Below are 57,671 nucleotides of genomic sequence, written 5' to 3' on the forward strand. Positions count from 1 at the left end.
TACTTCTCTTTGCAGCCGGCAAAGAGAAGTAGGTGCCGCCCCGCACAGGGGCAACACTAATAGACCACTAACAATTCAAGGAAAGGCCAAAGCCCCAGGAACACGGACAAGAAGCGCCGCGCAGGCAACAAAAAAACCATTACCCTTCCCGCAAATACCCCACAAGCACCTTATGTGCAACCATATCCACAGCAGGCTTAATCAACCCATTCTTGTCAGTCCAAACCTTCGGCGTCAACGCGCCACTCAACGCGACACTATCTGCGTCAGACAGAGCAAGCAACGCAGTCTGCACATCATCATCAAACGCAATCACGTTGACGAAAATCGTATCGCCGTCATTGGTGGTCGCGCGGACCTTGCAGGTCACAAAGCGCTTACCATTCTGCCCCGTGCGGATCTGCGCCTCGCCGTACAAGCGCCCGCCCACCAGTCCATCGATCATCGCCCTGCTCCTGTTATTCCATCCCGTGCAAAATGCAATATCGCTCAGCACGCCCCGTATGATCCCACGATACGCAGCGCGGCTTACGCAAAAGCACGGACTGCTCGGACCATATGCCAATCGCCGCGCGCACGCGCTGAACTCACACGTTTACGGTGAACCCGTCTGCGCCCCCGCCGCCTCGAAAATATCGCGCAACCATTGCGCAAACACCCGCACCCGCGACGACAACTGGCGATTCTGCGGATACAGCACCGAAACCGGCATCGGCGGCGGCGGAAAGTCCGCGAGAATGATCTTCAGCCGACCCGACGCCAGTTCACTCGCCACACGGTATTGCGGCACTTGCACGATGCCGAGCCCGGCCACCGCCGAGCCTGTGTAGAGATCGGCGCCGGTCACCGATACCGTCGACGGCAGGTACGTGGCGGTATCCCGGCCGTCGATTCTGAATTCGAGCGGCACCGGCTTGCCGGTCGCGCTGGACAGATAATTGACCGCCCGATGCGTAGACAAAGCCGCCGGATCGGCCGGCTCGCCATACGCCTCCAGATAAGTCGGACTCGCCACTGTCACTTGCGGTAACTGCGCCACGCGCCGCCCCACCATCGACGAATCCTGCAGATTGCCCGCCCGCAACACGCAATCGATCCCCTCCCGCACCAGATCGACCAGCCGGTCGTCCTCGCCGATCGTCAACTCAATGTCGGGAAACCGCGCGAGAAACGCCGGCAGCGCCGGCACGACGAAGTGCCGGGCCAAGGTGCCCTGCAGATTCACGCGCAATAGGCCCTTCGGCGCGATGTTGGAAAACGAGCCCTCCGCCTCCTCCATATCGGCAATCAGCCGCACGCAGCGCCGGTAGTACGCCTCGCCGTCATGCGTGAGGCGGACCGAGCGCGTGGTGCGTTCGAGAAGCCGCGCGCCGAGCCGCTGCTCCATGCGCTTCATCAGGTTGGTGACGGTGGCGCGCGGAATCTGCAGATCGTCCGAAGCGCGCGTAAAGCTTTGCCGCTCGGCGATCCGGATGAACACCCGCATTTCCTCGAAACGATCCATGGTTGATGCCTTTGTGCCTGGCCGGCGATCCGGCCGTTCGTCGGTCAATTATTGAAGTAAATGGAATTATTATCGCAATTTTAACCCAATTATCTCTGCCACGAAAGCGACCATGATTCGTTTCACCAACTCACCACACAGAAGGAAACGAATCATGAACACGATCAAGAACGCACAAGTCGCCATCGTTACCGGCGCATCCCGTGGCATCGGCGCAGCGGTTGCACAACGCCTCGCCAAGGACGGCTTTGCGGTTGCCGTCAACTATGCATCGAGCTCGTCGGAAGCCGATGCGCTGGTCGCGGAACTCACGGCGGCAGGCACCAAGGCCATCGCAGTGAAGGCCGATGTGTCGAACGCCGACGACGTGCGTCGCATGTTCGAAACCACCGAACAGCAACTCGGCAAAGTGGACGTGCTGGTCAACAACGCCGGCGTGCTGAAGACAGTGCCGCTCGCCGACACCAGCGACGCGCTGTACGATCAGACCTTCGACATCAACGTGCGCGGCACCTTCAACACGCTGCGCGAAGCGGCCGCACGGATGAACAACGGCGGACGCATCGTCAACTTTTCGAGCACGACGCTGGCGCTGAACATGCCGGGCTACGCGATCTACAACGGCACCAAGGCCGCCGTCGAAGCCTTCACGCATGTGTTCGCCAAGGAACTGCGCGGCCGCAACATCACCGTCAACGCGGTGGCGCCAGGCCCGATCGCGACCTCGCTGTTCCTCGACGGCAAGACCGAAGAACAGATCCAGACCTTCGCGAAGATGCCGCCGCTGCAACGCCTCGGCCAGCCGGACGACATCGCCTCGATAGTGTCCTTCCTCGCCGGCCCGGATGCAGGCTGGGTCAATGGCCAGATCCTGCGCGCCAACGGCGGCGTGGCCTAACCCACTTAATCCAGCTTGAAAACACGTAAAGCGCCTCTCTGACAGCACCTTTACGTCGCATCACTTTCATCGAATCGGAGAAGAAAAATGCAGAAGAACGTCATTCTGGTGACGGGTGCGGGTACGGGCATCGGCAAGCTCACCGCGCAATCCTTGGCCGAAGCCGGCCATATCGTCTACGCGACGATGCGCGATGTCGAAGGACGCAACAAGCCGCGTGCCGACGAAATGCGGGCGCTCGCCCAAGCGAAGGACATCCAGTTGCATCCGCTCGAACTCGACGTGTTGTCGCAAGAATCCGCCGATGCCGCCGCCGCGACGATCGTCCGAGAGCAAGGACGGCTCGACGTGGTGATGCAGAACGCGGGACATCTGGTGGTCGGCCCGACAGAAGCGTTCACACCCGAAGAAATGGTGAAGGTGTTCGACACCAACCTGTTCGGCGCGCAGCGCGTGAACCGTGCGGTGCTGCCGTATCTGCGCCAGCAGGAAGCGGGCTTGATGTTGTGGATCAGCAGCACGACGACCAAGGGCGGTTTTCCTCCCTTCCTCGGCCCTTACGGTGCGGCCAAGGCGGCGATGGACTCTCTGGCGGTCACCCTCGCCTACGAAATCGCGCGCTTCGGTATCGAAACCTCGATCGTGGTGCCGGGCGCGTTCACTCGCGGCACCGCACACTTCCCTAGCGCCGGCAAACCAGCCGATGCCAAACGCGCTGCTGCGTATGCACGTTATGACGGCGTGATGGATCAGAGCGGCGAGCGACGCTTGCGATGCGCGACAACAACCTCAGTCGCCGCTATTACAGCGAACTGTTCGCCGCTCCGGCAGAACTCATTAAATAGCCGTCGAGCCGGAGCGCGTGGTTACACCGTGAAAAAGCCAAAGACGCGTGCTTAAACCGCCTTCGGATTACGCTCGGCAAATCCTTCCTGATGCCAGTACGGATACGCGGGACGTACAGCGCTGGCAGCGTCGAGTTTCGCCACCTGGTCGGGTGTCAGATTCCAACCCACCGCGCCAAGGTTCTGCCGCAACTGTTCTTCGTTACGCGCACCGATCAGCACTGTCGATACAGTAGGCCGCTGCAGCAGCCAGTTCAGCGCGATTTGCGGCACGGTCTTGCCGGTTTCGGCCGCAACCTCGTCGATTGCATCGAGCACGCGGAACAGGTACTCCTCCGGCACCGGCGGCCCCATGTCAGAGGTTTTGTGCAGACGGCTCGTTTCCGGCAACGGCTGACCGCGCTTGATCTTGCCGGTGAGACGTCCCCAACCGAGCGGACTCCACACCACCGCACCCACGCCTTGATCGACGCCGAGCGGCATCAACTCCCACTCGTAATCGCGACCGATCAGCGAATAGTAAGTCTGATTCGCGACATAGCGCGGATAGCCGTAACGATCAGCGGTGTCCTGCGATTTCATCAGATGCCAGCCGGAAAAATTCGACACGCCGGTGTAGCGGATCTTGCCGGCGCGCACGAGATCGTCGAGCGTCGACATGACTTCGGCGATAGGCGTCTTCGCGTCGAAACCGTGCAACTGGAACAGATCGATGTAATCGGTTTGCAGACGTTTGAGCGCTGCGTCCACCGCCTGAATCAGATGAAAGCGCGATGAGCCGACATTGTTCGGACCGTCGTCGAAACGGAAAGTCGCTTTGGTCGAAATGATCGCTTTATCGCGCTTGCCCTTGAGCGCTTCGCCGAGCACCGACTCGGAAGCGCCGCTCGAATAGATGTCGGCACTGTCGAACATCGTGACGCCCGCATCGAAACAGATGTCGAGCAAGCGACGCGCCTCAGCAACGTCGGTGGCGCCCCACGCCTGGAAAAATTCGCCCTTGCCGCCGAATGTGCCCGTGCCGAAACTCAGTACCGGCACCTTGAAACCAGATGCACCCAGATGTCTGTATTCCATTGATGATTCTCCGTGTCCTAGCCGTCCATAAACGGACGTTCAGTCTACGCGCGTCTCGGCAAACGTGCCGCCGAACCCGGCCAACGCGTCACGCGCGCTTCGAATCACGCTGCCCCAATCGCCCAATGTCGGCTGCCGGAACAATCTCGCTTGCGCATACCACGGTGTATCGGTGCGTTCCAGCATCCAGCGCCAGCAGGTGTCGAAGCGGTTCAGAATCCATACCGGCTTGTCCAGCGCTCCGGCCAGATGCGCGGTTGAGGTGTCCACCGATATCACCATGTCGAGGTTCGCCACCAGCGCGGCCGTGTCAGCGAAGTCCTCGAGCTCTTCAGTGTAGTCAATGACGTTAGGGTGTGAATCGTTGCGCGGCAACTGAAGCGCAGACGGTCCCTTTTGCAGACTGAAGAACTGCACGTTCGGCACATCAAGAATCGGTGCGAGCCGCTCGAACGTAATCGAACGGCGCGCGTCGTTCTTGCGGAGTTCGGCGACATGCGGCCGGTTTCCGCCAGCCCACACGAGTCCGACTTTCAGGCGCCCTTCTGCTTGTGCAGCGATACGTTCGTGCCATTCACGCGTTGCTTGCGGGTCGGCGAACAGATAAGGCGTCTTTGACGGAATGCTCGCGAGATCGGTCCTGAACGCGAGCGGCAGACTCAGCAATGGGCAGTGACAATCGAACGGCGGTAGTGCCTCGCCCGCGTCGATCAATTGATCCACTCCGTCGAGCGTGGACATTAGCCGTATCAACTCACCCGGCACTTCCAGCACGACTTTCGCGCCGAGCTTCGACACCATCCCGGCATACCGGCAAAACTGCAGCGTGTCGCCGAGACCCTGCTCGGCGTGAAGCAGAATCGTTTTACCGTCGATCGAAAAATCGCCCAGCCAAAGCGGTTGCGCAAAGGTGCGCCTGCCTGCTTTGATCCGGCTACGCTCCCAGCGCCATTCGTATTCCTTCCATCCCGCTTCTAGCTGCCCCAGTTGCAGCAGACACAACGACTGGTTCCAATGCGTCTCGGCAGCGACGGGATTGACGGCCAGTGCGCGTTCGTAGCTCTGCAACGCTTGCGCGTGCTCACCGAGATCGACCTGGGTCAGGCCAAGGTTGTTCCAGGCATCGGCAAATGCAGGCGCGAGTTCGAGCGCGCGCTGATAGCTTTGCCGCGCCTCGTCCGCCTGATTCAGATCGCTGAGCGCATTACCGCGATTGCTCCACGCGTCGGGGTAGGTCGGCTGCAATGCGAGCGCGTGATCGCAGCTTGCGAGAGCATCGGCGGGACGGCCCAGATCGCGCAGCACGCAGGCGCGATTGTTCCAGGCTTGCGCGAAATCCGGCATCAAGGCAATTGCGCGGTCAAAGCTGCTGAGCGCTTCGAGCGGCAAGTTCAGGCCGGCTTGCGCGTTGCCGCGATTGTTCAGTGCGTCCGGGAATTTCGATTGCAATGCGATCGCGCGATTGGCGCTCACGAGTGCTTCGTCGAAACGTTGCAAGGCATTGAGCGCATAGGCGAGATTCGAATGGATGGGCGCCTGTTTGGCATTGATGGCGAGCGCCTTGTTGAGGAACTCGATGCCCTCCTCGACACGACCCGCCTGCAGCGCGAGCGAGCCCAACAATTGCAGCGCCTCGAAATGGCGTGGCTTGAGTTCGAGAATCTCACGGTAGAGTTCTTCGGCCTCGGCGAATGCGCCGTTCTGCTGAAGCGCGACGGCTTGGCGAAGCATATGGTCCAACTGTTGCGGGAGATTGGCAGGCTTGCTCATGAGGTGAGCTTTGATGGAATGCGTGTGGAATCGGGAAACCGCTTTCAAGCTTCCTGAGTCGCGGCGGAAGCCACGCGGGTCAGGCCTGAAAGAACGAAGCCGATTATCGCCGAAAAGAACGCGTTTGGACTGCTGTGTGCAAGCGGCCTTGGATGCGCGCGAGCGAGAGGGAGGGCTGCTGGTTTTGGAGGCGGTTTTGGAGGCGTCTTTTTTAGACGTATTTTTAAGCGTTCTTTTGAGGCGTTTTTCTATGCCGCCTGGTGGCGCGCGTCACGCCGCAACGTGACGCGCGCCTTGATGCGTGGACTGTGCCGGGTGTGTCTAGTGTCCGGCTTACTGGGCAGTCAGATGCTTACGCTTGGCGAGCTCCTGAGCCATCGCGTAGTGCTCCTGGATGGTCGGCAGCGCCTTTTTCGCTGCGTCCTTCAGTTGTTCGTCGCGGCCCGAAGCGATTTCCGCCTGGAAGGCCGACAGCGCTTTCTGTTCGCCGGCGAGTGCGACCTGCTCGATGTAGGTCTTGTCGAAGTCGGCGCCGCGCAGGTTATTGATGCTCGCGAGCACCGCCGGGTCCGGATCGTTCTTCGGCACGTCGACGCCACGCGGGCTGGCGGCGCGCAGCGCGTCGGAGATTTTCGCGTTGTCGTTCGACACGCGTTCTGCGAATGCCTTCACGTCCCGGTCGGTGGAGCGCGAAGTGGCGATGCGTGCGGCATCGCGTTGCGTGGAGACAGCCTTGGTGGCGTCGGTGATGAAGGCCTGGTCGGCGGCATGAATGCGAACGGCATCCGGCGCGGCCGCGGTCTGAGCACTGGCCGCGGTAGCGACGACCATAAGGCTGGCCATGCAGGCACTGGTGATGGCGGCGAGAGGCAAGCGGATCATACGTTCTCCTTGGAGTGGAAGCGAAACGACGGCGATGCGAGTGCGCCTTGGCCATTGCACGCGATTGCATTGATACCTTGCAAGTCGCTTGCGACTGGCTAACGGCGCCGCGCTCTTATCGCTGTGCATTCTAGGAGGCGCATCACCCAGCATGTGAAACCATGCTGTCGCTTCTGTAACGTTAGGTAACCTTCATACGAATTTCCTGCTTTTGCTGTAGAGCCGCCGGCCTCTTCCTGCCCTGAATAGCGGCCGGGGGTTAACCAGAAAGCATCGGCAAACCGCCTGAATTCACTGAACTTTCCTGCTGCTGCGCCGATAACAGAAAGGTAGGGCACGCGCCGGGGCCGAACGAACGGTATGCATGGCGCACCACTCGCACCGCAATCCCTGGAGAGATTCGATGGCAGTAGATCACCGCGCGAACGACGAACGCAGCAATCTGACGAGTTCCAATAAATTCGAGTTGTTGCTGTATCGGCTGGGTTCGGTTCCCGGCAGCGACGCGCATGAGCTCTACGGCATCAACGTCTTCAAGGTGCGTGAAATCTCGACGATGCCGCCGGTGACGCCGATTGCGGGTTCTTCGCCGTTCGTGATGGGCGCGGTGGACATTCGCGGCCAGATTATTCCCGTGATCGACTTGCCGCGCCTGATGGGCTGCGAGCCGACGCGCGGCTTGAACATTTTGCTGGTGACGGAATTCGCGCGTTCGACGCAGGCTTTTGCAGTCGAGGAAGTGGACGACATCGTGCGGCTTGAGTGGAATCAGGTGCTCTCCGCTGAAGGCGCGGCCGGTGGCAATCTGGTGACGAGCATTGCACGTATCGACGGCAACACGGGCGACTCGCGGCTCGCCCAGGTGATCGACGTGGAGCAGGTGTTGCGCGACGTGTTTCCGTCACAGCATCCGAGCGTCGACCCGACCTCTGTGGGTGAGGCGCTTGGCATCCGCCCCGGCGCGAAGATTCTCGCCGCTGACGATTCCGGTTTTGCGCGCAAGCTGATCGAGCAGGCGTTGAGCGCGATCGGCGCGGACTACGTGATGACCAAGACTGGCGAGGAGGCATGGAATACGTTGCAGCAGGTCGCGCGTGAAGCGCAGGCTAATGGTACGCGGGTGAAGGACAGTATCGCGCTGGTGTTGACCGATCTCGAGATGCCGGAGATGGACGGGTTCATGTTGACCCGTCAGATCAAGGCTGATGAGCGGACTCGGGATATTCCGGTGATTATTCATTCTTCTTTGACGGGTGCGGCCAATGAGGCGCATGTGAAGAATGCCGGGGCGAATGGGTATGTGGCTAAGTTTGCAGCCGCTGAGCTGGCTAATGCTATTCGTAATGCACTAGGGGCGTCTGCGGCGGAGGGGGTTGTTTGAAGGTTTGCGGGTTGTTTGCCTTTTGCGGCGCTTGTTGTCAGTGTTCTTAGGGCTTTGGCCTTTCCTTGAATTGCTAGTGGTCTATTAGCGTTGCCCCTGTGCGGGGCGGCACCTACTTTTCTTTGCAGGCCGCAAAGAGAAGTAGGCAAAAGAAAGCGGCTCAAACCGCTACTGCTAAGCGGGTCCCGTGGTTTGCAAACGGTAGTGGTGCATCTGGAATCTGGGTTCGTGCACCTGCATACGCCAGTGACAAGGGCGTCATACTTCCGGCGGCGCTGCGCGCGCCGAAGAGCCGTTCATAAAACCGATCGCTACGTTTTGGCGCTCACGCCTCGCCAGCGGGTCGTGACTCGTTATCGCACAGCCATATCATTTGAGGCGGGGTTCCGCGGAGAGTGCAAAGGCGCCTCGCCGAGGCGAAGCCGACGGCCCCCACAGACCTCAACCGAAGCCCCTGGTTTCCCATGCAGACCCGTCCGCGACGCACGCAGTGCGGAGTGGGAGCTGATGAGTCCTTTGTCACTCACGCGGAATGTGAGAGAACACGGATTCCAGATGCACCACTACCCGCAGCAGACCACGGTGCTCACTTAGTAGTAGCGGTTTGAGCTGCTTTCTCTTGCCTACTTCTCTTTGCAGCCGGCAAAGAGAAGTAGGTGCCGCCCCGCACAGGGGCAACGCTAATAGACCACTAGCAATGCAAGGAAAGGCACCAAAGCCAGATCAAGGAAAGGCCAAAGCCCTAAGAACACGGCCAACAAGCACCCCGCAGGGAAAAAAACCATAAACCCCAATTTCTATGTGACCATACCCAAACCCCAACCCGCACGGAGTGCAACAAAAAAATGCAACACCCTGACCCACTCCACCCCCTGCGCCCCTTCCTGAAAAACTTCGTGTGGGAACACGGCCACATCGGCACTCGCTACCTCAACTGCGCCACCGGCGAAATCAGCTTCGATGACGGCAAAAAATCCCGCTTCGCAGCAGAAAAATACCTCTACGTCCCGCTCGACAAAGACACCACCGACGACCCGCTAGCCACCGGCCCCGCAACCCAGGACGCTGCCCTCGCGCGCTTCCTCCGCGCCGCGCAACTCGGCAAACCTGAAGAAGCCGGCTCCGCCGCGGAAGTCCAACGCGCCGTTCACGATTGCCTCGACCTGGCAATCTTCAGCGCCTACCAGCACGACGCGCTGCAAGCAGTCGACCACTACACGCAGGAAGCAATGTTCGACGACGAAATCCGCGCGGCGCTCGTCGACGATATTCGCCGGGTCTACACACCCATGCGCGAACAATTAGCGCTCTATGACTTCACCGTGCTACACGGTCTACCCACGCCGCTTCTCTTCAGCGATTCACCCTTCATCGACTGGCGCGTGCGCGTCAAGCCGGCCATGCCGTTCGTCTCGCTGCCCCTCGGTCCCTACGCATTGCTGGTCGGCACGCCGTCAGGAAGAACCAGTCGCGCCGCACCCGTCGCGTGGAAAACGGCCGTGTCGATGGGCGTGCTAAAAGATCACAATCGCCTGATGGCCGAGCGCGCCCGTCTGTGGATCGTAGCCACCAGCGACGATCAACTGCTGGCCATACAAGATCGCTTCAAGAAAGACGACGCGTAACCGGCCACAGCACTCCGCACACCTTCACGCCTCGCGGTGTGAATGCGCTTCAAGCGCAAGCGAAAATGCCAGATGGCCGATTTCGATGCCCATGGTGTTGATCATCCGCGGTGCGTGAAACGCGCCCAGTTGCGCACGTTGCTCAGGGCTGCCGATATCAAGCCGCGCGAGCAGTTCAGCAACGATTGCGTACAGCAAGCTGATGTTGCCGTCCTCCACCTTCACCGCAATCCCGAGTGCACCGTTGGCCCCAAGCCGCTCAGTCTGCCGGGAAGCCCGCACGCCGATTGCGTAGCTGCCGTCTGCGCCGACCTTGCCGATCAGCGTGCCATCGAACGCCCGCATCAAGGCGGTACAGAAGCGCCCCTCACCTGCCACCCACTCCGGATGCCCGGCCATCGCACGATAGATGCGTGCGAGCGCAACGGTGCGTGGCGAAATGGAAGAAGCAATGGACGAAGAAGCCGCAGAGGAAGCCGAAACCTCGTCCTCCGCAGCCGCGAGCTTCGCGAACAGTCGGGCGAGTCGGTCAAGAGCGAACGCCGGCGTCGGCAGATTGCAACCGTCAATCGACCATTGCACCGCGTCGTCCGGCAAGTCGCATACCTCGGCGACGGTATGCTTCACGCGCACCTGTAGCGGATGCTCTGGCAGTTCATAACCCCGTATCGCCGCGCCGATCGAACGCGCCCCGGCCAGCATGCCGGCGTGCTTGCCCGAACAATTGCTGCACACCGCGTCCGGTTTGAAATCGCGCTTCAGCCAGTCGATGTACACGGCGTCGGACAGCGGGGGATGGCCTCCGCAACGCAGATCGGCTTCGCTGACCTGCGCCTTGGCCAGCATCTGCCTCGTCCGTTCGATGTGGCGCGGCTCGCTGCTGTGCGACGCGCACATGAGTGCGAGATCCGTTTCGTCGAAACCGAACCGCTCGAGTGCGCCAGTCTCGACTACCGCCAAAGCTTGTGCCGGTTTTGCCGCGGAGCGTGCCAGCGTGATGCGCGACGGATCACCGAATGAGTACAGCAGGCGGCCGTCGGCCTGAACCACGGCGACATGGGCGATATGTGTGTTCTCGATCGCTTCGCCGCGATAGACAGTCGCCGCAATCGGCCCGGTTTCACGCAAGCTCATGTTCGTTCTCCTCCTGATCGCGTCCGTCGTCGCGATCGTTATCAATCGTGGTGAAGCGAGCGATTCTACGTTCGTCTTTCGCGCAATCCAAATCGCCGCTGGTCGGCCAAGACATGCAAGCGATTCGCACGACGCGGCGGACCACCGCTTAAGCCGCTTCGCGAATATGCTCGACAAGATAGTCGATCAGCGCCCTCACCTTCGGCGGCAAGAAGCGGTTCGGCGGATATAACAGCCACACCGACCCCACGTAAGCGCGCGCTTCGAGATTCCAGTCAGGCAGCACCCGCACGAGTTCGCCACTGAGCAATGCATCGGTGGCGGCAAACTCAGGCAGGTTCGCGATGCCGAAATCCTGCTGCGCGGCTTCGAGTCGCGCGCCGGCATGATTGGCGATGTAACGCCCTTTCACGTCGACAGTTTGCGTCTCCGTGCCACGGCGAAAGCGCCAGCGGTTGTCGTCGGCGGTTTCGCCGAGGTAGATGCAATCGTGCTTGAGGAGATCGCGCGGTTGCGCCGGCGTGCCGTGCTTTCGCAAATATGCCGGCGATGCACCCAGCAGCCAGCGCACGTCCCCAAGCCTGCGTCCCGCGAGCCCTTGTGGGGGATGCTCGGTCAGACGGATCACCAGATCGACATCGTCGGCGAGCGGGTCGACGTCGTGGTCGGTGAACAGCAGTTGCAGGTCGACTTCATCGTAGGCGCGCAGAAAGCCGGGAATCAGCGGATGAATCACGGTCTTAGCGAACGCGGTGGGCGCGCTCACGCGCACTTTGCCTTGCGGCCGTGCGGCCAGTTGCCCGGCGGCATCAACCGCGCCCGAGGCGGCGCTCACCATGTCGCGGCAAAAACGCGCCACCTGCGCCCCGGATTCCGTGACCCGCACCGTGCGCGTGGACCGTTCGAGCAGGCGTGTCGCCAATGCGTCCTCGAGCCGTTTGATCTGACGGCTGACCGTGGACGGCGTACTGCCGAGCTGACGTGCGGCGACCGAAAAATTGCCGGCATCGACGACGCGCGCGAAAACCGCCATGTCCGGCAGCAACGCAAAAAGATCGGTTGGGTTCATCGTCGGGCGCTCGTGGAGTTTGAGCCGATTAATGCATTTGAAACATAAATGCTATGCGCAGCGACCCGATTATCGCCTTCCAAGCAAAGTTCGACAATACGCGCTCATCTGCCCGAGGTCCGCCATGTCGAAACAAGAACGCCTGCTACTGCTCTCCGATCTGATGCTGCTCGCGGTCGCCGTGGTGTGGGGCACCAGTTACGGCGTCGTCAAAAGCGCCCTGGCGTTCTATCCGGTTCTAGGTCTGCTCGCGATCCGCTTCGGCATCACCTTCGTGATCCTGTCGCCCACCTTGCGTCATTTGCGCGCCGCCGATGTCCGCACGCTGCGCGGTGTGCTGATCGCGGGCGCGTTGCTGCTCGGTATCTTTCTCTGCGAAACCTTCGGCATTCTGCTGACGCGCGCGGCCAATGCGGCGTTCCTGATCAGCCTGTGCGTGGTGATGACGCCGCTCGTCGAATGGTGGCTGCTCAAGCGCAGGCCGACTCGCATTGAATGGGCGGCGGTCGCGCTTTCGTTGTTCGGCGCCTGGCTGCTGGCGGGGGATGGCGCGCTGAGTTTCAATCCCGGCGACGCGCTGATTCTGCTCGCCGCACTGCTGCGCGCGCTGAACGTGTGTGTGACTAAACGCGTGATGCGCGACTCCGCGTTGCCGCCTTTGTCGGTGACGGCAGTTCAGTCGGGCGTGGTGGCATTTGGCAGCGCAGCGGTGTCGGTGCTGTTTGTGCCGCAACAGTGGCAACCGGTGCCGTCGCTTGCTGGGCACGCCGTGTTCTGGGGTTACATCGGCTATCTGGTGATCGCTTGTACGTTGTTCGCCTTCTTCGCACAGAACTTTGCGATCAAACGCAGTAGCCCAACGCGCGTGTCGTTGCTGATGGGCAGCGAACCCGCCTTCGGCGCGCTGTTTGCGTGCGTCTGGTTAGGTGAACGGATTTCAACGGCGGCATGGATCGGCGGTGCGTTGATCGTTGCAGCATCGATTCTCGCGACGGTGCGATGGACCGCCTTGCGTGTGAGCGCGGCGGAGGCTTAGAGATTTTCCGAGGCCCGCTCCGATCGCTGCACACGCACCTTCCGATTAGCGCGACGCGACCGTGCCCCGCTCGCTCACCACCTCGCCATGCTGCAAGACATACGCGAGGCGCTCGCCCTGCCCGGTCAACACGCCGATATCCTTGAGCGGATTGCCGTCGACCACCAGTATGTCGGCAATTGCCCCTGCTTTGATGACACCGAGCTTGCCGCTGCGATCGACGATCTCGGCAGCGATCGTGGTGGCCGAACGCAATGCTTCCAGATTGCCGAGCACCTCGGCGCGGATGCGCAATTCGTCGCTCTGGAACGTATGCATTTCGCCGAGCAGGTCCGAACCGAATCCCATCGGCACACCGGCATTTGCATAGATTTGCAGCGAGTCGCGCCCCGCTTGCCGCACGGTCTCAACCTTCGCAATCGAATCGGCGGGTAAGCCGTAATCGGCGCCGTGTTTGGCCAACGCATCGTAAGTGACCAGCGTGGGCACGACGAATGCGCCGTGCTCGCGCATCAGTTTTGCGGCCGCTTCGTCGACCAGATTGCCGTGCTCGATCGTGCGCACGCCACAGCGAATCGCACGTGAAATCGCGCGGCCTGTGTACGCGTGCGCCATCACGTACGTGTTGGCTGCCTCCGCTTCGGCGACGATCGCGCGGATTTCGTCCTCGGAGTATTGCGTGTTGCTGATCGGATCGGTCGGCGAAGCGACGCCGCCGGAGGCCATGATCTTGATCTGCGTCGCGCCCTTCTGAATCTCTTCACGCACGGCAAGCCGCACCGCATCGACACCGTCGACCACTCGCGCAATCGCCCCGGCACGAAAGGCGCATGAACAGGGTTCGAGTATGTCACCACGCGGACGGAAATCGCCGTGACCGCCGGTTTGCGACAACGCCTTGCCGGACGGGAAAATACGCGGCCCCGGAATCAACCCGCTCTCCAGCGCTTGCGTCAAACCCCAATCTGCGCCGCCCGCGTCACGCACCGTCGTAAAGCCGCGGCCGAGCATCGCCTTCAGGATCGGCAGCGCGCGAATCGCGGTGAGGATATTCGGCTGCGTCGCATTCACACCGAGGTTCGCGCGTGAAGCCAGAACGTGCACGTGACAATCGATCAGGCCGGGCATCACCGTCTTGCCGCGTGCGTCGATCACGCGTGCATTCGGCAGGTCGACAGGACGATCGGTGACTTCGACGATGCGGCCGTTTTCGATCACGACGTGATGATGTTCAAGCAACGCACCCTGGGCCAGATCGAGTACGTTACCGCCGCTGATTACCGTAATGCTCATTGATATCTTCCTGACTGGGTAAAGGAATCCGTCCGGCTTTTGTTAGCCGGACGCGTTGCCTCTCAGGCGTGGCTACGGTGCGGATCGCGCACATAGAACGTGCCGACGAGGCTGATGGTCGCGGCGATCATCACGTAAATTGCGGGCGCCATATTGCTGCCCGTCGACGCAATCAGCCACGTGATGAAGAACGGCGCGAAGCCACCGAAAATCGTCACCGCGAAGTTGTACGCAACGGAGAGGCCCGTCGACAACACCTTGGTCGGGAACAGCTCGGAGAAAGCCGCGAGAATCGAACCGGTGTAGGTGGCGATCAGCAGGCCGAACACGCCCTGAAACACCATCAACGAAGCGAGCCCAGGCGCACGGTTGATGTAAGCGAACATCGGCCATGCAAGCAGCAGGATCAATACCGCTGCGCCGGACAGGAAGCGGCGGCGGCCGAAGCGGTCAGCGAGCTTGCCGACCACCGGCGAGAAACACATGATCATCACGCCACCGAACATGCCGGCACGAAAGCCCATCGATTGCGGCAGATGCAGCGTGCGCACCGAATACGTCGGCATATAGAACAGCAGCACGTAAGTGCACACCGTCCACAGAATCACCATCGAAAAGCTCGCAAACGTCTCACGCGGAAAGCGGCGGAACACTTCCGCCAGCGGCGAATCGCTTTTGGCCTCTTCCGTTACGGCGCTAAACGCCGGTGTTTCGTCCATGCGGCTACGAATGAAATAACCGACCGGTCCGATCAGAATGCCGATCAGGAACGGCATTCTCCAGCCCCACGAATGCAGCGCATCGGCGCTCAGACTCGACGTCACGAAGGTGCCGACCCCGGCGCCCAGCAGCACGGCAAAGCCGATGCTCGACTGAATCCAGCTCGAATAGAATGCGCGCTTGCCCGCCGGCGCATATTCGGTAAGAAACGCGGTGGCGGTGCCCATTTCACCGCCGGCCGAAAAACCTTGCAGCAAGCGGGCGACCACGATCAGCACCGGCGCACACAGACCGATCTGGTCATAGGTCGGCGCGAGACCGATGAGCGCAGTGCCGCCCGCCATCAGCAGAATGGTCAGCGAGAGCGCCGCTTTTCGTCCGACTTTATCCGCGTACACGCCGAGCACCATGCCGCCCACCGGCCGCATGAAAAAGCCCACGCCGAACGTCGCGACAGCAAGCAGCAACGAGGTGAGTTCATTGCCGGTCGGAAAGAACAGCTTGGCGATGATCACCGCGAAAAAACTATAGACGGTGAAGTCGAACCACTCGAGCCCGTTACCGAGCACAGTGGCGATAATGGCGCGGCGCCGCTGCTGCGCGAGCGAATCCACGGATATCGCGACGTTGGATGAAAGCGTTCCTTGCATGGTCTCTTTCCTCATCAGGCTGCTTGTGCGGCTAGTCGTGAAGCCGCTGCGTGGCTACGGGTTCGGCGAGCGTTTGCCAGCAAGGCGGCGTGTCGGAATCGAGCGGCGCCTTTGCATGCATAAAGCCGATCGTAGAGAGACCTGATTTGTTTTCGAAACGAAAGATTCGCATGCACGCATGCGCGTGGCGCATGCGAAATGCAGTCAGGCTGCGGGCGCGTTGCTCGTCTCCGCGGGTGTTTGCCCAGCCGTTTGCCCGCTTGTCTGCGCCTCTGCCTGCTCGAAAAGCCAGCGCGTAAAGAGGCGCGCCGCCTGGTTCTCCGCGCGGTCGTTCGGCGATACGACGTAGTACCCGCCACCGTGGCTCGCCGATGCTCGCGTGGCGCGCACCAGCAGCCCCTCGTTCAGACACGCATCGATCATGTGACGCCAGCCGAGCACGACGCCCTGGCCTAGAATCGCCATCTGCACGAGTTGCGGATAATGATTGACGACGACCGACTGCGGAGACGCAGGCATCTGCACATTGTTGAGACGGAACCATTCGGGCCACGACATCCATTGCCGCTGACCGTCTTCCTGCATCAGCAATGTTTCATGCACGAGATCGGCTGGCTCCAGCACGCGGCCGGCGAGATATCCGGGTGAACATACCGGGTACACGTCTTCGTCGAAAATGCGGCGGGCGGTGAAATGCGGCTCGGCACGCTGCCTGATGTAGTACATACCCACGTCGAATTCCGCGGGCGACAACGATGCGAGCCCGTCGCGCACGATCATCCGGATCTTCACGTTCGGATGGGCCGCGCGAAACGCACCCAGGCGCGGCGTAAGCCACAACACCGCCACGCCCGACGAACACGCGATCGTCAACTCCAGGTCGCCGTATCGCTTCATTACATCGAGCGTCGCTTCCGAGCAATTGGCGAGGAGCCACTGCACATGCTTGGCGTAACGTTCGCCTGCGATCGTCAACCGTAGGGCGCGATGCTCGCGCACGAAGAGCGAGCGGCCGAGGAAGTCTTCGAGTTGCGCGATCTGGCGGCTGACCGCGCTTTGCGTCAGATGCAGTTCCACGGCCGCTTTAGTGAAGCTGGCATGGCGCACGGCCGATTCGAATGCGATCAGACATTGAAGCGGGGGTAAAGGGGCGATCCGCATGATGAGGGTGGCCGAGTGAGGTTGCCATCATCATAGCGGGTCGAAGCACGCGTCAATTCATGCGTGCGATGTAGCGTGTAACTGCGCGGCTTCGGCCTTCAGCGCCACGATCAATGACTTGGCGCCAACGCCTCTTCCCGCTCCAGCGAGCGTGTGTGCTTGAGTTCCGGGAAAAATCGCATCCACAGCAGCGCGACGGCGATCGTTGCGATGCCGCCCACCAGCACGGCCGGTTGCGCGCCCCACCACCCTGCCGTCACACCGGATTCGAATTCACCCAGTTGATTCGACGTCCCGATGAAAAGCGAATTGACTGCGCTGACACGACCCAGCATTTCGTCCGGCGTGCGCAGTTGCACGAGCGACAGGCGCACCACCACACTGATGGTGTCCGATGCGCCCAGCACCATGAGCGCGAAGAGCGACAGGAAGAATTGATGCGACACACCGAAGACCACAGTCGCCGCACCAAACGCAATCACGCCGCCGAACATCGCAGCGCCGGGCCGGTTGCGTAGCGGGAAATGCGCGAGCCAGATGGTGCCCGCAAGCGCGCCGATGGCGGTGCCTGAGCGCAACAGGCCGAGACCGAGCGGCCCCGTGTGCAGGATATCGCGCGCAAAAACCGGCAGCAGCGCTGTCGCGCCACCGAACAGCACGGCGAACAGATCGAGCGATAGTGCGCCAAGTATCACGGGCTCCTTGCGGATGAAAGCGATACCCGAGAACACTGACTCGAGTGTTACCGGCGCGCGGCTCGCCAACTTGGCCTGCAACGGAATGGCCCACACAGTGGCAGCAGCGGCCGCGAACGACAGCGTGCACGCGAGGTAGGCCACGCCCGGACCGATCCCGTACAGCAGGCCGCCCAATGCTGGACCTGCGATCTGGGCGGTTTGATTCGCGGAGGTGGCCCATGCCGTCGCTTTGGGCAATTGCCCGCGTGGCACGACGCCCGGCAACAGCGATGCAACCGCAGGCGACTCGAAGGCGCGGGCTGCGCCCACGCATGCGGCCAGAACGTAGATAATCGGTGCGCTGATCCAGCCACCGAAGGTGCCGAAGGCAAATAGCAATGCAGCGACGCTTTCGAGGCTTTGACAGATGGCCGCAATCCGGCGACGGTCGTAACGGTCGGCGACGTGACCGACTACAAGCGTCAGCACGAACATCGGCAGAAATTGGGCGAGGCCGACGAGGCCCAGTGCGAAGGCGCTATGCGTGAGTGCGTAGATGTGCCAACCCATGGCCACGGCGAGCATCTGGAACGACAGCGATGAGAGGATACGGGTACACCAGAAACGTTGGAATGCGGGGTATTTTGGCAAACTGAAGCTAGGGTCGCCGGCGGGGTCGGCTGGGGGTATGGGCATTAGTGTCTTGCTCTCTACTAGGCTGGCTGGGGCGGCAGGTAGTTTAGAGCAAGTTTGTTTATTTTATTTTTATGCATACGCGAGGCCTTTATGGGCTCTGCGTTCGGCTTTCGGGCGCGATCTGGACGTTCGATCCCGTGCACGAGTTATCATCTCGACCCTAGAGCGAATCGTCTAAGGTGATTCGTAATCCACTCGTAAGAAGCGTCTCTTGCACGCACGTATAACAACGCAAAATTACCGCTATGCGACAAGCGCTGCCAATTCAAATACAGCATTTCTCCCAGCGCTACCGCCCGTATATCGACGGTCTTCGGGCCATCGCCGTGTTTGCCGTGATTTTCTGTCATGCCGGCTTCAGCGGATTCAGCGGTGGATTTATCGGGGTCGACGTGTTTTTTACAATCTCCGGATTCGTAGTGGGAACGTCGATTCTCGGCGACTTGTCGCGTGGCACGTTCTCGCTCGCTGACTTTTACGCGAGACGCGCAAAGCGCCTCGCACCCGCGCTTTACGTGATGCTCGCGGCGATTTTTGTTTTCAGCATCCTGTTTTCATTCCCCGAAGACAGCTTTCAGCTCACTAAAAACATACTCGCTGTCGCGACAATGACATCGAATATCTTTTTATCGAAACAAACGGGCTATTTCGATGCGGCTGCGTCGGACCAGCCCCTGCTTCATACCTGGTCGCTATCCGTCGAAGAGCAGTTCTATCTTTGCCTTCCGATATTTCTCGCGTTGCTCTACCGGAAACGCAGAAGCTGGATCGTTCCGTCGCTCTGGCTCGTCACGGTCGTTTCGTTCGTCTGGGCGGTGCTTGCATTCCGGCATGGCGCGGCGTCAACCTATTACTTCGCGCACCTGCGCGCTTTCGAATTCCTGCTCGGCACATGGCTTGCGACGATCCAGGTCAATCGGCAGGTTTCGCGGTCCGCTGTTTTCGACGTGCTCACGCTGGTCGGCGTAGCGATTGTCCTCGCCGGCATTTTCGGTGTCAGTCGGACCTCGCAGTTTCCCGGCATGGGCGCCCTCGTCCCCTGCGGCGGCACGATGCTCATCATCGCCGCGGGCCGGCACTCGCGGGTCGCCGACGGGTTGATAGGCAACCGGGCGATGGTGCTGACCGGGAAAATCTCTTATCCGCTATACCTGTGGCACTGGCCGGTATTTTTTGCGCTGCGTCGACTCGACCTCGCCACGCCGCGAAACTACATGCTGGCAATCGGTGGGACCTATGTCCTTTCCTGGCTGACGTACCGCTATCTTGAGCAACGTGTCCGCGAATCGAAGCTTTCGACCCGATCGGCGATTCTTTACCTGCTGGCCGCACCGCTCTTGATCGCGGGTGCACTTGCGGCGACCGGCAAGCTCACGAATGGCTTCCTGTTTGCGTATCCCGCGAAGATCCGAAGCGACGTTCATTGGTCAGGCGATGCGTTGTTCGATATGCCCCGGGGTAAAGTGTGCTGGTCCAAGGTGGACGTCACCGAGGAGTCGGCCTGTCACCTCGGCGCGGCTGCCTCAACGAACAAAGCGATCTTGTGGGGCGATTCGCATGCCTATCACCTAATCTATTTCTTCGATCAACTGGGCAAGCAATACGATCTCCAGATTCACGACGTCGCGCTGACGCTGTGTCCACCGATCGAGCGTGAGCCCGCGCTTCCGGGCGATCCCACCTTGACGGAAGATCACCTGAAATGTGTCGCGCACGACAAGGCGGTCATGTCATACGTAATGTCACGGCCCGACATCAAAACGGTGTTTATGGCGGCGGCCTGGCAAAACTATCAAAACCTCTCAGTCAATCGCGATTCCGGTCCGAATGGCCACGGATTCACGCCATATCAATTTGACGCCGAACTCGCTTCGACGATCGGCAAGCTGACCGAGGCCGGCAAGCACGTCATCCTGATGGACGACGTACCGACGATCCCTACGAACCTGATCAACTGCGACTTCAAGAACGACCTGTTTATCCCTATCCACAAACAGGCGTGTGAGTTCAACGTGTCGAGAGCGACGGATGAACATGCACCTGTTGCGGCCATGCTTGAGAAACTGCGATCACAGTACCCCCAGGTCGACATTGTCCATACGCACGATGTGCCTTGTTCGGATACAAAGTGCACGCTCGATTTTGACGGACTCCCGATCTACCGGTACGACGACTATCACCACCTGAGCGTGGCTGGCAGCACGCTGCTGTACCCGCAATATCTGAAGAGACATCCCGGCGAACTGGACAAGATCCTGCGCTACAAATAAACGCGACACCGGCAAACTGAGTTTTGGCCGCAACCAGTTTGCCGATCTTACTGGTTGAGACGCCGCTCGGTGCGCTGGACGGGCGGGCAGATATAACCTGAAAATGGGCATTCGCGGGGTCGACTACGCTGACACCAGGTACGCAGCCCACCGAAGTTTCCAGCAGGACCGGGATAAGCATTCAATCTCCAGGTCACCTACGCTGCCCCCACTGCCTCGAGAAACGACAGCAGCCTACGATTGCTCTCCTCGATACCGTAATGGTCCGCCCGTGTCCGAGCCTTAACGGCCAATGCCTCACGAGGCCCGATGTCCGTCAATAGCCGTTCCATCGCATCTGCCATCGCACGGATATCGCCCACCGGCACGAGAGTGCCCGCTTTCCCACCATCGAGAATCTCGCGCGGCCCGGTTGGGCAATCGGTCGCAACAATTGCCTTGCCGATTGCCAAGGCTTCCAGCAACACCATCGGCATTCCTTCGTATTTGGAACTCAGGACCAGTAACGAGGCGCGCGCCACGATGGGGTGTGGATTGTCCTGATGGCCCACGAAATGCACCCGTTCACGTACATCCAGTTCGCGCGCGAGGTTCTGCAGTTCCTCGCGATATGCGCCGTTTCCGACGATAACAAGGTGCTCCTCAACGGTACCTCGCCGCGCCAGTTCGGCATACGCGCGCAATAGCGTTCGATGATCTTTCTGTACTTCATCGAGACGCGCGACGGAAACGATGTAGGGTGCGCCATTGGGTGTCAACTGAATGTCGTCGTGGCACGCTGAGGCGCGCTCGCGGATCGATTCGATATCGATGGCGTTCGGCAAGACAATTACTCTCTCCAGCTTCCCCTCGAAAATCCGCACCGCCTCGTCAGCCATATGTTGGTTCAACGCGGCAACGCCGTGATAGCGCCGGTACTGGGTTAGCAGACGCTGGATCTTGCGGGGCCTGCCGCCGAGACGCGCGTCGAAGCTGAAGTGATTGACGCCCAGCCACGCAACGTCGAAGCGGCCGGACAGCCGACGCAAAGACATGTCGAAATCGACGATAACGTCCACGTCACGCGCAAGCTGCGCCGCCCGCTTTGCCACATGCGGCCGAACCGCCAACGTGTTGTGGACGTCACGCGCGATACGCCCCAATTTGCCGAGACGCCGCTCGTATCGCTTCGACTGGAAATACTTGAGCCACGGACGATCCACAAGGACCTCCACGTCCACATCGGGCGGAATCAGCACGCGAAAGCGATTTTCCCATGCCGGCGACGTGTGCATCACAGACAGCGAGACTTTGAAGCGGGTTCGATCAAGAATCCTCAGCCACTGGATCAGCGAAGATTCAATACCGCCGTCGTTGAAATCCGTGATGTGGAAAAGGACACGGATACGTCCGTCGTTTCTCGATTGAGACTTGTTATTGAACATAAACTTTTGTTTCTTAAGGTTCTCGGAACGGAGGCCCGTACCCGAGCCTCCGCCAAGCGTCGCGTTGGCTGAGGTCTACGCGCCAGTTGCAGATTTCCCCTGCAACTGGGCGTTGTTGCATAAATCAGTTTGTCGAACGAACTGACGTATACGCGCAACAGCGCTTGCGGTGTTCGACGCAGCGTACACCCTCTGACGGACGACCGCTTACTCGGCCTTCGCGGAACTCGCCGAATCGGTTTGAGCCGTCGGCGCGGAAGCCTCTTTCGGCGGAGCTTCTTCCTTGATCTCATAGGACGGGTCGCGCACCCAACGGCTCAGGTCCTTGCTGATCACAATGGTCGTGCGATCCAGAATCGAACAACTTCCTTTGAACGCACCCCACATGCCGCCGACCGACCAGCGGTTGATCTTGGTGTGACGGATGACCTTGCCGTCTTCAATCAGATCCGCACTCACAGTCGTAGCCTTGGGGCCGCTCCACGCGCCGCCGCCGACGCCCAGTACGTGGGTGATCTGCAATCTGAGAATCTTTGCGCCGCCCGCGTCGGCTTGCGATGCGATGGTGCCGTCGCCGGTTCTGTTGATCTTGCGGAGCACCTCGCCGACGTGGTTCGTGAGCATGTCTTCGATGTGGCATTCGTTTTTGATCTGATCGACGACGCTGGCGTCCGGTGCATAGGTGACTGGGGTTTCCAGTAGAACCGGACTGGCGGCGAAGGCGGAGGTCGTTGAGAGACAGAGAGCGGTGAGGAGGAGTTTTTTCATAGTATGCGGTCTTCTAGCGTTGTGGTTTGGTATGGAGTTTTGGTTTATGTGGTGGGGTCGAATGTATCAAGCGCTGCAAGCGACGCCGAGGCTATCGCTCCACGATGTCGGCCGGCCAATGCATGCGTGCGTACTTCATTCGAAGCTGAAGCGGAGGTCCTTGACAATCTGTTCGTTACCCCACTTGAACGAACAAACGCGAGCCACCTCGACCCTGACCGTTTTCGATCCCGTGGTCTGCTTGTCACTGACAGGCACGCATCCGCCCTGCATGGTCACAATTGGGGTGCCTTGGTTCGACAGCGGGAATTCGATGCCCGCGTCCTCGGGAATCGTGTGGGTGAGCGAGACATTTTCAATGTAGTCGTCGGGCGCGGAAAGAATCACGGCGTTGTCGACTGATAGCGTGTAGTAGTCGTGCTGAAACGGCACCTCAGTGATACAGATCTTCGAGGTGTGCTGACCAATAGTTTGTGTCTGGCATTTGGGCGCTGCAGCGAATGCTGGTAGCACGCCAAGCAGGAGGGAGAGAGCAAAGAGGTTTTTCATATAAGCTTGGTTTTCAGGAAAATGGTGAAGTACGTCCAGCGAAGACGGTTCGTACCGCCGGTGTTCTGCTGAATCAGGTCTTGCAGCGCCCGCGAAGGCGTCGCGAGCATCGACGGATCCTGCACAAGATAGTTACCCAAACTGTCGCTTACCGTCTTCATGCCGGTCGTGTCGTAGACCGCGGTGGCCGGGGTGTTCGCGTTCAACGGCACCACGACGCCCGTCGCGACAATCTCTCCGTACTGGCTGTTGTTGGCCGCACGCATCGCGCTCTCAATCTGACCCGCTGTAATCGGCGATTCATCTGGGTTCGTGATACCTTGAGCTGCCGCATTCGCGGCTATCTGTTGTGCCTTGGTCTTTTCTTGTGGGTGCAACTGCCGGGTATACAGGTTCGACCGGCGTTTACTGAGCGTCCAGTTGAAAAACTGGAAAATCGTCAGGAAAAACGTTCTTCTCTGGAACGATGTGCAGGATCATCAGCTTCGCTATTTCCGCTTCTTCTTCTCGGGTTAATGCTACAAGACGGACATTGCAATTTGTGCCGCCGACCGATTTGTTGGCCGCTAAGGTGACGAAAATGTCCTCGCCGCCACGCCACCACTGAATCCCCAGCGGCAATTTTTCTTCTTGAATGGTCTGCAGAGAATCGGCGTCGATCTGACGACACTCCCCTTCGCCATTCCAAACATGACACATCCCCGACTGAGGATTCTTCATTGAGAAATTTCGCTGATCGAACAAATGCTTCAACTTCTCAAGCAATTGCGTTGCAGATCCATTTGTCCAAGCTGTGTAGGTAAAGGAAGCCATATCGTTCAGTTAAGGAATTGGTTTCACAAAATTCGAACCGAGTACTTTTGTTGCGGCATTGATAACTGACTGCGGTGTGCCTTCCGCATAGTAGAAGTAAGCGTCGCAAAGCTGTTCGCCGCCTTGATCGTGCCGCTGTTGGTGACCGTTTGCGCGTTCTGCAGATCAATGTTCGTCGCCGCGATAACCGGGCCGTTATACGTATTGTTCGAAACCCCAACGACGGTCGGCGCGATATTGACGGTTTGATGGCCATTTGCAGCGGTTGAAATCTTGATTGCCGTTCCACCGTCGACCGATATGCCAAATGCATATATACCGCACGGCACGGCAATAAGCGCGGCGACAATCAACCTGATATGAAATTGACGCAGACGCAGGCTCCCGTGGCCTGCGCTGCTTCCCCGTGTGCGGCTAGACATTCCTGTTTTCACGCAACTGTTCGTTGCGGGTTCTCTTGGTCGATTCGTTCAATACGCGCGACTTCTGCGGTCGCAGAATTCGTAAGACGAATAACGACATTACTAACGAGTTCTTTAGAAATATTTGGAAATATTTTTATTACGTTTTGTTTTCATTCATGGCGTGCATTTTGTGGAAGTCCGCTGGGATCCCGGCATTTCACGCCTGCGCGTGGCGCGGGTCGTCAGTGCAATAGACGTCGGCAAGGTGGTCAATCCGCTCGCGGCGCGCAATCAGGTGGAATAGTGAGTTACCGTCCAACCTTCCGCTGCGCCATGTACGCAAGATAAGCGATGATCAGATCGATCTCGCGATCGCTCAGTTGCTCCTGCGGGAAAGCGGGCATGGTCCGGCCGGGCCAGTCTCGAACCGATGCCGGATTGCGAATGTAGCGGCGCAATGCAGCGGGCTGGAAGTATTCGACTGGATTCATCGGCACGTTGAGGTCGGGGCCGGTGTCCGCACTGCCCGCATGGTTGAGCCGATGACAGGCAAGACACTGGGTGATGAACAGGCTTTGGCCCGCGCGAACCGGATCGGTTGCCGGCAGCATCGGATCGACGCCGAGCACCGGCCAACGCGCGGATGGCGAGGGTTGCGTAGCAAGTTGCGCGATCTGGTAAGGCCACTGTTCGCTGCGCACGGATGCCGCTTCCCTGCCGATCCATACCAGGTAAAACGGTCCGGCGCTGACCGGCTTGCCCGGCAGCTTCGGCCACGGCTGAGCCGGGTCCTCGACCGCGAGCCATGCGACGGCTTTCGCAGGATCACGATTGCGCACGAGGTCCATCGGCAGTTGCGCGGCGAAGCCGTCGGTCGCACGTGCCTCGAGCACGCTGTCCGTGGGCAACGTCGCGCCGCCGAGCAGGTCGGCCAGCGGCACTGCGCGATAGGTCGTCGACGTACCGTAGGCCACATCTACCGGAACGTGAATCTCAGCGGCATCCGGACGCGCCAGCAGCGCCCCTTGGCTAAACGACTGGGTCTTGCCGCCTATCCTGAGTTCGATCATGGACTGCGCGGCCGCACACTGCCCGATCACGCCGAGCGTCAGGAGCAAAACCGCAAACAACACGCGCTTCGACATTTGTCCTCCGTGCATTGTTGTTGCCGACGGCGTCGAAGGCAAAATCGCCAAAGTCGTCGGGAAAGGCAAGCCAGCCTTCGTTTTAAAACTCTCAGTATCCGCCCAAGTACCAAGCGAATTGTATTCGCCTGGACGGTATACGTCGGACATAAACGTAGCGGTGAAGAAAACGTCTGCAAGAACAGCCACACGGAAAAACATCGCGCTTCAGCCGGGCCACCGTTTTTTCATGCCGACCGATCTAAACGATGCCCGCGTGCAATCGTAAGAAGCTTTTTGCTACGTCCTCAACGAGTAATGAAAGTCACTTGATAGTCGTCGTGAGAGGTTGACGTTGATAAAAGGGATCTTGCCCAGCACCGCGAAGCGGAGAAACCAGACGCGGCAGCGGCACTCGGGAACGCATCAGAACTGGGCGGTCAGCTGGAATCCCAACGTGACGCGCGCTGTATTGAAGGTGGCTGGCTTGTACAACGGTGTCCCTGCGAACACGTCATAACCGAGCGCACCGAAATGGCTGGACACACTGCCGCGCAAACCGACGACGGCGCCCGCGAGCTGCGTGCCTGCCAGGAATGCCGTGTTGGGACCGAACACGTGACCGTAGTCGATCCCTGCGTACACGAACTGCCCCGTCTGTCCAATCGATACTTGCAGCTCGTTGCGCCAGTAAAATCCGCGCTCAGCCGCGAGCATCGTCTCACCGTCGAAACCGCGCACGGTGTAGCGGCTGCCGATGGTCAGGTCGTCAATATAGTTCAGCGTGTCGTTGGTGAACTGCCCGTGAAAGGTCGTCACGTAACGCAGGTTCTGGTTCGCGATCGCAAACGGCACCGAGAGGTTTGCGTCAAGCACCGCCATGTGAAAACGGTACGTCGGACCGTCGCCCGACGTGTCGGGCATCGCACCTAGCCAGCCGATGCCCTGCCGGTATGCGAGTGTGCCGTCGAACTGCGCCGCCCCGAAGTAGTGACGGTCGGTCAGTCCGGCTTCGACGAACGTGTTGTCGCGGTGCTGCTGCGGAATTTCGGTGTCTTCGATGAAGCTGGCGCCCCAACGTTTGGTCAGTTGGGCCTCGAAGCCGAACACGTCGTCCTGGCTGCGGCGAAGCACGCGCGTGAGCCTGAGTCCTGCCGTCTGCGAATTGCCGCTCGAGACGAAAGTCTGGTTCGCACCCGCGATCTGCTGGTAGTAGGTGTTGGAGTTAGCCGATAGCGTGGCAGTCCAGTAACCCCACGGGATCGAATACGAACCGTTCCAGCCGTGCGAACCCAGGCGTTTATCCCCGAATTCAAGATCCTGATTCGCCCCGACGTTGAATATGTCGTTCAGCCCGAGCGGGTTGTCGATGCCAAGCGACAGATTCCCTTGCAGTTTGCCGGTCGCGCGTTGGCCGGAGTTGTCGATCGAGGCGACGGCCGTCCACGGCTTCGTGCGCTTCACGGTAATCACGACATCACTCTCACCAGGCGTTTCGGTCGGCACGACCTGCATATCTACGTCCTGACTCGCGACGCGCTTCATCTGCTCAAGCCCCTGTTCAAGGTCACGCAGGTTGAGCAGGTCGCCGCCACGTGCCGGAAATGCGGACTTCCACGTGCCACGCGTTGCGGCGTCGGCAAAGCGTAATTTGCGAATGACACCCGGCACGAGCGAGAGGCGCAACGTTCCTTTCGACAGGTCCTGCTCCGGGACAAGCACGCGCGTGGTGATGTAGCCTCGGCTGAGAATCACCTGCGAGAGGCCCTTGACGATCAGATCCACCCCCTGTTTGCCGACGCATTGACCGCTATAGTGATCAAGCCATTCACGGGCAAAGGCAAAACGGTCCTGCGGCAGCGCCGAGTCACCTTGCGCACGAACGGCATCGGGCAACGTCGCCGGTACGTCCAGGACGAATGACTGGATGCGGAAGCACGGCGCCTCGATCGGCAGATCAGGCCAGCCTGTGGCATTGGGTGTGCCTGATCGGACGGCAGGCGCATTGACGGTCTGAGCGCGTTCTTGCGCCTGACGCTGCTGCTCGATGAGTTGCTGTTGCTGTGCCGCGCTGCGTGCGGCATTTGCGAAATCGGGCGAAGGCGGCGACGTTTGCGCCGAAGCGCCGAAAGCTGTCACCGTCAGTCCTGCCGACAGTGCTATCGCAACGCGTAAGTGTTGCATTGGTCTTTTTCTCTACTGGTTATTATTGATCTGACTGCTTGGCGCTTTTTACGGCCCCCGTTTTGTCGCGGCCTCTGCGTCAGACGACGGACATTTAGGTGCGTAATGCGTTTGCACGGGTTCGTCCAGTCCACTGGCATCGATGTGGTGAACCTCGATCGAACAGCCATGTGACTTGCGTCCTTCTTCCTGCAAGGCCAAGTACACGTCGTAATCCTGCCCAGCGATCGGCGTGAAGGTCATCTCGTGCGGCTTGCAGGCCCACGAATAGCCACCGTACTTGCTGCTGCCTACGTCACCGGCTGTACTCAGCGATAACGTGATCGGCTGCCCAGCCGGAACGACGTATTCCCGGATCGTGTCCTTGAAACGCAGACCCTCGATCCGCATCCATGGTCGGGGACTCTGTGGCATGCCAATCACAACGCTGCGTGACGAGTATTTGTAGCGCGCCCAGAAACCGTCGTCGACGCTGACCCGCTGCGGGTCGCCCTGCCAACCATTCGAATAGCACGCACCCACTCTGAACGAAGCAGCTTGCAGGTCATTGCCCGACTGGATACGCACACGAGCCGAAACTTGCGGCTGATAGTCTGGAGCCGCAGTTGTGACGTAATGTGAGGGTGTGCAACCGGCAGTGAGGGCGAAGATGCCGCCTGCCGTCAGAACACGGATGAAGAGTGACAAGTTACGTGTCATCGTGCTTCCACAATTTTCAATAGCTCCCCCGATGCGACAGATAAAGTACCGTTGAAATCCAACCCCTCGTACTGCGCGAAAACGACGGTCATTGCCTCGTCATTGATGCCGCTCACTCACATGAAACGCCCTCTCGCCACTGAGTTTTTGGGTCCGTTTTCCACGCCAAAGTCTCTTCCACTCAGAGACTGATGCCATAGCTGCGCGACCTTTGCGCTTCCGTCGGGTGCAATTGACGGCTATACAGATCCGAATTATTTTCCTTCGAGCAAGATGCCTAGTCGTACGAAGAACGCCGCAAGGGAGCCTGGAACAAAATATAGCAAAAAGACCATTCCGAATGATCGATGGTGAAAATCAAGGGTCCGCCCGGTAACCAAAATCATAATTGCCGTTCCGACGACGCCAGCAAAGATCAGCTTGATTGTTAGCCATAACCATCCAAGCAAGAAGACTCTTATGACTGTCTTTGTCATTTCTTTGTCTTAGCAGTGGGTGGAGATAGCGCACTCGTCGCACCGTTATAGCCACCGCTCAGCATTTCCTGGACGCCATCTGCAGCGATTGGATTAAACCATTTGAAAAAGCCACGCCAACAGCAGAACAGCGATTAGGCGCAAGTGAATACATAAAACGACCAAATATATTCGCTCAGCACTGTCAATAGTCGACAACGATCAATGCCTGCACCCCACGCATGTCGATGACCGAGGGGATCTTCCCCCACGAAAACGCCCACCCCAAAGAAGCCGGAGATGTTTCAAGGACACTCTTCCCGAAACATGCGACCATCGGAAATTCATCATGAAACTTCTTTCTTGCTTTTTCGTTTCCTATGTCCCAAGCGTCAGGATCAACGCCATCGGCGTTAAGACACTGAAGCCAAATTTGCTTTAACCGTTCACGAAAAAAAATCGCGCCCACCCCCCAAGTTCTCTGCCCGGAAATGTGGGCACCGATGCTTAGCTGGGTATGGTCTGGTGTCGCCGGAGACCGCTTCGTTGAGACAGAGCGTTCAAGCTGCGCGATTGTCGTCGCACACGAGACTTCAAATCCGTCATCGAACCTTACTTTCCCGGATTGAAGATCGATCATGGCTTTACTCCTGGTATCTTGCTGACAAACGGAATCGCTCTGACTCGTTCTGGCTCGCCCGCGGACGGGTTGTCGTACACGGTACCCGCATTAGCGACATTCACGGTCGCAATCGAATCCGGTGTTATCGAGTTGCCTTTGACACCCGCCAGCCACAACATATCGGCCATCTGTTGTACGGTGCACTGGCCATTGCTCGAGCCTGCCAGCTTCCTAGCAAGGGCCTCCTTCTTGCCAGGAAGCTGGCGGTTGTACATGTTAGTCATCCTTGCGCCCGAATCTCGCGCGGAGCGGGAATTTGTCCGGCCAAAACCAGTTACCAAGCACGATAAAAAAGGAAACTAGGCCAGCCAGTAGCACAAGTTCGCCGAGCAAAGACAACACATCGCGGAACGAAAGAGCAGCCAAGTTAGGCCACGGGTGGCCGCCCAAATAGTGGCCCGCGGCGATTTTTAGCGGCAGTAACAAAAGGACCGCGATAGAAATCGCGCTTGTTAGAAGACACCAGATGGTCAAACGTTTTCGCATAGATCTATTTCCTCTCTGTCTTCGACGGGGAAACATAATTCTGCATAGCACCACTTCCCCAGTTAAGGAGTTCTGATACGCCCGCTCCCACAAACGGGCCAGCCGTCTCCCCTACAGCATCGCCGATCGCATAGCCAGCAGCACTCGACACCGCGTTCGTGCCGGCATTTGCAATTGCGTCTCCCTTACTAGGTGGATTGCTGTTCGTCACAGGCTTAACCAACAGGTCGGCTGCGACAGACGTCGCTACAGTAGCGCCGACAGTGACTGCGACACTGGTACCGTACGTGGCATAGTTGGTCGCGAACGCGCTGCCCGTATCAACAAAATCAAACTCCTTAGTGGGGTCTTTGAAGATCTGGATGCCCTGAGAGGCCGCATTGACCGCTGCACCAGCGGCGCCCGAATATGTACGCATGCCATTGTTTGCCGCGGCGATCACAATAGCAGCTTCCGGCGCAACTAGACCTGCTACGCCGGTCAAGACCGTCCCACCGACGAGCAGCGCAGTATTCTCACTCCGATACATCGCCTGCGTGCCCGGGTTATTCGGATCAACGTTGGCGTTATAGACCAGACAGTCAGTGCTCGCACAGGAGAAATATCCTGCTCCATGCGGGCCAATTTGTGACCCATAGTCGATCGGCGTGCTCGAGTACACGGGCGCTGGAGTCATATCTGCCGTGCTCCAGTAGTACGGGGAATTCTTGCCCCCCGTCTGGCCGATGATGAACTGGATCGCGTCCGCGTTGGCGGTCGGTAACGCCTGCGTGCCAATGGTTGATTTGCCATCGTACATGAACTGCGAGCCCGAATCACCCGTCGACGGATTGTCGTACACGGCACCCGCATTAGCGACATTCACGGTCGCAACCGAGTCCGGTGCAATCGAACTGCCCTTGATCCCCGCCAATCGCAGCATGTCGGCCATCTGTTGTACGGTGTACTGGCCATTGCTCAAGCCTGCCAGCTTCCTGGCAAGAGCCTCCTCCTTGCCTCGCGAATCGAGTTGGCGGTTGTACATATCCGAATTCGACGCGGAGAATGCACCGGCATTGCCACCGACCAGCCCGCCAGCCGCGCCGGCAAGCGCGTTCGTCAGGATGTTCCCAAGCATGTTGTTTGCAATCGCATTACCGGTCGGGTTCGCATCAACGATGGACTGGCTGAGATCGTTCAGCTTGCCTGCCATCGCCGATGACACACCCGCACCGGCTGCACCGCCGAGCGCACTGCCAAAGCTGCCACCACCGAGTCCACCAAGCACGGCACCCGCCACAATGTGCATACCGACGCGATCCGCGCCCCCTTCCGCCCAGTCCGCTGCATCTTGCTTGTATTGCGCCGCCGCATCAGTGTCGCCAAGCGCGTTCGCCGCCTTCGCGCCGTCAAGCGCGGCATTGTGCTTGTAGTCGGCGTATGTACCGACGTCCTTCGCGACCGCTTCCGCTGCCGCAGTGGCCGCGTTCATCACATCAGTCTGATTGCCAAGCACCGTGTTCACGTCAGGCAGCTTCGACACGGTCCCATTCAGGTTCGACGTGTCGCGATTCAGGCTCGCGACGTCTTGCTTCTGGCTCGCAGAATCGGTAACGGCAATCGTGCCCGTGCTCACGCCGCTCTTCGTCGTTGCACTGGAACTGCCGCTCGCCGACTGGCCCAGCATCGGCATCACACCCGACGTACCCGCGCTGAAGCCGCTTGTCGACGAGCTGTAGTCCGAATGATTCTGGATGTCAGAGTACGTCAACGTACCCGTGGTGAGCGTGTTCTTCGACGGATCGGCATCGCTAGCGATGTACGCGCCCTTCAGGTCCGTGTTGCCCTTCACGTTGACGTCGAAACCACCGGAACCCGCCTGAATCCCGGCCTGCTCGGTCACCGCCGCATAGTTGCCGTTCGCACTGCCGTGCTGGCTGCTGAAGCTTGCGCTGCCACCGCCCTGGCTGATGCTGAATCCGCCGCTCGTGCTTTCCTGATGCGCGCTGCTCACCGTGGTGTCCTGCACGCTCGCGATGTTCAGATTGCCGCCAACGTTGGCTGACACGCGGTTGGCGCTTACATCCGAGCCGACGATGTTCGTATCGCCACCCGAGACGATCGACACACTGTTCGTGGCAGTGACGTGCGTATTGTTCTGCGTCGCGGCATCCGAATTCGCATCGCCATGCGCCTTGCTCATCGACGCCGACACGCCGAAGCCTTTGGTGCCGTACGAAACGCCCACACTCGCACTGCTCGATTCGTTCGTGCTGCGCGTCGTATCGGTATTCGTCGTGTTGACCAGATTGACCTGGTTCTTCGCATTGAGCACCACGTTGTTCGCGGTCACGTCGGAGCCGGCAATCGTCACGTTGCCGTTGCCAGCCTGGTTGCCCTGGTCACCTCCACCCGTCGCAATAAAAGTCGCCGTGCCGCCAGCCTTCACGGTCGAGCCGGTCTGCGTCGTCTGGTCTTCCGTGAAGGTATTCTTCGTCTGGCTCGTGCCATAGCTCAACTGCACGCTGACGTCCGGGGCGCCGCCGCCGGCAAGTGAGCCAACCGCGCTGCCGGCGTTACCCACGGCGGCAATCGCGTGCAGGGCCTTCGCGCGTCCATCCTGACTGCTGCTCGCCGCCTGGGTCTGCTGGATCGCACTATTGATCGCATCGCCGACGCTGCCGCCCAGCCCGAGCGTGAAGCCACTCGTCTTCGTCTCTTGCGTGTCGTCGTGGTGACTAGTGCCGGTAGCCGCGTCGATTGTGACATTGGCCGCCTTGCCCGTCACATCCTGCGCCGCGATCACATCGCTGCCTGTGATGTGCAGATTGTTGCCCGCCGTCATCGAGACGCTGCCGTTCGTGCTGCCGACCAGACTGCCGTTCTGCGTCACCGAGTTGTCGTGTGTCGTGTCCTTCGTATCGTTGCTGCCGTACGAGATACCGGCACCGCCCGTGCCGCCCAGGCCTGACTTCTGCTCCTCATGGAAATGGCTGCTCTGGCTGGTGTCCTGCGAAGTCGTAACCGTCAGGTCGTGACCAGCCGACAGCGTCATGTCGTTCGTCGAGGCGACGGTCGAGCCGGCCACCGTCAGGTCGTGACCAGCATTCGCGCTCACCGTATCGCCCGCGACTGTCGAACCGACCGAATTCACCTGATGCGAGGACTTCTGGTCGGTGGTCTTGTCGTTCGACATGAACCCGGAGTGGTCGTTGTGCGACCAGCTCTGCGAATCGTGCGTTTCGGTCACCGCGCCGATCGTCACATTGCCCGTCGCGGCGAGCGTGGTGGATCCACCGTTCACACTGCCGTCAGCGGCCGTCGAGCCGGTCGTCGCGCTCGAACCCAGCACCGCGAGATTGCCGCCGCCGGTCGGCGCACCCGCTGCCACGCTGACCTGATACTGCGACAGGAGCGCGCTGGCGGTCGCCGTCTGCCCGGCGCCGAGGGTCAGGTTATTACTGGCGTTCAGGTTGCTGCCCTGTGCGGTCTCGTCGTAGCTTGAGCTCGTGTACTTTGCCTGTGGACCGCCAAGCGACTGCTCGTTGTGCGAATGCGTGTCGGTTGCCGCCGTCACCGTCAGGTCGTTGCCCGCGATCATCGCCGCGTTGCCACCGGCTTTCACAGTCGCATCGGTGAGCGTCGTGTTGCCACCCGATACCGTGGTCAGATTACCGCCCGTCGTGACGGAACTGCCAACATTCTTCGTCACGCTGTCGTGGCCGCCGTTCAGCCCGTCGTTCGTGCCCGCATCCTGTGTCGCGGTGAGGGTCGTCGTGCTCAGGTTGATGTTGCGGCCGGCCCCAACGAACGTGCTGTTGCCGGACTGGATCGCAGCGCCGGCCAGATTCACGTCGCGTTGCGCGAGCACCACCGCGTTGTTCGACGCCGAGATCGTGCCGGTCGCCAGTGCGCTCTGGGAAGACGCGCTTAATGTAAAACCGCCTTCATGCAGCGTGTTCGAGACACTAGACGTCGCCGTTTCGTTGACAACGTCGCGCCCAGCCTGCACCACCGTGTCCACACCGCCGATGCGGCCGCTTACATTGCGCACATCCTGCACAGCGGATACCACCGTCGTGCCGCCGCTGCCGATCACGCCACCATTGACGATGTTGTTGCCGAGCACTGTCGTCGCCACATCGCCGACGATATGCCCGCTGTTGTTCACGTTGCCTGTGGCGTTCAGACTCACCGAGTTGCCCGCGACGATCGCGCCGCTGTCCTGAAGGTCGACGGTGTCGCCCTTGGCCAGATACAGCTTGGGCACGAGCACGGTCTGCTGCGAACCATCCGGCAGCGTCACGGTTTGCGATACGAGCCACACCATGTCGGTCGTGAGCTGCTGCATCTGCGCGTCGGACAGGCCAATGCCGGGTGTGAGGCTAAAGGACTTCGCATACGCGACGCCGTTGTTCATCAGCGCCGTGTACTCATCCATATTGTCCGAGTAACCCGCAAGGAAGGTACGCCCGGTAAGCTGCGTGACCTGGTTCATCACGAGCTGCTCCTCATAGGAGCCGTCACCCAGGCGTTTTTCCGTGGTCTGCGGGTTCAGCCCGAGCTGTCCGAGCATGTAGTCGCTCGAAACGAATTTCGTGTACGTCGTCAGACGCGGATCGGTTGCGACAAGATACGTCGCGCCCGGCGCCGTCTGGTATGTGAACAGACCGTTCACTGGCAGCTTCAGATTCGGGATGCCTCCCGATGTGCCACCGAGCGTCTGCGGACGCACGGTGAGACCGCCCACGCCGGTCGCCGTATTGACGCCCGCAGTCTGCCCGTTCACGCCGCCCAGTTGCGTACCTGTCGCGTCGCCACCCGTCACGCCCGAACCAGCAACTGTTTGTCCCACACGGTTCACGCTGCCGACATTGATCGTCTCGGCCGTCGTCTGCACAGCGCCGTTCGACGTCGCGATCGCAGGCAACGCGGCCACGGTTGTCGTGCTCTGCGTGATGCCGTCGTCGACGACCTTCGTGTCGGTGCTGTCGCCGGTCTTCTGGTGCCAGAAGTAGGTCGACTGAGTGTCTGCCGTGGCGGTCTGCTGCAACACCGTGCCGGTGTCGTTCACGCTGCCGCCGGTAGCACGCCGCACCAGATTGCCACCCGCGGCCATCGTCGACGATTCGTTGTTGATGGCCCCGCCGTCGGCGTTGATACGGATCGCGCCCTGCGCCTGGATGGTACCCTGCGTGCCAGCGTTCAAAAGCCGGTCGGTCGAAGTGGTCGTCGTCGACGTGCGCGACATCTCGACGTAGTCGTGACTGTCCGTACCGAGATCGGTACGCACTTTCACCTGGTCAGGACGGATGTTCGTGTTCGGGTTGTAGTCCGGCCAGAGAGTGATCGAGTACGTGCTGCCGTTGTCAGTAATGCTGTTGTAGTACTGCGTCGCATTGTTCGTGATGTTGCGCGTCTGCGGGACTCCCTGGTAATGGCAGAAGTCGTGGGAGTTGCACACCTGAACCTGCGGGCTCGACGCGGCGACGTACGTATCGGTCAGCGGCTGCGTAAAGGACAGCGTTTGTGCGTTCGTATCGAGGTTCGTGACCTGCGATTTCGGGACGGTGACCGTGAGCGGCGTGCTCAACCTACCGATGCTCTCCCCACCGATCGCCCCGGCGCTCCAGTACCACTGCGGATAAACCGAACTCTGGTAGTAGGCAAGGTCGTCGACCGACAGACCCGCGGTCCAGAGTGTCAGCGTGGTCGTGCCGCTGTTCTGTGCCGTGCCCGCCTGCGTCGCGACGCCCGTGCGTACGTTGTTGACCGTATGCGCGGCGATGTCGATGTCGCCCGCCGCCTCGATCGTCGCGGCACTGTTCGTGAGCGTTCCCGTCTGATCCGCCAGCATCCCCGATCCGTCGCGCACGCCATCTTTCGCTATCGAGAGACTGCCTCCGCTGTAGATGAGCGCGCCGTCCGAGTTCGTGACCGAATTCGACGCGTAGATGTTCAGGGCCTGCGCGGCCGCAATCGCCGCCGCGGCGCCGCTGTTCTGCACGTCCGTCGCATTGACCTGCACACTGTTGCCGATCACCGTCCCGGTGTTCGCGAGCGTCGCGCTGTTCGTGGTGACCGAATTGCCCTCGATGCGCCCCGCGTTGGTGAGCGTGCCCGCTGCAGTCACCGTAGTTGACGATGAGTTGATGTCCGCACCGGCCGCGTTGACCACCTTTGCGCCGCTTGCCGTGAGTGCGCCGGTCGCGGCGAGCGTGCCGGCGTTCGTCAGCGTACCGGCTGCGGACACCGTCATGTTGCCGTCCGCGTGCAGGCTGTTCGCCGCATTGTTGGTGTAGTCGCCCGCGACATTGAGCGACAGGTTGCGGCCGGCGGTCATCGTACCGTCGCCTGTCATCGCGCCGCTTGCGGTGACGTCCTGGTTCGCCCGGATCGTGCCGCCCTGGTTCGACAGCAATGCCACCTGCGCCGATACGTTCTGGCCGCCTTCGATCATGCCGCCGTCGTTCGTGACAGTGGCGCCGGACTGGTTGACGTTCAGCGCGGTGCCGCCATAGATCGTGCCGCCTGCGTTGTTCACGCCGTTCGTTACGTTCAGGTTCGTGACACCCGCGCCGACGAGCCGTGCGCCTGCCGTGTTTGTGAGCTGCTGTGCGTTCACCGTCACGTCGCCGTTGCCGCCGAGCGTGCCGCCGGTGTTCGTGATGCCGCTCGAGGACGCTACCGTGGTTGCGCCGTCCCCCGCGTTTTTGAGCTTGCCGGAGGTATTGTCGATGGACGAGGCAGAGACAGCCGCCGTGCCGTGCGCGCCGTTGGCAGATATCGTGCCGTTCGCATTCGAGAGTGCGCCGCCCGCCGTCACCGACAGGTTGCCCGCTGTCTGCGCTGAGCCCGACGTGTTGTCGAATGCACCCTGGGTCGTCGTCGCGAGCCCCGTCTGACCATACAGTGTGCCGCCGCGGTTGACGATGCCCAACGCCGCGTTGATCTGCGCAACGCCGCGTTGATCTGCGCAACGCCTTGTGCGCTCAGCTTGCCGTTGGTGTTATCGACGCTTCCCGACTGTGCGATGAGCGCGCCATTGGTCGCAATCTGCCCATTGGTGTTCGACAGAGATCCGGACGTGACGACGCTCAGTGTGCCGGCGCCCGCGTGCTGAATCGAGCCGCTGTTGTTCGTTAGCGTCTGTGCCGAAACATTGAGATTCGCTGCGTTAGTGGCAATCGTGCCGCCCGTGTTGTCGAGCGTGCCGCCGGCGGAAACAGTCTGATCGGTGCTGCCGTACTGACGGATACTGCCGCCACCGCGATTGATGAGGTTCCCGGTGGTGGAGAGGGCGAGCTGGTCACCTTCGATCGTGCCGCCCGTGTTGTCTGCCGACGCAGCCGACACGGTGGTGTTCGCCCCCGAGAGCGTGCCGCTCTGGTTATTCAGCGCGCCGATGACGGTCGCGCCCAGGTTGCCGCCCGCGACAATACTACCGGCATGGTTGTCGAGCGACTGGGCGGACACCGTGGCGTTGCCCTTTGCACTCATCTGCCCCTGGTTGGACACAGTGCCGCCGGTTACGGCGAGCGCACCGTTCGTGACGAGGTTGCCGGCCGTGTTGGAAACGCTCCCGCTACTCGTCACGTTGAGGGTACCGGTTCCGGCGTGCTTGATCGTCCCGCTGTCGTTCGTGAGCGACTGTGTCGAGACGCTCAGGTTCGTCGCGTTGGACGCGATCGTGCCGCCGGTGTTATCGAGCGCACTGCCCGCAGAAATACGCTGATCGGTGCTGCCGTACTGACTGATCTTGCCGCCGCGATTGACAAGACTGCCGGTCGTGGACAGCGCAAGCTGGTCCCCCTCAATCGTGCCGCCCGTGTTGTCTGCCGATGCAGCCGAGATGGTGGTAGCGGAACCCGAGAGCGTGCCGTTCTGGTTGTTGAGTGCACCGCCTATCGTCGTGCCGAGGCTGCTGCCCGCGACGATGCTGCCGGCGTGGTTGTCCAGCGACTGGGTCTGCACGGTCGCACTGCCGGTCGCATTGAGCTGCCCCTGATTCGAGATCGCGCCCGCCGACACGTTGAGTGCGCCGTTGCTGCCGATCACCCCGCCTGCCGCTCCAGTACCCGTTGTGCCCGCCGCGTTCACCAGCGCACCGGTCGTAGTGACCGACAGGCCGTCGCCGTTCAGCGACACGATGCGGCCCGCAGTGTTGTCGAGCGATGCTGCGCTTATTCCAGCATGGCCCGCGGCCTGCATCACACCCTGACGGTTATTCACTGAGCCGCCCGACTGCACATCGAGCGTGGACTGCGACATGATTTGCCCGCCAACATCCGAGAGGCTCGCCGAGGCCAGTTGCATTACGCCCTGGCTGGAAAGGGTGGCCGCATCGTTGGTCAGCGCGCCGCTCGCGTTGGCCGACAGGGCACCACCCGCCGTCGTCGTCGCCTTCGTGAGATTCAGGTCGCCAGCGCTCGCCTTCAATGCGAGAGCGCCGTTGGCCGACGTCTGGCTGCCTGCCAGGTTCAGCGCTGCGCCCTGGAGGCTCGCGTTGCCTCCGGCGGCGTTCTGACCGGTTGCCGAAAGGGAGCCACCCGCGATGACCGTCAGGTCACCAGACTGAGCAATCGAGCCATCGGAATTGATCCCCGCGCCCAGTGTGCCGGTCGACACGACACTGCCAGCGTTGGCTGTGAGACCTTGCTGTGCTGCAAGCGTCCCGCTGTTCGACAAGGTGCCACCGGTGCTGGCCGTGACGGACTGCTGTGCATAGGTGGTGCCGCTATTGCTGATGCCGCCCTGCGCGGACAGCACCATATTGCTGCTCGCATTCGTTTTGCCGGAGAGCACGAGCTGGCCTTGGGCCGTGAGCGTCAGGTCGCCCGCCTGCGCAGCGATTACGCCCGCGTTCGAGACACCGACGCCGTTTTCATTGGATGCCAGAAAAATGCGATTGGCGTACATGCCGCCGAGCTGGCTCACGTCAATTGACACACCCGGGGTCGCACCATTGCCAGCGATGGGCGTGGCGGCGAGCGTGCCGTGATCGACCTGGTTGGCGCCCGTCACGACGTTCAGGTTGTTCGCGTAGATCGACGCATTGACCGCCACCGCGCGAGCGATGAGATCCACCTGGTCGACGTTCGTCGCGTTCAGTCCAGCGCCCTGCACCGTGATCTGGCCACCGGTGACATTGAAGCCACTCAGGCTGCCGTTTGCGCCGATGATCGGCGAACCGGTTGTCAGGATGCCTCGTGAGGTGTTGATGAATCCGGCGCCATCCACAATGAGGCCCGAGGAATTCGCGATCACGACTTCGGCCTTGCTACCAGCGACCTCAACGTAGCCGCGCAGCTGGCTCGGTGAGTTACTGTTGACCTGGTTGAGAATGATCTTCGCCGCCTGGCCCGGCAGGAGGTTCGAATTGCCGTTGACGTAGCCAGCCTGCTGCGTCTGGACGATCGTTGGCGAGTTGTTCAGGATCACGCCGGCCTTCGGCACATCGAACTGCGTATAGCCGTTGATCGACACCCCCGCGCCAGAGGGACGGGTAATGTTCACCTGCCCGATGCCATTCGCGGTCTGGATCACCGTCGGGCGATTCGCGCCGGCATTGGGGTCCGCCACCACCTGCGCTTCGACAAGTACCGGCAGCGCACCAAGCAGCATCAGCGCCGCAAAGGACGCATGCCGCAGCGCAAACACGCAGATGGTCCTCCGGCCGCATGCAGCGGAAACGGATGTTTCGCCATTCTTCGCTTTGCCGGTTCCCGTAGCCGTTTCCGCAACGGCCACCAGCATTCCCCGCGGCTTGCTATATACAAGCCGGTATGCACGATTATTCATTTGTATTTGTCTGATGTACTCGAACGCGCACGCAATTTATCAGAAACAATTGGTAACCAATGGTTTGATTTTGTAACGTGACGTGAATGGGCAACACTGATGCAGAAAGCATCTTCAGCCTATCGACCAGAAGATTTACTGATGTGGCATTGCGAGGCAAAAACTGGCAAGCATGATCTGCCGGCAGCAATCACTCGTCCAGGCGAGTAGTGACAAGGACGCTGCGGCCAAATCACTGAAACCAGCGTTTCGTGAGGTCAAAGTCGCTGGTTAAATGCATGTTATATTCCGGATTAACTGACGTTAATTTCAGTCACTCGCAACACCATCGGGCATGGCCGCGGCAAACGCCGCATGGACATAGTGCGAACACTGAAATGGTCTGGCCTCCAGCTGAACGGCGCCGTCCGGCAGTAGATTCTCCATGATTGGCCTTGCCCGTTCCAGCCGTAGTTTCTTCGACCGCGACTAACATCCCTCAAAGCTTGTTGTACGCGAACCGGTACGTCTGGTTATTCATTCCTCTTCGAACACCGTATTAATACCGTAGTCGAGGATATCGGAAACGCACCGTGAGTATTGTCAAGACGTGTCAGGTGCGCGACGTCTTAACAAGAATTCACAATCCTCGATAATTATCTGGTTGTGCTGAGCAAAGAGGCTTTGCGTTCGCGAATCAGGACTGAATAGGTGACTCTTAACGCGAGAGACAATGCCAGCGAGTTTTCAGCACAGCATCGGGTGCCTTTATGGCTTCCGTGTTGAACATAATTGAGGTGGTACGATTTCTTGCAGGCAGTCACGCCCGCTAATCGACGAGAAAGGGGATGACGACGGCATTCCTCGTGGCTGGATGCGCGTCGACATCGCGCTAAACGGACCTCGGGATATTTCGGATTGGCTCGATCTGGGAACAGGGGCGTTTGCATACCCAATGCCTGACGATGGGCCTAAAAAGCCAAAAGCCGTTGAATTCTTTTAAATTCAACGGCTTCTCATTCAATTCTGGCGGAGAGACGGGGATTCGAACCCCGGATAGGTTATTAACCTATACACGCTTTCCAGGCGTGCGACTTAAACCGCTCATCCATCTCTCCGGCGGGGAGCCGAATTATAGCAAACTTCGGGCCCTGCGCCAGACCCATGCGCAAACCGGCCTAAGGATGCCGGATGTAGTCCACCAGCGCCCTCGTATAAGCGTCCGGTTTCCGGTCCACGAGGCTCACCCCGATCGCCACCAGAAACCCCGCCGGCACGCCGAACACGCCCGAACTGATCGGCTCGATACCAAACCACCGAGCTCCAGCGAAGCCCGTCATCTGCGTGAAGAACGGATACGTCGACACGATGTAGTAGATGCACACCACCAGCCCCGCCACCATGCCCGCGACAGCCCCGAGTCGCGTGGTCCGCTTCCAGAACACGCCCAGCACCAGCACCGGAAACAGACTCGAAGCCGCCAGCGAAAACGCCGCGCCCACCAGAAACAGAATATTCCCCGTATTCAACGAAGCCACATACGAGGCGAACAACGCCACCCCAAGCAACAAAATCTTCGAGATCGTCACGCGCCGCTGGCTCGATGCTGTCGGATCGACCATGTGGTAGTAGACGTCGTGCGATAACGCGTTGGCGATAGTCAGCAGTAAACCATCCGCAGTCGAGAGCGCCGCGGCCAACGCACCGGCTGCGATCAACCCGGACATCACATACGGCAGCCCCGCGATCTCGGGCGCGGCGAGCACCACCATATCCGGCTGCATCTGGATCTCGCTCCAGCGCACAATACCGTCGCCGTTCGTGTCAGCAAGACTGATCAGACTCGGCTCGACCTTGCGCCACTGCGTGAGCCACTGCGGCAAATCTGAAAAGTGATGACCCACCAGGTTGGTCAGCATCTCGTACTTGATCAGCACTGCCAGCACAGGCACCGTCAGATAGAACAGCGCGACGAAGAACAGCGTCCAGCCGACCGAGCGTCGCGCGGACGCCACCGAGGTCGTCGTGTTGTAGCGCGTCAGGATATGCGGCAGGCTCGCGGTGCCAAGCGAAAGACACAGCAGCAGCGACAGAAAATTGCGCTCGTGGGTACGCCTGTCTTCTTCGCTCGTGACGGGAAACGGCTCGTGCATCGGCACCGGTGCGGCCGCGCGCATCAGCATCTCATCGCGGCGTTGGGTCCAGACGATCTGTGCGGCCGCGGCATCGCGTGGAAATTGTTCGATCGCCCGCTCACGCTCCTTGATCTCGCGAAGTGGACCATTGTGGCGTCGCAAGTCCGCGACTTCCTGCGTGAGGCGCAGCTTCTCGTCGACGAACGATTGCGGCAACGTGTCGAGCCGCATCTGCATCAGCTCGGCGCGCCGTCGATAGTCATCGCGTACGGTCTGTTCGAGCGGCGCGTCACGCACCTGCTTCTCCAGGCCTTCGACGCGCTCCATCAAGCGCCCGTAGTTGAACTGCGGCACCCAGCCGAGACCATCCTTATGCGCGATCATCGACACGGGAATCAGAATCGCCGCGATCAGGATGATGTATTGCGCGACCTGGGTCCACGTCACCGCACGCATGCCGCCCAGAAAGGAACACACGAGAATGCCCGCGAGTCCGCAGAAAATACCAACCGCGAAATCCACGCCGATAAAACGCGTCGCGATCAAGCCGACGCCCTGAATCTGCGCGACCAGATAAACGAACGAACACAGGATCGCCGCTAACGCAGCGAGTCCACGCACCGCGTTGCTCGAAAAGCGCGTGCCGAGAAAGTCGGGAATCGTGTAGCGCGCGAGTTTGCGCACGTAGGGCGCGAGCAGGAACGCGACGAGGCAATAGCCGCCGGTCCAGCCCATCAGATACGCGAGACCGTCATATCCGGTCGCATAGATCGACCCGGCGAGACCGATGAACGATGCGGCGGACAACCAGTCGGCCGCAGTCGCCATGCCGTTGAAGACGGACGGCACGCGCCGCCCCGCTACGTAGTATTCGACGAGGTCGGACGTGCGCGACAGCAACCCGATCACCGCATACACCGCGATCGGTACGAACAGGAACACATAGCCGATCCATACGCCGGGGCCAGTGGTCCGCTCGATGCGCCACATCACATAGATAAAAAGCAGGAAGCCGAGCGTATAGAGCGCGTATGAGCGGATCAGCCGGTTCGTGAGCTTCATCGGCTCAGCTTCCGCGCGCAGCGGGCGTGGTGGAATCGGCACTGGCACCGGCACTGGCATCCGCATCGAAAGCGCGTTGCAGACGGCGGTCGGCGCGCTGCATCAGCACGATATAAACGACGATCAACGCCACGTAGATCAGAATCGCCCCTTGCGCACCGAAGTAGAACGGCAACCTGAAGCCGATGAAGCGCACCTGACCCAACGCCGGCGCCACCAGCGGCAAAACGAACGACACCACGAAGCCCAACGTCATCAACGTCGCGATCAACGCGAGATTGAAGCGCCAGTATTTCTGATGCGCGCGCGCCATCGCTGCCGAGACCGGAGGGGGTTCGGGCGCGGGATTGAGCGTAGCGTGAGAGGAGTGGTGCGGCGCAGCCATGCGCCTATGTATCAAAAAGCCACCGGTCAGGCAATCGGGATTGTCCGCGCGGTGGCTTTAACTGCCTGACGTGAGTGGTCGATACCTGGGTCCAGCCAAGGGCATATCGTTCGACATACCCTTGCTGCAAACCCAGGCAAACCTAAGCTCAGAGCGACTCGCCGAGCTGATCGAGAATCGCCGGGTTCTCCAGCGTGGACACGTCCTGGGTGATTTCCTCGCCCTTCGCGAGCGAGCGCAACAAGCGGCGCATGATCTTGCCCGAACGCGTCTTCGGCAGGTTCTCACCGAAGCGGATGTCCTTCGGCTTGGCGATCGGACCGATCTCCTTGGCGACCCAGGCGCGCAGTTCGTTGGCGAGCTTCACTGCTTCTTCGCCTTCAGGACGCGCGCGCTTGAGCACCACGAATGCGCAAACGGCTTCGCCGGTGGTCGCATCAGGACGACCCACCACAGCAGCTTCAGCCACGAGCGGGTTCGACACCAGCGCCGACTCGATCTCCATCGTGCCGAGGCGGTGGCCGGACACATTGAGCACATCGTCGATGCGGCCCATGATCGTGAAGTAGCCGGTTTCCTTGTCGCGTACCGCGCCGTCGCCGGCGAGATACAGCGTGCCGCCGAGTTCTTCGGGGAAGTAGCTCTTCTTGTAGCGGTCCGGATCGCCCCACACGTTGCGCAGCATCGACGGCCATGGACGCTTCACCACCAGAATGCCGCCCTGCCCATTCGGCACGTCCTGACCGGTTTCATCGACGACTGCCGCCATGATGCCCGGCAACGGCAGCGTGCACGAACCCGGCACCAACGGCGTGGCACCCGGCAGCGGCGTGATCATGTGGCCGCCGGTTTCGGTCTGCCACCACGTATCGACGATCGGACAACGGCCGCCGCCGACGTTCTCGTGATACCACACCCATGCTTCCGGATTGATCGGCTCGCCGACCGTACCGATGATGCGCAACGTCGACAGGTCATAGCTCTTCGGATGCACTTTCTCGTCCGCTTCGGCAGCCTTGATCAGCGAGCGGATCGCGGTCGGAGCGGTATAGAACAACGTGACCTTGTGCTTGGCGATCATGTCCCAGAAGCGGCCGGCGTTCGGATAGGTCGGCACGCCTTCGAACACGACCTGAGTGCCGCCAAGCGTCAACGGACCATACGTGATGTAGCTATGGCCGGTGATCCAGCCGATATCGGCGGTACACCAGAACACATCCGTGGGCTTCCAGTCGAAAGTCCACTTCATGGTCTGCGCGGCCCACAGCAGATAGCCGCCGGTGCTGTGCTGCACGCCCTTCGGCTTGCCGGTCGAACCCGACGTGTACAGGATGAAAAGCGGATGCTCGGCGCCGACCCACTCGGGCGCGCATTGATCCGATTCAGCCTGCGCGAGTTCATGCATCCACAGATCGCGGCTTTCGTCCCATGCGATTTTGCCGCCGGTGCGCTTGTAGACAATCACGCTCTTCACCGCATCGCAGCCGCCCATGGCGATGGCTTCGTCGGCGATGTTCTTCAGCGGCAATGCTTTACCGCCGCGCATCTGTTCGTCGGACGTGACGAGCGCGACGGCGCCCACATCGACCAGCCGTTCATTGAGCGACTTCGACGAAAAGCCGCCGAACACCACCGAATGCGTCGCGCCGATCCGCGCGCACGCCTGCATCGCGACGACGCCTTCGATCGACATCGGCATATAGATCACGACGCGATCGCCCTTCTTCACGCCGCGTTTTTTCAGCGCGTTCGCAAAGCGCGACACACGTTGCAGCAGATCCTGATAGGTGACGTTGGTGACGGTGCCGTCGTCGGCTTCGAAGATGATCGCGACGCGTTCGCCATTGCCGGCTTCGACATGACGGTCGATGCTGTTATACGACGCGTTCAACTGGCCGTCTTCGAACCATGTGTAGAAAGGCGCTTTCGATTCGTCGAGCACTTTGCTGAAGGGCGTGTTCCAGCTTAGCGTCTCGCGAGCGAGGCGCCCCCAGAAACCCTCGTAATCGCGCTCCGCTTCGGCGACAAGCGCCCGGTACGCATCCATGCCGGAGATCGACGCGCCAGCCGCTGCTTCAGCGGAGGGCGGGAAAACACGGCGTTCCTGAAGAACCGATTCAATCGCAGACATCGACAACCCCTTGGTGAAGATGAAACGTAAAACCTGTACCGGCGCGCCTATGGCTCGCCATGTCATGATGGCGCCGCCATCCGTGATCGATAGGCCGCGCGCTGTCTCCAACCCTCGCGCAGCGATCGCCGATCGCTGCGCCGCGGCCCGTTCGCCTTTCACTTTCATTTATGCCGCACTGCAGCACAAATGACTGGCCGACGTTCCGCTCTCACGTTCAAACATAAACTTTGCAACTTACCGGCCACTTACGCGAGGTGCATCGCGTGGCGGGCGAAAACCCTTACGCGGATCAGACTAGCCACGCACGGCATGCTACGCGCTACGGTCCGGTCATGCGTGCTGATCGACATAGCGATACAAGCGATCCATGCCGAAATCGGGTACATGGGAAGCATCGCGTACGCAGCACCGGCTCCGCACCGTTACGCTGGTTCGCACGCCCTCTTACAATGCTAACTGAACTAGCCGTCTGGATTCCAGCTTGAATCGTTACTCCCTGCTTCTCATTACCTCGCCTGCGCAGTGGCAGGGATCTGGCTGGCGAGCCTGAAGGTCAAGCGATGTCGCCGGTGGCCTCGTCAGCGCCGCACTGCCCTCCGCGCCGCAGCAAATTTAACCGACGCTGTACAATAGCGCGCCTGACGCGAGCTTTTCCGGCCTCCCCTGGCCGCGTACCGCGCCGTCTGCGCCTCGTTTGCGTGCTTGATCCGCGCGTCTATTTGCGCTGCGGATCAGCGCCTTTAGTCCGTGTTCCGTCACCTGCGTTTCATCTGACTCTTGCCTATGTCCGCTCCGCGCCCCGACTCAGCCCGTCAGCGCCGCCCGCTGCGTCCGCTCCCCGCCCTCATCTTCATGAGCCGCTGGCTGCAAGTGCCGCTCTACCTCGGCCTGATCGTCGCGCAAGGCGTGTACGTCGTCCTGTTCCTGAAAGAAGTCTGGCATCTGGTCAGCGCGTCCATGACGCTCGACGAAACCAACATCATGCTGGTGGTACTCGGCCTAATCGACGTGGTGATGATCTCGAACCTGCTGATCATGGTGATTATCGGCGGGTATGAAACCTTCGTGTCGCGCCTGGGCGTTGAGGGTCATCCGGACGAACCGGAATGGCTCGACCACGTGAACGCCGGCGTGCTGAAGGTCAAATTGTCGATGGCGCTGATCAGCATCTCGTCGATCCATCTGTTGAAGACCTTCATCAGCCCCGATCAGAATTCGACGCACACCATCATGTGGCAGGTCGTCATCCACGTCGCGTTCCTCGTGTCGGCGCTGGTGATGGCTCTCGTCGACCGTCTGACCACCCATACACATCCGAAACATTTTCAGGAACCCACGGCGCTGCATGTCGTGAGTTCGACCGGTTCCACTCCCCTGAAGGCGCACGACTGACCGCACTGCCCTGCGAGTCTGATAACAAGCGCCATTGTCCCCACTGAGCTAGCCATCATGACCGTCATCAAACAGGAAGATCTGATTCAGAGCATTGCTGATTCGCTTCAGTACATCAGCTATTACCACCCGCTCGATTACATCCAGGCCTTGGGCCGCGCTTACGAGCTCGAAGAGAGCCCGGCCGCGAAGGATGCGATCGCGCAGATCCTCACCAACAGCCGCATGTGCGCCGAAGGCAAGCGCCCGATCTGCCAGGACACCGGCATCGTCACGGTGTTCGTGAAGGTCGGCATGGACGTGCGTTGGGACGGTGCGACGATGGGCGTCACCGAGATGATCAACGAAGGCGTGCGCCGCGGTTATCTGAACCCGGACAACGTGCTGCGCGCATCGATCGTCAGCCCGCCGGAAGGCGCGCGCAAGAACACGAAAGACAACACGCCAGCCGTGATCCACTACGAGATCGTGCCGGGCGACAAGGTCGACGTGCAGGTTGCGGCGAAGGGCGGCGGCTCGGAGAACAAATCGAAGTTCGCGATGCTGAACCCTTCGGACTCGATCGTCGACTGGATTCTGAAGACCGTGCCGACCATGGGCGCAGGCTGGTGCCCGCCGGGCATGCTCGGCATTGGCATCGGCGGCACCGCCGAGAAAGCGATGGTGATGGCGAAGGAATCGCTGATGGATCCGATCGACATTCAGGACGTGATCGCGCGCGGCCCGCAGGACTGGATCGAAGAACTGCGTGTCGAACTGCACGAGAAGGTCAACGCGCTCGGTATTGGCGCACAAGGTCTCGGCGGTCTGGCTACGGTCCTCGACGTCAAGATCATGGCCGCACCGACTCACGCTGCGAGCAAGCCGATCGCAATCATCCCGAACTGCGCAGCGACCCGTCACGCACACTTCACACTGGACGGTTCAGGCGTGGCGAAGCTCGAAGCGCCGTCGCTCGACGCATGGCCGAAAGTCCAGTGGGAACCGGACACGGAAAAGAGCCAGCGCGTCGATCTGAACACGCTGACGCCGGAAGAAGTCGCAGCCTGGAAGCCGGGCCAGACGCTGCTGCTGTCGGGCAAGATGTTGACGGGCCGTGACGCGGCACATAAGCGCATCGCCGACATGCTCGCGAAGGGCGAAAAGCTGCCGGTCGACTTCACGAATCGCGTGATCTATTACGTCGGACCAGTCGATCCGGTGCGTGACGAAGCAGTCGGCCCGGCAGGCCCGACCACCGCCACGCGGATGGACAAGTTCACCGAGACGATGTTGTCGCAAACCGGTCTTATTTCGATGATCGGCAAAGCCGAGCGTGGCCCGGTTGCGATCGAGGCGATCAAGAAGCACAAGGCCGCGTATCTGATGGCCGTGGGCGGCGCTGCTTACCTCGTGTCGAAAGCAATTCGCAGCGCGAAGGTTCTCGCGTTCGAAGACCTCGGCATGGAAGCGATCTACGAGTTCGACGTGCAGGACATGCCCGTGACGGTTGCCGTCGATTCGAACGGCACCTCGGTGCACCAGACTGGCCCGAAGGAATGGCAAGCGAAGATCGGCAAGATTCCGGTCGCGACGGTTTGATCGGCGTTTGATCGGCGGTAACAGCTGAAAAAAATGGAAGCCGGGGCCTCGAACCCCGGCTTTTTTATGCTGAAATGAGAACGGTACGCATCACGCACAAAACCTTGCAAATCAAGGCAAAAAACTGTGTTTTTGCCTTGGCTTTTTGTCCTTCGGCGTTTATTGTTCTGGGAAATTCAAGTCTCTAATAAGGAAACCCCATGCAAGGCGACAAGAAAGTTATCGAGTATCTGAACTCCCAGCTCAAGAACGAGCTCACCGCCATTAACCAGTACTTCCTGCACGCACGGATGTACAAGCACTGGGGACTCGAGAAACTCGGCAAGCATGAATACGACGAATCGATCGGCGAAATGAAGCACGCCGACTGGCTGATCGAACGCATTTTCATGCTCGACGGCCTGCCGAACCTGCAAGACCTGCACAAGCTGCTGATCGGCGAAGAAACCAAAGAAATCCTCGAATGCGATCTGAAGCTCGAACAGATTTCGCAAAGCACCTGCAAAGAAGCAATCGCGTATTGCGAATCCGTTCGTGATTTCATCTCGCGCGAAATCTTCGTGAAGATTCTCGACGACACTGAAGAACACATTGACTGGCTCGAAACGCAACTGGATCTGATCGACAAGGTCGGCATCCAGAACTATCAACAAACCGCAATGGGTTCGATCGAGTCCTGATCGGACCACGGTGGAATAGCCCGCGCGCCGGCTCATGGGCCTGCTCATACGCCGTCCCGTTTGGCAGCTTGTTTGCCAGCTCATTTGTCAGGACCGGCGCCGCGCGGGCGGTATACTTGCGCACTTCCCCGTTTTCGTGAGTTTTCCGTGACCGCTGTGCCGCGCGTGTCCACATCGCCTATGACCGCAGAATCGCCGTCCTCAAGCACCCGGGTTGCCACCTCAGGTGGCAGTTCGCGAGCGCCGGTCGGCATATTCGACTCGGGTCTGGGCGGTTTGTCGGTGCTGCGGGCGGTTCGGGCGCAACTGCCCGGCGAAGCGCTCATCTATGTCGCCGACTCGCTCTACGCCCCCTACGGCGAACGCGACGACGACTTCATCGCCGACCGTACCCTCGCAATCGGACAATGGCTCGCCAGCCAGGGCGCGAAGGCGCTGGTGGTCGCATGCAACACAGCGACCGCGCAGTCAATCGCGCTGGTCCGCGAAAAGCTGGCGATTCCGCTGGTGGGGGTCGAGCCCGGCATCAAACCGGCCGCGCTGCAGTCGAAAACACGCGTCGCCGGCGTGCTCGCCACGCAAGTGACCTTGCGCAGCGCCCGCTTTCAGGGGCTACTGGAGCGCTACGCCGCCGATTGCCGTTTTCTTTGCCAGCCGGGCCACGGGCTCGTACAGGCGGTGGAACGCTGCGACGTAGGCTCCGCCGAACTGCGCGCGCTGCTGCGCAGCTACCTGCAGCCCATGCTCGATGCCGGCGCCGACACCCTGGTGCTCGGCTGCACCCACTACCCGTTTCTCGATGCAGCGATCCGCGACATCGTCGGCGACCGGCTAATGCTGATCGATACGAGCGTGGCCATTGCGCGCCAGCTCGAACGGGTACTCGACCAGCACGGGTTGCGCGCCGTCCCGGAAAGCGCCGGCGCTGTTCTGCCCCGCTTTTATTCGACCAGCGACGGCACCCATCAGCAACAGCTCGCCGCGACCCTGCTGCAAATCGATGCCGCAGTCGACCAGGTCGTGATTCCGTCGCGCCGCACGGCAGCGCCGGATTCCCAAGCCGCATAAAACCCCTCGCCACCGCGTTTTTGGGCCGCCGCGCGGCCTTTTTGCACGCTTTTTAGGCGTTTTCGCACCTTCTCCGGCGCTTGCCCGGGATTCCGCTCTTTAGGCGAAACCCTTCTAAGAGTCTGGTTTTGTTACAAAAAATCATGCAGGACGCTTGCCAAACGAGCCAATCAAAATGATAATAGTTCGCATTAACGTTAGCTATGACGCCCTGCCATGATTGTCTGTGTCTGCAAGTCTGTTTCTGACCGAAAGATCCGTGCCTCGATCGCGGATGGCGTCGATTCGTTCGACGAACTCCAGTTCGAACTCGGCGTCGCTTCCTGCTGTGGCAAGTGCGCGGATTCCGTGCGCGGCGTCATGATGGAAAGCGGCGTGTGCGCGAGCCGCTGCGGCTTCGATCATCACTCGCAGGCCATGCCGCTGACGTTTTACGAACGCAAGGCCGCCTGAGTCGCGGCTTGAGGGCGCGGCCCACGCGGCGCGCCCAGAGTGTTCACTGCCTCCCTGCTTCATGCTCTGTTTTACGCGCGGTTTCACGCGCTGCTTCACGCGTTATCCCACTGCCGTCAGCAAGCCAGTATCCGTACCAGCCAGCTACCCGCTCACCCGTCAAAAGGAGTTCGAGATGGAATTGCTGATTGGTTTCGTGACTACTTTGTTCATTTCGCTGCTGATCTTCCGAACATGACGATGTCTTGCCTGACGTGCCGCATCGACGGCACGCCGCCACGCTAACATGCAGGCCTCGCATACCGTTTCAGCCGGCACCACGTCGGCTTCGTCCCCCCGAATGAATTCCCGTGCGTTGGCCGCGACTGCCGCGGTCGCGGCAATTCACATCGCTTTGCTTGCAGTAATCCTGACGCTGCGTCATGAACCGCTGCAACCCGTGATCGAATCGAAGGTGATGACCGCGCAGTTGCTGGCGCCGGCGCCGGTCGCCGCGCCCGTCGCGCTGCAATCGATCGCCCCGCCGCCGCCCAAGCCGACACCGCCGGTTCACACCAAACCGAAGGTCCAGCCCAAGCCGACACATTCGCCAACCCCCACGCCGTTGCCGGTCGCCGCGGCCCCGTCGCCGACGCCTGTCGCCGCGCCCGAGCCGACGCCCGCGCCTGCCGCACCGGCGGCGCCTGCCGCTCAGGCCGCGCCGGCAATCGGCCGTCCGACCATGGACATCACGGCGCCGAAGAATGTCTCGCACATCGAGTGCAGCATGATCACGCCGGACTACCCCGCGCTGTCGAAGCGCCGTGGCGAAACCGGTACAGCCTATGTGACGTTCGTCATCGGCCCGACGGGGAAGGTCGAAAGCATCTCGCTCAAAAAGAGCAGCGGCTTCAGCCGTCTGGACGACGCCGCCATCGCCGCCGCGCATGCGAGCTCGTGCAAGCCCTATGTCGAGAACGGTCAGGCTATTCGGGCCACGGCCACCCAGCCTTACAACTTCAATCTGAACGATTGAGGCAGATTTTAAAAACAAGGAATTGCAATGCAAAACTACGGATTGGCGCACGTGTGGGCGCAAGGGGATTTCGTGACGCGCGGTATCGCGCTCGCGCTGTTGATCATGTCGGTCATGTCGTGGAGCGTGATCGTCATCAAAGGCTGGAATGTGATGCGCCTGAAGCGTCTCACGAAGAATGCCGAGCAGCAGTTCTGGCATTCGGACGATCTCGCCGACGGCGTGAAGAAGCTCGGCGCCGAATCGTCGACGCCGCAGGACAATCCGTTCCTCGCACTCGCACTGTCGGGCCAGGAAGCCGCCGATCATCATCATCAGACGCAACCGCATCTGCACGATCGCATGGACGTGTCGGATTGGGTGACGCGCTGCCTGAAGGACACGATGGACGAAAGCGTCGCGCGCATGCAAAGCGGTCTGGCGATTCTCGCCTCGATCGGCAGCACGGCGCCGTTCGTCGGCCTGTTCGGCACGGTGTGGGGCATCTATCACGCACTGCTGGCGATCGGCGCGAGCGGTCAGTCGTCGATCGATCAGGTCGCGGGCCCGGTCGGTGAAGCACTGATCATGACCGCGTTCGGCCTGTTCGTCGCGATTCCGGCTGTGCTCGGCTACAACGCACTGACGCGCGCCAACAAGGCGATCGTCGCCAAGCTGAGCCGCTTTGCACACGGTCTGCATGCGTTCTTCGTGACGGGCGCCCGTCTGTCGTCATCCAAACGCGGTGACGGTTTACGCCTCGCGCGCGCCAACTGATCGACGAGGCACTCCGATGGCAATGAGCCCCTTCGCCGGCGACGATGACGACGGCCTGATGAACGAAATCAACATGACGCCGCTCGTCGACGTGATGTTGGTTCTCCTGATCGTCTTCATGGTGACGATTCCGGTGATTCGTCACGCGGTCAAAATCGATCTGCCGCATGCGAGCAGTCAGAAGGAAGACACCAAGCCCGCGCAAGTCACGGTCTCCGTCGATGCGGACGGCAACGTCTTGTGGGACGACAAGAAGGTCGACGACGCAGCGCTGCGCGCGAAAATTGCAGAGGCTGCGCAAGCGAACCCGCAGCCGGAGCTGCATCTGGATGCGGACCGCAAGGTCGCGTACGAGAAAGTGGCGGAAGTGATGTCGGCGGCGCAGGCCGGCGGTCTCACGAAGATCGGCTTCGTCACGCAGCCCAAAGGCAAATAATCGCAAGTGATCTGAGCGCAGCAATGCGCCCTTGTTAAGCAGCGTCTGCCGAAAAAACAGAAAAGCCCTTGAAACAAGGGCTAAAAGTAAAAGGCCTTCATCGTCAGATGAAGGCCTTTTTTTTGCGCACTCGGCGCCTTCGGGCGGCGGGATCATTTACCATCAGAAGATGACTGATAGCTCGAGTCACCGCATGCGACAGCCGTGATCGACACGGACAGCGCGGTCAGCCCTATCAGGCCCACTATCATAGAGGCCATGAGTTTTCGCATAAGAGACTCCTTAGCGAAGGGATTTCACTATAGGCCTGTGAGCGCGCGCATTCAAGCAAACCGCCATTGAAAGTACTCATGACAGGCGGCGCTTAAATGCTAAAAGCGATGTTGCCGTGCGTAATAAGTGCTATGACGCAACCGCAAAAGCGGGCTGCGCGGCGTCTTGCTCGGCGCGCGTCGGACACTCGCCCATGATGTGTTTACCTTCGTCCGGATCGAGCATTTCGACCAGATAATCGACGAACGCGCGCACAGCCGGCACCATTCCCTGCCGCGACACGAATACCGCGTACAACTGCGGCGTCGGAAAGGTCCAGCCCGGCATCACCGGCGACAATTGCCCCGCGCGCAGAGCGCTGCCGTACATCATCTCCGGCAATGCGGCGATACCCACGCCGGACAGCACCGCTTCACGGATCGTCATCAGATCGGCGGTGACGAGGCGCGGCTCGTGTTCGTGCGCGTGGCGCGTGCCGTCGGGGGCGATCAGCTCGAAGACATGGCGTCCGTCGCCGGTTGGCACGTCGAGCGTTTCGAACCGGCTCAGATCGGCAGGCAACAGCGGCGGCGCATTCTGCTGCAACAGGCTCGGTGCGCCGACCAGCATCTGCTGCGTGCGCCACAACGGCCGCACGACGATGTTGGCGTTCTCCGGCGGAGCGGAGCGCACGCGCAACGCGATATCGATCGAATCTTCAAACAGATCGACCACACGGTTCGTGACGCGCATGACCACACGCACTTCCGGGTAGCGATGCATGAATTCCGGCAGGATCTGCGACAGGATGGTCTGCGAAATCGTCACCGGCACGCTCACGCGCACCGTGCCACGTGGCGACGACCGCAATTGCTGTACGACGTTGACGGCCGCCTGTGCTTCGCTCAGCATCGCCTGACAGTGCTGGTAGAAGAGCTGGCCGGCTTCAGTGAGCGCCAGCTTGCGGGTGGAACGCTGCAGCAAACGTACGCCTAGCGACGCTTCCAGCTCGGTGAGCCGGCGCGACAGGCGCGACTTGGAAATGCCCAGCACGCGCTCGGCGGCAGAAAAACCGCCATGTTCGACGACCTGCGAGAAATACATCAGGTCATTCAGATTGTGTGAATCGATCTTCATCTCATCGTTCCAGTAATAGAACAATCCATTGCGTGAGGGTGGCTGGCACCTAGGAAAACGGTCCCTATAATAGCTCTATGTTTCAAAAATAACGCTATTCCCCATTTTTCAAGGTGACTTTTGATGAGCACGACACGCACGATCGAACGCACGTTTCCCGCCGTTCGCACGACCGAAGGCGGCGGCTTTATCGTCCACCGCCCGTTTCCGACCCGTTTGCTGATGGATTTCGATCCGTTCCTGCTGCTCGACGAAATGGGGCCGATCGACTACGCGCCGGGCGAGGCAAAAGGCGCGCCGGATCATCCGCATCGCGGCTTCGAAACGGTCACGTACGCGCTCGAGGGCCAGTTCGGCCACAAGGATTCGGCGGGCCATTCGGGCACGCTGCATGCCGGCGACGTGCAATGGATGACGGCGGGCGCAGGCGTCGTGCACAGTGAAATGCCGGATCCGTCGTTCATGCGTACGGGTGGGCGGGTGCATGGCGTGCAACTGTGGGTGAACCTGCCGCGCCGCGACAAGATGATCGCGCCGCGCTATCAGGAGATACCGTCGGCCAGCATTCCGGTCGCAACATCCGCGGACGGCAAGGTCCGCGTCAAGGTGATCGCGGGCGAAGCGCTCGGCGTGAAGGCGGCGATCGAAACGCGCACGCCGATCCTGTATCAGCATTTCTCGCTGCAACCGGGCGCGACGATCCAGCAACCGGTGCCGGCCGACTATCGCGTGTTTGCTTACAGCCTGTCCGGCAAGGGCTTCTACGGCGAAGGGGAAGCACGCCAGGAAATCGACGCACAGAAGATGGTGGTGTTTGGGAACGACGGCGACTCGATCACGCTCACAGCTGGCGCCGAGCCGCTCGAAGTGCTGCTGCTGGGCGGCGTGCCGCTGAAAGAGCCGGTGGTGCGCTACGGTCCGTTCGTGATGAACACGGAAGACGAAATCCGTCAGGCCGTGACCGATTACCAGGCCGGGCGCATGGGCGCGATCACCCACTGATTTGCCACATCGGCACGCGCCGCCGCTCATGATTGCGGTGGCGCGGCGCTCATCACCCCGCCCGCGCCGCCGCTGCGCATGGGCACGAAGGCCGGTGAATTCGTTCACAATAGCAATTCATGCCGCGCGCCACGCTGTCCAACCGTGATGGATCGTAGTGCGCGGCGATTTCCGTCCCTGTTCAGGAGCGCGCATGGCAGAGTCCACCGTCACCGCCCACATCGGCTCGACGAATTTCCAGGTCCTTTTCGACGACGGCAAGCACACGTGGCTCGCCGACGAACCCGAGTCGCTTGGCGGCGGTGATCGCGGGCCGACGCCCGTCGCGCTGTTGCTGTCGAGCCTCGGCGCCTGTACGTCGATCACGCTGAAGATGTACGCTCAGCGTAAGGGCTGGCCGCTCGCCGACGTGCGCGTGGCGCTGTCGCTTGAAACCGGCGACGCGGGTTCGACCATTGACCGCAAGATCATGCTGGAAGGCGATCTGTCCGACGAGCAGCGGGAACGGCTCTTGCAAATTGCCAATGCGTGCCCGGTTCACAAGATCCTCACGCATTCGATCACGATCCGTTCGGGTCTTGCCGTCGCCTGAAGCCATGCGAGCCGCACGCGTCGGCACATTGGCGCGATAGCTCGCCGAGCGCGACAATGGTGTGATTGGCTCAACCGGGCTGAACGTTATGCAACGCTTTCATAGGAAGCCGCCGTTTTGAATTTCGAACACCTTATCCAGATCAACGATCCGTTGAATCCGTTTGTCGACTCGATGACCCGCGAGCAGTTGTGGGAGGGTCTCGTGCTGCGCGCCGAACAGCCGCAACTGTTCGTGATCGGACTCGACAGTTGCACCATCCTTTCGCGCGAAGGCGACACGCTCGAACGGGAGCTGCACTACGGCAAGGCCACCGTGCGCGACCGTGTCACGCTGCAGGATCGCCAGAGCGTGCGTTACGACATTCTGCCGACCGCGGACTATGTCGGCGGCTCGCTGACCATGACGATCGAGCAGCCTGACGAATTGCAATTGTTCCTGCGCTTCGAATACACGACCACCTTGCCGGTCTCCGACGACCAGGACGCTGTGACGACGCAAGAGATCGTGAAGTCAGCGTATCGCGAGAACGATATCGATACCGTGCGACTGATCCGCCAGTACGTGCAGGCGAGGCAAGAACCCGGTTCATTGCATTGATGCGTGTGCGGGCGCTCCGCCCGCACCATTCAACTATCGAAAGTCGAATCCGATGAATTTCTCTTGCTTGTAAATGGGAATGGTTATCATTTAGAATTAATCCATCGAATCGACCAACAGCAAAAACGAATGACCGATCTCAACCGCTCTTCCACGCTCAGCCTGCGCCGCCCGGCGGCCGCGCTGACCAGCCGTCCGAAAGCATCGACGGCGACGGCAACCGCCGCGAAGCCGGCAGCGGATCACGCCAACGGGACGAGCGAGAAGTCGGATCGGGTCGTACGCAGCGACGCGCTGCTGCAAGGACATAGCCACGTCAGCATCCTGCATAACGGCGAGACCTACCAGTTGCGTGCAACGCGCTTAGGCAAGCTGATCCTGACGAAGTAACAGGCAACAACGAATAGCAGTACGTACCGGGTATTGTGGGGACCACCTCTTCGAGAGGTGTTAGGCATTAGCCAGCCACGACGGCTTGCACGTGAGAACTAGACCCCTTCGTGCAGACACCAAGCCAGTCGTCGCAGCCAGCCAGGCCGCTTTTTTGGTTCTCACCCAATGCGGATACACGAAACGACGTGTGTCGCACATGCAGAAAATGAAAAAGCCGTGGAATGCTGTCATCTCCACGGCTTTTGTTTTACACGGCGCCGATCGGGTCCCGGCAGCGCATTGAAGCGTTAAGACTTACTTCGAAGCCCAGCCCCAGAACATGAGCCACCATGCGCTATCGACCACCGCCAGCGCCGCCGCGAACCACACCATCGCGAGGCCGCGTTGAACGAAGCGCTCGCTATAGCGACGTGTGACGAGCCAGGCGAGCCACGCGCTCCACAGGTTGGCAATCGCCAGAATCGCGATACGCATGTCCGACGCCCACCACAACGACAGATGCTCCGCGCGCAGCAGCGACAGCGTAGTCGCCGACAAGCCGAGGAACACGCCGGCGCCGGCAA

At 60.4% G+C, this 57,671-nt stretch carries 49 protein-coding genes and 1 tRNA gene (1 of these 50 running past the window's edge); 19 read left to right on the forward strand and 31 right to left on the reverse strand.

The window, feature by feature from the left end:
* Positions 1 to 139 precede the first annotated feature (139 nt).
* Both M0D64_RS36690 and M0D64_RS36695 read right to left on the reverse strand, forming a co-directional pair.
* Positions 140 to 445 carry a single-stranded DNA-binding protein gene (locus M0D64_RS36690; protein WP_154567610.1) on the reverse strand — a complete coding sequence of 102 codons (306 nt, stop codon included), beginning with the start codon at positions 443 to 445 and terminating at the stop codon, positions 140 to 142.
* A gap of 150 nt (positions 446 to 595) precedes the next feature.
* On the reverse strand, positions 596 to 1,504 hold the full coding sequence (locus M0D64_RS36695; protein WP_266261317.1) for a LysR family transcriptional regulator: 909 nt from the start codon (positions 1,502 to 1,504) through the stop codon (positions 596 to 598).
* A 154-nt stretch (positions 1,505 to 1,658) separates the two neighbouring features.
* Between M0D64_RS36695 and M0D64_RS36700 the strand changes: the two genes are divergently transcribed.
* Together M0D64_RS36700 and M0D64_RS36705 are read left to right on the forward strand one after the other, a co-directional pair.
* Positions 1,659 to 2,402: an SDR family oxidoreductase gene (locus tag M0D64_RS36700; protein WP_266261318.1), complete on the forward strand. Its 744-nt coding sequence runs from the start codon at positions 1,659 to 1,661 to the stop codon at positions 2,400 to 2,402.
* An 87-nt stretch (positions 2,403 to 2,489) separates the two neighbouring features.
* A complete protein-coding gene (locus tag M0D64_RS36705; protein ID WP_266261319.1) occupies positions 2,490 to 3,302 on the forward strand; it encodes an SDR family NAD(P)-dependent oxidoreductase in 813 nt (270 codons plus the stop codon).
* Here M0D64_RS36705 and M0D64_RS36710 read toward each other — a convergent pair.
* From M0D64_RS36710 to M0D64_RS36720, 3 genes are all read right to left on the reverse strand, one after another.
* A complete protein-coding gene (locus M0D64_RS36710) occupies positions 3,299 to 4,324 on the reverse strand; it encodes an aldo/keto reductase (protein ID WP_266261320.1) in 1,026 nt (341 codons plus the stop codon). The two genes, M0D64_RS36705 and M0D64_RS36710, sit on opposite strands and share 4 nt — an antisense overlap.
* Positions 4,325 to 4,363: 39 nt before the next feature.
* The gene (locus tag M0D64_RS36715; protein WP_266261321.1) at positions 4,364 to 6,094 is read right to left on the reverse strand and encodes a tetratricopeptide repeat-containing glycosyltransferase family protein; all 1,731 of its coding nucleotides are present in this window, start codon (positions 6,092 to 6,094) and stop codon (positions 4,364 to 4,366) included.
* A gap of 333 nt (positions 6,095 to 6,427) precedes the next feature.
* The gene (locus tag M0D64_RS36720) at positions 6,428 to 6,976 is read right to left on the reverse strand and encodes a DUF4142 domain-containing protein (RefSeq protein ID WP_266241387.1); all 549 of its coding nucleotides are present in this window, start codon (positions 6,974 to 6,976) and stop codon (positions 6,428 to 6,430) included.
* A 403-nt stretch (positions 6,977 to 7,379) separates the two neighbouring features.
* Between M0D64_RS36720 and M0D64_RS36725 the strand changes: the two genes are divergently transcribed.
* Complete coding sequence (locus M0D64_RS36725) at positions 7,380 to 8,357, forward strand: chemotaxis protein (protein WP_266261322.1); 978 nt, start codon at positions 7,380 to 7,382, stop codon at positions 8,355 to 8,357.
* Positions 8,358 to 9,202: 845 nt separating this feature from the next.
* On the forward strand, positions 9,203 to 9,982 hold the full coding sequence (locus M0D64_RS36730) for a hypothetical protein (RefSeq protein WP_266261323.1): 780 nt from the start codon (positions 9,203 to 9,205) through the stop codon (positions 9,980 to 9,982).
* A 24-nt stretch (positions 9,983 to 10,006) separates the two neighbouring features.
* Here M0D64_RS36730 and M0D64_RS36735 read toward each other — a convergent pair whose 3' ends face one another.
* Positions 10,007 to 11,116 carry an asparaginase gene (locus M0D64_RS36735; RefSeq protein WP_266261324.1) on the reverse strand — a complete coding sequence of 370 codons (1,110 nt, stop codon included), beginning with the start codon at positions 11,114 to 11,116 and terminating at the stop codon, positions 10,007 to 10,009.
* 148 nt (positions 11,117 to 11,264) lie between these two features.
* Positions 11,265 to 12,185 carry a LysR family transcriptional regulator gene (locus M0D64_RS36740; protein ID WP_266261325.1) on the reverse strand — a complete coding sequence of 307 codons (921 nt, stop codon included), beginning with the start codon at positions 12,183 to 12,185 and terminating at the stop codon, positions 11,265 to 11,267.
* Positions 12,186 to 12,309: 124 nt separating this feature from the next.
* Here M0D64_RS36740 and M0D64_RS36745 point away from each other — a divergent pair, with 124 nt between their 5' ends.
* Positions 12,310 to 13,221 carry a DMT family transporter gene (locus M0D64_RS36745; RefSeq protein WP_266261326.1) on the forward strand — a complete coding sequence of 304 codons (912 nt, stop codon included), beginning with the start codon at positions 12,310 to 12,312 and terminating at the stop codon, positions 13,219 to 13,221.
* Positions 13,222 to 13,266: 45 nt separating this feature from the next.
* On the opposite strand, the gene M0D64_RS36750 is transcribed toward M0D64_RS36745, so the two are convergent.
* The 4 genes from M0D64_RS36750 to M0D64_RS36765 form a co-directional block, all read right to left on the reverse strand.
* The gene (locus M0D64_RS36750) at positions 13,267 to 14,514 is read right to left on the reverse strand and encodes an amidohydrolase family protein (RefSeq protein WP_266261327.1); all 1,248 of its coding nucleotides are present in this window, start codon (positions 14,512 to 14,514) and stop codon (positions 13,267 to 13,269) included.
* A gap of 62 nt (positions 14,515 to 14,576) precedes the next feature.
* Positions 14,577 to 15,884 (reverse strand): MFS transporter, encoded by a 1,308-nt coding sequence (locus tag M0D64_RS36755; protein ID WP_266261328.1) that lies wholly within the window; start codon positions 15,882 to 15,884, stop codon positions 14,577 to 14,579.
* Between the two features lie 204 nt (positions 15,885 to 16,088).
* Positions 16,089 to 17,045 carry a LysR substrate-binding domain-containing protein gene (locus M0D64_RS36760; RefSeq protein WP_154565550.1) on the reverse strand — a complete coding sequence of 319 codons (957 nt, stop codon included), beginning with the start codon at positions 17,043 to 17,045 and terminating at the stop codon, positions 16,089 to 16,091.
* Positions 17,046 to 17,155: 110 nt separating this feature from the next.
* Complete coding sequence (locus M0D64_RS36765; protein ID WP_266261329.1) at positions 17,156 to 18,418, reverse strand: MFS transporter; 1,263 nt, start codon at positions 18,416 to 18,418, stop codon at positions 17,156 to 17,158.
* Positions 18,419 to 18,663: 245 nt separating this feature from the next.
* Between M0D64_RS36765 and M0D64_RS36770 the strand changes: the two genes are divergently transcribed.
* A complete protein-coding gene (locus tag M0D64_RS36770; RefSeq protein ID WP_266261330.1) occupies positions 18,664 to 20,688 on the forward strand; it encodes an acyltransferase family protein in 2,025 nt (674 codons plus the stop codon).
* Positions 20,689 to 20,885: 197 nt separating this feature from the next.
* On the opposite strand, the gene M0D64_RS36775 is transcribed toward M0D64_RS36770, so the two are convergent.
* From M0D64_RS36775 to M0D64_RS36800, 6 genes are all read right to left on the reverse strand, one after another.
* Positions 20,886 to 22,112 carry a glycosyltransferase gene (locus M0D64_RS36775; RefSeq protein ID WP_266261331.1) on the reverse strand — a complete coding sequence of 409 codons (1,227 nt, stop codon included), beginning with the start codon at positions 22,110 to 22,112 and terminating at the stop codon, positions 20,886 to 20,888.
* Positions 22,113 to 22,319: 207 nt separating this feature from the next.
* Positions 22,320 to 22,880 (reverse strand): hypothetical protein, encoded by a 561-nt coding sequence (locus tag M0D64_RS36780; RefSeq protein ID WP_266243339.1) that lies wholly within the window; start codon positions 22,878 to 22,880, stop codon positions 22,320 to 22,322.
* A gap of 135 nt (positions 22,881 to 23,015) precedes the next feature.
* A complete protein-coding gene (locus tag M0D64_RS36785; RefSeq protein WP_266261332.1) occupies positions 23,016 to 23,429 on the reverse strand; it encodes a hypothetical protein in 414 nt (137 codons plus the stop codon).
* On the reverse strand, positions 23,426 to 23,695 hold the full coding sequence (locus M0D64_RS36790; protein ID WP_154565545.1) for a hypothetical protein: 270 nt from the start codon (positions 23,693 to 23,695) through the stop codon (positions 23,426 to 23,428). The genes M0D64_RS36785 and M0D64_RS36790 overlap by 4 nt, the downstream gene beginning before the upstream one ends.
* Positions 23,696 to 23,834: 139 nt before the next feature.
* Positions 23,835 to 24,242, reverse strand: coding sequence for a hypothetical protein (locus M0D64_RS36795; protein ID WP_154565544.1), 408 nt, complete (start codon positions 24,240 to 24,242; stop codon positions 23,835 to 23,837).
* Between the two features lie 23 nt (positions 24,243 to 24,265).
* The gene (locus tag M0D64_RS36800; protein WP_266261333.1) at positions 24,266 to 24,676 is read right to left on the reverse strand and encodes a hypothetical protein; all 411 of its coding nucleotides are present in this window, start codon (positions 24,674 to 24,676) and stop codon (positions 24,266 to 24,268) included.
* A 112-nt stretch (positions 24,677 to 24,788) separates the two neighbouring features.
* Here M0D64_RS36800 and M0D64_RS36805 point away from each other — a divergent pair, with 112 nt between their 5' ends.
* Positions 24,789 to 24,950: a molybdopterin cofactor-binding domain-containing protein gene (locus tag M0D64_RS36805; protein ID WP_266261334.1), complete on the forward strand. Its 162-nt coding sequence runs from the start codon at positions 24,789 to 24,791 to the stop codon at positions 24,948 to 24,950.
* A gap of 4 nt (positions 24,951 to 24,954) precedes the next feature.
* Here M0D64_RS36805 and M0D64_RS36810 read toward each other — a convergent pair whose 3' ends face one another.
* The 12 genes from M0D64_RS36810 to acs form a co-directional block, all read right to left on the reverse strand.
* On the reverse strand, positions 24,955 to 25,791 hold the full coding sequence (locus M0D64_RS36810; RefSeq protein WP_266261335.1) for a cytochrome c: 837 nt from the start codon (positions 25,789 to 25,791) through the stop codon (positions 24,955 to 24,957).
* Between the two features lie 405 nt (positions 25,792 to 26,196).
* Entirely contained in the window at positions 26,197 to 27,954 is a 1,758-nt protein-coding gene (locus M0D64_RS36815) for a ShlB/FhaC/HecB family hemolysin secretion/activation protein (protein ID WP_266261336.1), read from the reverse strand.
* A 48-nt stretch (positions 27,955 to 28,002) separates the two neighbouring features.
* On the reverse strand, positions 28,003 to 28,653 hold the full coding sequence (locus tag M0D64_RS36820) for a hypothetical protein (RefSeq protein ID WP_266261337.1): 651 nt from the start codon (positions 28,651 to 28,653) through the stop codon (positions 28,003 to 28,005).
* A 660-nt stretch (positions 28,654 to 29,313) separates the two neighbouring features.
* The gene (locus tag M0D64_RS36825) at positions 29,314 to 29,748 is read right to left on the reverse strand and encodes a hypothetical protein (protein ID WP_266261338.1); all 435 of its coding nucleotides are present in this window, start codon (positions 29,746 to 29,748) and stop codon (positions 29,314 to 29,316) included.
* The gene (locus tag M0D64_RS36830) at positions 29,745 to 30,005 is read right to left on the reverse strand and encodes a hypothetical protein (RefSeq protein ID WP_154565538.1); all 261 of its coding nucleotides are present in this window, start codon (positions 30,003 to 30,005) and stop codon (positions 29,745 to 29,747) included. The genes M0D64_RS36825 and M0D64_RS36830 overlap by 4 nt, the downstream gene beginning before the upstream one ends.
* 1 nt (position 30,006) lies before the next feature.
* Positions 30,007 to 30,276, reverse strand: coding sequence for a hypothetical protein (locus tag M0D64_RS36835; protein ID WP_171928124.1), 270 nt, complete (start codon positions 30,274 to 30,276; stop codon positions 30,007 to 30,009).
* Positions 30,277 to 30,280: 4 nt separating this feature from the next.
* Positions 30,281 to 37,195, reverse strand: coding sequence for a hemagglutinin repeat-containing protein (locus M0D64_RS36840; protein ID WP_266261339.1), 6,915 nt, complete (start codon positions 37,193 to 37,195; stop codon positions 30,281 to 30,283).
* Positions 37,078 to 40,056, reverse strand: a complete 2,979-nt coding sequence (locus tag M0D64_RS36845; protein WP_266261340.1) for a filamentous hemagglutinin N-terminal domain-containing protein — start codon at positions 40,054 to 40,056, stop codon at positions 37,078 to 37,080. Before M0D64_RS36845 ends, M0D64_RS36840 begins: the two co-directional genes overlap by 118 nt.
* Positions 40,057 to 41,062: 1,006 nt before the next feature.
* Positions 41,063 to 41,153, reverse strand: a tRNA-Ser gene (locus M0D64_RS36850).
* Positions 41,154 to 41,213: 60 nt separating this feature from the next.
* On the reverse strand, positions 41,214 to 43,232 hold the full coding sequence (locus M0D64_RS36855) for a sodium:solute symporter family protein (RefSeq protein WP_266261341.1): 2,019 nt from the start codon (positions 43,230 to 43,232) through the stop codon (positions 41,214 to 41,216).
* A 4-nt stretch (positions 43,233 to 43,236) separates the two neighbouring features.
* Entirely contained in the window at positions 43,237 to 43,617 is a 381-nt protein-coding gene (locus tag M0D64_RS36860; protein WP_266261342.1) for a DUF4212 domain-containing protein, read from the reverse strand.
* Between the two features lie 148 nt (positions 43,618 to 43,765).
* Positions 43,766 to 45,748 (reverse strand): acetate--CoA ligase, encoded by a 1,983-nt coding sequence (acs, locus tag M0D64_RS36865; RefSeq protein WP_266261343.1) that lies wholly within the window; start codon positions 45,746 to 45,748, stop codon positions 43,766 to 43,768.
* Between the two features lie 786 nt (positions 45,749 to 46,534).
* Here acs and M0D64_RS36870 point away from each other — a divergent pair.
* From M0D64_RS36870 to M0D64_RS36905, 8 genes are all read left to right on the forward strand, one after another.
* Entirely contained in the window at positions 46,535 to 47,143 is a 609-nt protein-coding gene (locus tag M0D64_RS36870; protein WP_171928119.1) for a TIGR00645 family protein, read from the forward strand.
* Positions 47,144 to 47,200: 57 nt separating this feature from the next.
* On the forward strand, positions 47,201 to 48,724 hold the full coding sequence (locus M0D64_RS36875; RefSeq protein ID WP_154565531.1) for a fumarate hydratase: 1,524 nt from the start codon (positions 47,201 to 47,203) through the stop codon (positions 48,722 to 48,724).
* A 200-nt stretch (positions 48,725 to 48,924) separates the two neighbouring features.
* The gene (bfr, locus tag M0D64_RS36880) at positions 48,925 to 49,404 is read left to right on the forward strand and encodes a bacterioferritin (RefSeq protein WP_054042121.1); all 480 of its coding nucleotides are present in this window, start codon (positions 48,925 to 48,927) and stop codon (positions 49,402 to 49,404) included.
* A gap of 180 nt (positions 49,405 to 49,584) precedes the next feature.
* The gene (gene murI, locus M0D64_RS36885) at positions 49,585 to 50,472 is read left to right on the forward strand and encodes a glutamate racemase (protein ID WP_266261344.1); all 888 of its coding nucleotides are present in this window, start codon (positions 49,585 to 49,587) and stop codon (positions 50,470 to 50,472) included.
* Positions 50,473 to 50,688: 216 nt separating this feature from the next.
* Positions 50,689 to 50,925 (forward strand): bacterioferritin-associated ferredoxin, encoded by a 237-nt coding sequence (locus M0D64_RS36890; RefSeq protein WP_097391932.1) that lies wholly within the window; start codon positions 50,689 to 50,691, stop codon positions 50,923 to 50,925.
* Between the two features lie 286 nt (positions 50,926 to 51,211).
* Complete coding sequence (locus tag M0D64_RS36895; RefSeq protein WP_266261345.1) at positions 51,212 to 51,940, forward strand: energy transducer TonB; 729 nt, start codon at positions 51,212 to 51,214, stop codon at positions 51,938 to 51,940.
* A 27-nt stretch (positions 51,941 to 51,967) separates the two neighbouring features.
* A complete protein-coding gene (locus M0D64_RS36900; protein ID WP_054042128.1) occupies positions 51,968 to 52,696 on the forward strand; it encodes a MotA/TolQ/ExbB proton channel family protein in 729 nt (242 codons plus the stop codon).
* A 16-nt stretch (positions 52,697 to 52,712) separates the two neighbouring features.
* Positions 52,713 to 53,132: a biopolymer transporter ExbD gene (locus tag M0D64_RS36905; protein WP_054042130.1), complete on the forward strand. Its 420-nt coding sequence runs from the start codon at positions 52,713 to 52,715 to the stop codon at positions 53,130 to 53,132.
* A gap of 402 nt (positions 53,133 to 53,534) precedes the next feature.
* Here the strand turns inward: M0D64_RS36905 and M0D64_RS36910 are convergent, their stop codons facing one another.
* Positions 53,535 to 54,521: a LysR family transcriptional regulator gene (locus M0D64_RS36910; protein WP_266261346.1), complete on the reverse strand. Its 987-nt coding sequence runs from the start codon at positions 54,519 to 54,521 to the stop codon at positions 53,535 to 53,537.
* A gap of 123 nt (positions 54,522 to 54,644) precedes the next feature.
* Here M0D64_RS36910 and M0D64_RS36915 point away from each other — a divergent pair, with 123 nt between their 5' ends.
* The 4 genes from M0D64_RS36915 to hemP all read left to right on the forward strand — a co-directional run bounded on the left by M0D64_RS36915 (position 54,645) and on the right by hemP (position 57,105).
* Entirely contained in the window at positions 54,645 to 55,523 is an 879-nt protein-coding gene (locus M0D64_RS36915) for a pirin family protein (RefSeq protein ID WP_171928116.1), read from the forward strand.
* A 193-nt stretch (positions 55,524 to 55,716) separates the two neighbouring features.
* The gene (locus M0D64_RS36920; protein WP_154565525.1) at positions 55,717 to 56,115 is read left to right on the forward strand and encodes an OsmC family protein; all 399 of its coding nucleotides are present in this window, start codon (positions 55,717 to 55,719) and stop codon (positions 56,113 to 56,115) included.
* Between the two features lie 117 nt (positions 56,116 to 56,232).
* On the forward strand, positions 56,233 to 56,715 hold the full coding sequence (locus M0D64_RS36925) for an SRPBCC family protein (protein WP_154565524.1): 483 nt from the start codon (positions 56,233 to 56,235) through the stop codon (positions 56,713 to 56,715).
* Between the two features lie 129 nt (positions 56,716 to 56,844).
* Positions 56,845 to 57,105, forward strand: coding sequence for a hemin uptake protein HemP (gene hemP / locus M0D64_RS36930; protein WP_171928115.1), 261 nt, complete (start codon positions 56,845 to 56,847; stop codon positions 57,103 to 57,105).
* Between the two features lie 297 nt (positions 57,106 to 57,402).
* On the opposite strand, the gene M0D64_RS36935 is transcribed toward hemP, so the two are convergent.
* Positions 57,403 to 57,671, reverse strand: the final stretch of a protein-coding gene (locus M0D64_RS36935) for a 4Fe-4S binding protein (RefSeq protein ID WP_266261347.1). 1,138 nt of this gene lie beyond the right edge of the window; 269 of the gene's 1,407 nt are visible here — the last part of the coding sequence; its start codon lies beyond the right edge, outside the window; its stop codon occupies positions 57,403 to 57,405.

This window comes from Paraburkholderia sp. WS6 (assembly GCF_030464835.1).
GTDB lineage: Bacteria > Pseudomonadota > Gammaproteobacteria > Burkholderiales > Burkholderiaceae > Paraburkholderia > Paraburkholderia madseniana.

What these genes read in the sequence shown, in the direction of transcription:
- M0D64_RS36790 (WP_154565545.1), bottom strand. Translation starts at nt 23,695, where the DNA reads ATGCGTGCGGCCAACAACAGCCAGTACGGAGAGATTGTCGCGACGGGC.
- M0D64_RS36895 (WP_266261345.1), top strand. Translation starts at nt 51,212, where the DNA reads ATGCAGGCCTCGCATACCGTTTCAGCCGGCACCACGTCGGCTTCGTCC.
- M0D64_RS36775 (WP_266261331.1), bottom strand. Translation starts at nt 22,112, where the DNA reads ATGTTCAATAACAAGTCTCAATCGAGAAACGACGGACGTATCCGTGTC.
- M0D64_RS36710 (WP_266261320.1), bottom strand. Translation starts at nt 4,324, where the DNA reads ATGGAATACAGACATCTGGGTGCATCTGGTTTCAAGGTGCCGGTACTG.
- M0D64_RS36750 (WP_266261327.1), bottom strand. Translation starts at nt 14,514, where the DNA reads ATGAGCATTACGGTAATCAGCGGCGGTAACGTACTCGATCTGGCCCAG.
- M0D64_RS36765 (WP_266261329.1), bottom strand. Translation starts at nt 18,418, where the DNA reads ATGCCCATACCCCCAGCCGACCCCGCCGGCGACCCTAGCTTCAGTTTG.
- M0D64_RS36735 (WP_266261324.1), bottom strand. Translation starts at nt 11,116, where the DNA reads ATGAGCTTGCGTGAAACCGGGCCGATTGCGGCGACTGTCTATCGCGGC.
- M0D64_RS36845 (WP_266261340.1), bottom strand. Translation starts at nt 40,056, where the DNA reads ATGAATAATCGTGCATACCGGCTTGTATATAGCAAGCCGCGGGGAATG.
- M0D64_RS36795 (WP_154565544.1), bottom strand. Translation starts at nt 24,242, where the DNA reads ATGGCTTCCTTTACCTACACAGCTTGGACAAATGGATCTGCAACGCAA.
- M0D64_RS36810 (WP_266261335.1), bottom strand. Translation starts at nt 25,791, where the DNA reads ATGTCGAAGCGCGTGTTGTTTGCGGTTTTGCTCCTGACGCTCGGCGTG.
- M0D64_RS36860 (WP_266261342.1), bottom strand. Translation starts at nt 43,617, where the DNA reads ATGGCTGCGCCGCACCACTCCTCTCACGCTACGCTCAATCCCGCGCCC.
- M0D64_RS36855 (WP_266261341.1), bottom strand. Translation starts at nt 43,232, where the DNA reads ATGAAGCTCACGAACCGGCTGATCCGCTCATACGCGCTCTATACGCTC.
- M0D64_RS36910 (WP_266261346.1), bottom strand. Translation starts at nt 54,521, where the DNA reads ATGAAGATCGATTCACACAATCTGAATGACCTGATGTATTTCTCGCAG.
- hemP (WP_171928115.1), top strand. Translation starts at nt 56,845, where the DNA reads ATGACCGATCTCAACCGCTCTTCCACGCTCAGCCTGCGCCGCCCGGCG.
- M0D64_RS36785 (WP_266261332.1), bottom strand. Translation starts at nt 23,429, where the DNA reads ATGAAAAACCTCTTTGCTCTCTCCCTCCTGCTTGGCGTGCTACCAGCA.
- M0D64_RS36835 (WP_171928124.1), bottom strand. Translation starts at nt 30,276, where the DNA reads ATGCGAAAACGTTTGACCATCTGGTGTCTTCTAACAAGCGCGATTTCT.
- M0D64_RS36890 (WP_097391932.1), top strand. Translation starts at nt 50,689, where the DNA reads ATGATTGTCTGTGTCTGCAAGTCTGTTTCTGACCGAAAGATCCGTGCC.
- M0D64_RS36740 (WP_266261325.1), bottom strand. Translation starts at nt 12,185, where the DNA reads ATGAACCCAACCGATCTTTTTGCGTTGCTGCCGGACATGGCGGTTTTC.
- M0D64_RS36760 (WP_154565550.1), bottom strand. Translation starts at nt 17,045, where the DNA reads ATGCGGATCGCCCCTTTACCCCCGCTTCAATGTCTGATCGCATTCGAA.
- M0D64_RS36770 (WP_266261330.1), top strand. Translation starts at nt 18,664, where the DNA reads ATGCGACAAGCGCTGCCAATTCAAATACAGCATTTCTCCCAGCGCTAC.
- murI (WP_266261344.1), top strand. Translation starts at nt 49,585, where the DNA reads ATGACCGCAGAATCGCCGTCCTCAAGCACCCGGGTTGCCACCTCAGGT.
- M0D64_RS36825 (WP_266261338.1), bottom strand. Translation starts at nt 29,748, where the DNA reads ATGATCGATCTTCAATCCGGGAAAGTAAGGTTCGATGACGGATTTGAA.
- M0D64_RS36695 (WP_266261317.1), bottom strand. Translation starts at nt 1,504, where the DNA reads ATGGATCGTTTCGAGGAAATGCGGGTGTTCATCCGGATCGCCGAGCGG.
- M0D64_RS36870 (WP_171928119.1), top strand. Translation starts at nt 46,535, where the DNA reads ATGTCCGCTCCGCGCCCCGACTCAGCCCGTCAGCGCCGCCCGCTGCGT.
- M0D64_RS36900 (WP_054042128.1), top strand. Translation starts at nt 51,968, where the DNA reads ATGCAAAACTACGGATTGGCGCACGTGTGGGCGCAAGGGGATTTCGTG.
- M0D64_RS36715 (WP_266261321.1), bottom strand. Translation starts at nt 6,094, where the DNA reads ATGAGCAAGCCTGCCAATCTCCCGCAACAGTTGGACCATATGCTTCGC.
- M0D64_RS36920 (WP_154565525.1), top strand. Translation starts at nt 55,717, where the DNA reads ATGGCAGAGTCCACCGTCACCGCCCACATCGGCTCGACGAATTTCCAG.
- M0D64_RS36815 (WP_266261336.1), bottom strand. Translation starts at nt 27,954, where the DNA reads ATGCAACACTTACGCGTTGCGATAGCACTGTCGGCAGGACTGACGGTG.
- M0D64_RS36905 (WP_054042130.1), top strand. Translation starts at nt 52,713, where the DNA reads ATGGCAATGAGCCCCTTCGCCGGCGACGATGACGACGGCCTGATGAAC.
- M0D64_RS36755 (WP_266261328.1), bottom strand. Translation starts at nt 15,884, where the DNA reads ATGCAAGGAACGCTTTCATCCAACGTCGCGATATCCGTGGATTCGCTC.
- M0D64_RS36690 (WP_154567610.1), bottom strand. Translation starts at nt 445, where the DNA reads ATGATCGATGGACTGGTGGGCGGGCGCTTGTACGGCGAGGCGCAGATC.
- acs (WP_266261343.1), bottom strand. Translation starts at nt 45,748, where the DNA reads ATGTCTGCGATTGAATCGGTTCTTCAGGAACGCCGTGTTTTCCCGCCC.
- M0D64_RS36745 (WP_266261326.1), top strand. Translation starts at nt 12,310, where the DNA reads ATGTCGAAACAAGAACGCCTGCTACTGCTCTCCGATCTGATGCTGCTC.
- bfr (WP_054042121.1), top strand. Translation starts at nt 48,925, where the DNA reads ATGCAAGGCGACAAGAAAGTTATCGAGTATCTGAACTCCCAGCTCAAG.
- M0D64_RS36720 (WP_266241387.1), bottom strand. Translation starts at nt 6,976, where the DNA reads ATGATCCGCTTGCCTCTCGCCGCCATCACCAGTGCCTGCATGGCCAGC.
- M0D64_RS36875 (WP_154565531.1), top strand. Translation starts at nt 47,201, where the DNA reads ATGACCGTCATCAAACAGGAAGATCTGATTCAGAGCATTGCTGATTCG.
- M0D64_RS36730 (WP_266261323.1), top strand. Translation starts at nt 9,203, where the DNA reads ATGCAACACCCTGACCCACTCCACCCCCTGCGCCCCTTCCTGAAAAAC.
- M0D64_RS36725 (WP_266261322.1), top strand. Translation starts at nt 7,380, where the DNA reads ATGGCAGTAGATCACCGCGCGAACGACGAACGCAGCAATCTGACGAGT.
- M0D64_RS36830 (WP_154565538.1), bottom strand. Translation starts at nt 30,005, where the DNA reads ATGTACAACCGCCAGCTTCCTGGCAAGAAGGAGGCCCTTGCTAGGAAG.
- M0D64_RS36915 (WP_171928116.1), top strand. Translation starts at nt 54,645, where the DNA reads ATGAGCACGACACGCACGATCGAACGCACGTTTCCCGCCGTTCGCACG.
- M0D64_RS36820 (WP_266261337.1), bottom strand. Translation starts at nt 28,653, where the DNA reads ATGACACGTAACTTGTCACTCTTCATCCGTGTTCTGACGGCAGGCGGC.
- M0D64_RS36780 (WP_266243339.1), bottom strand. Translation starts at nt 22,880, where the DNA reads ATGAAAAAACTCCTCCTCACCGCTCTCTGTCTCTCAACGACCTCCGCC.
- M0D64_RS36700 (WP_266261318.1), top strand. Translation starts at nt 1,659, where the DNA reads ATGAACACGATCAAGAACGCACAAGTCGCCATCGTTACCGGCGCATCC.
- M0D64_RS36705 (WP_266261319.1), top strand. Translation starts at nt 2,490, where the DNA reads ATGCAGAAGAACGTCATTCTGGTGACGGGTGCGGGTACGGGCATCGGC.